This window comes from Pseudomonas palleroniana, assembly GCF_003031675.1.
Lineage (GTDB): Bacteria > Pseudomonadota > Gammaproteobacteria > Pseudomonadales > Pseudomonadaceae > Aquipseudomonas > Aquipseudomonas palleroniana.
Genome location: NZ_PYWX01000033.1, coordinates 1 through 56,264 on the forward strand (window position 1 = coordinate 1; position 56,264 = coordinate 56,264).

Below are 56,264 nucleotides of genomic sequence, written 5' to 3' on the forward strand. Positions count from 1 at the left end.
GAGCGAACTCAAGCACTCCCTGCGCCAGGTGATCTTCGGCGGCGAGGCCCTGGAACCGGGGATTCTCAAGCCGTGGTACGCACGCCCAGGCAACGCCGGTACGCAACTGGTGAACATGTACGGCATCACTGAAACCACCGTGCATGTGACCTATCGTGCGCTCGAAGCGGCGGATGCGCAGTTGGTCGGCGTCAGTCCGATTGGCGGGCGCATTCCGGACTTGCAACTGTATGTGCTCGACGAGCAGAACGAACCCGTGCCGGTGGGCGTGGTCGGCGAGTTGTACGTGGGTGGCGCGGGGGTTGCCCGTGGCTACTTGAACCGGCCGCAGTTGAATGCCGAACGGTTCATTGCCGACCCGTTCAGCGGTCGTGCGCAGGCGCGCCTGTACAAGACCGGTGACCTGGCGCGTTGGCAGGCGGACGGCAGCCTTGACTACCTGGGGCGCAACGACGACCAGGTGAAGATCCGTGGCTTCCGTATCGAGCTGGGCGAGATCGAAGCCCGCCTGGCCGCCTGTGAAGGCGTGCGCGAAGCGGTGGTGATTGCTCGCGAAGATGAGCCGGGAGACAAGCGCCTGGTGGCCTATGTGATCGCCGCCGAGGGGGCCGATCCGTCGGCCGCCGAGCTGCGTGCGCAGTTGCTGGTGTCCCTGGCTGACTACATGGTGCCCGCTGCGTTTGTGCGGGTGGCGCAGTTCCCGTTGACCACCAACGGCAAGCTGGACCGCAAGGCGTTGCCGGCGCCGGATGCCGACGCCCTGGCGCGTCGCCAGTTCGAAGCCCCCGAGGGGGAGGTGGAAACCACGATTGCCGCGATCTGGCAGGATTTGCTCGGCGTTGAACACGTGGGCCGCCAGGATCACTTCTTCGAGTTGGGCGGCCATTCGCTGCTGGCGGTCAAGCTGATTGAGCGCATGCGCCAGGTCGGGCTGGGCGCCGATGTGCGTGTGCTGTTCGGCCAGCCGACCCTGGCCGCACTGGCGGCCGCCGTGGCCGATGCGAGCAAGGACGTGGTGGTGCCCGCCAATCGTGTCCCAGAAGGCTGCGCACACATCACCCCGGACATGCTGCCCCTGGCCACGCTGGATCAGGTCGCCATCGACCGCATCGTCGCAACCGTGCCGGGCGGCGCGTGTAACGTCCAGGAAATCTACAGCCTGGCGCCGCTGCAAGAGGGGATTTTGTACCACCACCTCGCGGCGGCCCAAGGCGATCCGTACCTGCAATACATCACCTTCAGCTTTGACAGCCGCGAGCGCCTGCAACGCTTTGCCGCAGCTCTGCAAGGCGTGATTTCGCGACATGACATCCTGCGCACCGCCGTGGTCTGGGAGCGCCTCGACGAGCCGGTACAGGTGGTCTGGCGCGAGGCGCAACTGGGGATGGATGAGATTCACCTGGACCCGGCCGCCGGGGATATCGCCACGCAATTGACCGAGTGCCTCAACCCGCGTCACCACCGCCTGGATATTCGCCAGGCGCCCATGATGCGCATCGGTTACAGCGAGGATGCGCCCAACCAGCGCTGGGTCGCGGTGTTGCTGCTGCACCATCTGGTGGATGACGCCACGTCGCTGCGTATGCTCATCTCGGAAATCGAAGCCCATACCCGTGGCGAAGAGGCCCTGCTGCCACCGTCGGTGCCGTACCGTCATTATGTGGCTCAGGCGCGCCAGGGCGTGAGTCGCGAAGAGCATGAGGCGTTCTTCAGCGAGATGCTCGGGGACATCGATGAACCGACCCTGCCTTTCGGTCTGCAGGACGTGCAGGGCGAGGGCCACGGTGTCGAAGAGGTCGTCCTGATGCTCGATGACCGCCTCAGCCAGCGCCTGCGCGCGCAGTCCCGCCAGTTGGGGGTGACGCCGGCCAGCCTGTATCACCTGGCGTGGGCACGGGTGCTGGGGGGTGTGTCGGGGCGCACGGATGTGGTGTTCGGCACCGTGTTGCTGGGGCGCTTGCAGGGCGGCGAAGGCTCAGACCGTGCCCTGGGGATGTTCATCAACACCTTGCCGCTGCGGGTCAGCCTCGCTGAAGCCGGCGTACGCGCCATGGTCAAGAGCACCCATGCGCGCCTGACCGGCTTGCTCGGCCATGAGCACGCCTCGCTGGTGCTGGCGCAACGCTGCAGCCAAGTGGCGGCGTCGACGCCGTTGTTCAGTTCGCTGCTCAACTATCGCCAGCTCGGTGGCGCGGACGTTTCGGCACAAGCGCAGACGGCCTGGGAAGGCATTGCCGTGCTCGACAGCAAGGAGCGCACCAACTACCCGCTGACCCTGTCGGTCAACGACATGGGAGAGGCGTTCAGCCTGTCGGTCATGGCTGACGGTTCGATTGGCGCGGCGCGAGTGTGCGGCTACATGCAATGCGTCCTGGAGAACCTGGTGCAGGCCCTGGAACAGACCCCGCAGGCTTCGCTGCAAGGGTTGGCGATGCTGCCGGCGGGCGAGCGCGAACAATTGTTGCAACACTGGAACGCCACCGACAGCCTGTTCGCCGATACCGCATTGCTGCATCACCAGGTCGAGCTGCAGGCGGCTTTACGACCGGACGCTACGGCGGTGCTGTTTGAAGACCTGCGCCTGAGCTATGGCGACTTGAACCGCCGCGCCAACCAGGTGGCGCATCGCTTGTTGGGCCTGGGCGTGTGCCCGGATGATCGGGTGGCGATCTGTGTCGAGCGCGGGCTGGACATGATCGTCGGCCTGCTCGGCATCCTCAAGGCCGGCGCCGGTTACGTGCCGATCGACCCGGCGTACCCGCAGGAACGCATCAGCTACACCCTGCAAGACAGCGCGCCGGTAGCGGTGCTGGTGCAGCAGGCGACCCGTGCCCGGGTGACCGAGGTGTCGGTGCCGGTGCTCGAGCTGGACGGCGGCGATTGCCAGGGTGAGTCCACTCAGAATCCCCACGTCCCGGGCCTGACTTCGGCCAACCTGGCGTACGTGATCTACACCTCCGGCTCCACCGGCCTGCCCAAGGGGGTAATGGTCGAACACCACAACGTGGCACGCCTGTTCAGCGCCACCGAGGGTTGGTTCAACTTCAACGATCAGGATGTCTGGGCACTGTTCCACTCGTTTGCGTTTGACTTCTCGGTCTGGGAAATCTGGGGCGCGCTCATCCACGGTGGGCAGTTGCTGGTGGTACCGCAGCTCACCAGCCGTTCGCCGGACGCCTGTTATGCACTGTTGTGCAGCGCCGGGGTGACCATCCTCAACCAGACGCCGAGTGCCTTCCGTTCGTTGATTGCGGCCCAGGGCCAGAGTGCCTTGAAGCATTCCCTGCGCCAGGTGATATTCGGTGGTGAGGCCCTGGAACCGGGGATTCTCAAGCCTTGGTACGCACGCCCAGGCAACGCCGGTACACAACTGGTGAACATGTACGGCATCACCGAAACCACCGTGCATGTGACGTATCGCGCCCTTGAAGCGGCGGATGCGCAGCGGGTCGGCGTCAGCCCGATTGGCGGGCGCATTCCGGACTTGCAACTGTATATTCTCGACGAGCAGCGCGAACCGGTGCCGGTCGGTGTCGTCGGCGAGTTGTACGTGGGGGGCGCGGGGGTTGCCCGTGGCTACTTGAACCGGCCGCAGTTGAACGCCGAACGGTTTATCGCCGACCCGTTCAGCGGGCGTGCGCAGGCGCGCCTGTACAAGACCGGTGACCTGGGACGCTGGCTGGCGGATGGCAGCATTGACTACCTGGGCCGCAACGACGACCAGGTGAAGATCCGTGGCTTCCGTATCGAACTGGGCGAGATCGAAGCCCGCCTGGCTGCCTGTGACGGCGTGCGCGAGGCCGTGGTGATTGCCCGCGAAGACGCTCCCGGTAACAAGCGCCTGGTGGCGTATGTGATCGCCGCCGAGGGCGCTGAGCCCTCGGCCGCCGAGCTGCGTGCGCAGTTGCTGGTGTCTCTGGCCGACTACATGATCCCCAGTGCGTTCGTCCTGCTTGAGAGCTTGCCGCTGACCACCAACGGCAAACTCGACCGCAAGGCCTTGCCGGCCCCCGATGGCGATGCCCTGGCCCGTCGCGAATACGAGTGCCCTGAAGGCGAGATGGAACTGACCCTTGCCGCGCTCTGGCAAGAATTGCTCGATGTGGAGCGGGTGGGTCGCCACGACAACTTCTTTGAACTGGGTGGTCATTCGCTGCTGGCGGTCAAATTGATCGAACGCATGCGCCAGATGGACTTGAGCGCCGATGTGCGCGTGCTGTTCGGCCAGCCGACCCTGGCCGCGCTGGCGGCGGCGGTCGGCGGGCATCAGGCACTGGAGGTGCCGGCCAACCGCATTGAGCCGGACTGCCAGCGCATCACCCCGGACCTGTTGCCCCTGGCCGACCTAGACCAGGCCGCTATCGACCGCATCGTCGCGAGCGTGCCGGGCGGCGTGCGCAATGTGCAGGATATCTACGGCCTGGCGCCGCTGCAGGACGGCATGCTCTACCACCATCTGGCGGCGCCGCAAGGCGATGCCTACCTGCTGCATATGCTGTTCACCTTCACCGGGCCTGAGCCGGTGAACCTGTTCGCCAAGGCGCTGCAAAGCGTGATCGAGCGGCACGACATCCTGCGCAGCAGCATCGCCTGGGAAGGACTCGAGGATCCGGTACAGGTCGTTTGGCGTCAGGCAACCCTGGGACTGGAAGAGGTGGTGATCGACCCGGCGGACGGTGACGTGCTGACGCAGTTGCACGAGCAGTTCGACCCACGCCATTACCGTCTGGACCTGAGCCGTGCGCCGTTGATGCACCTGGCCTACGCCCAGGACAGCGCCCATCAGCGCTGGGTCGGCATCCTGTTGTTCCATCACATGGTGCTCGACCACACCGCGCTTGAGGTGCTGATCGAAGAAGTCCAGGCCAGCCTGAAAGGCCACACCGAAAACTTGGCGCCGTCGATTCCCTATCGCAACCATGTGGCGCAGTCGCGCCTGGGCGCGGATCGACAGGCCCATGAACGCTTTTTCGAAGGCATGCTCGGTGACATCGATGAACCGACCCTGGCCTTCGGCCTGCGCGATGTGCAGGGCGATGGCAGCGGTGTCGAAGAAGCCCACCTGATGCTCGACAGCCAACTGAGCGGGCGCTTGCGCGAGCAGGCGCGCTTGCTTGGCGTCAGCGCCGCCAGCCTGGTGCACCTGGCCTGGGGCCAGGTGTTGGCGCAGGTCGCGGGGCGTGACGATGTGGTCTTCGGCACGGTGTTGCTCGGCCGCCTGCAAGGCGGTGAAGGCGCCGGCCGTGCCTTGGGCCTGTTCATCAATACCTTGCCGCTGCGTGTGAGCATTGGCGGGCAGGGCGCCCGCGAGGCCGTGCGTGTCACGCATGAGCGGCTGTCGCAATTGCTCGCCCATGAGCACGCGTCATTGTCCCTGGCCCAACAGTGCAGCGGCCTGCCGGCGACGCAGGCGCTGTTCAATACATTGCTCAACTACCGGCACAGCGCGCCGGTCGAGGCCTCTAGCGCGGATATCGCCGCGTGGGACGGTATCCAGGCGGTGAGCATGGAAGAGCGCACCAACTATCCGCTGGTGTTGAACGTCGATGATTTTGGCGCCGGCTTCCAGCTCAACGCCCAGGCGCTGGTGAAAATCGGTGCACAACGGATTTGCGGCTTTATGCAGGTGGCCCTGGCACACCTGGTCAGCGCGTTGGAGCACACGCCACACCAGCCGTTGAGTCAGTTCTCGGTGCTGTCGGCCGCCGAACGGGATGCCGTGCTGGTTGACGTCAACGCCACTGCCGTCGATTACCCCGAGGCGCAGACTATCCACCGCCTGTTCGAGGCTCAGGTCGAATGCCAGCCGGATGCCACGGCCGTGCGCCAGGACGACCAGCACATCACTTATCGCCAGCTTAATCAGCGCGCCAATCAGTTGGCCCACCGCCTGCTCGAAGAGGGTGTGCGTCCGGATGACCGGGTGGCCATCTGCGCGCGCCGCAGCCTGGAAACCCTGGTCGGCCTGGTGGCGATCCTCAAGGCCGGTGCGGCGTATGTGCCGATCGATCCGGCGCACCCGCAGGAGCGCATCAACTACCTGTTGCAGGATTGCGACCCGGTGCTGGTGCTGGCGCAATCGAGCACGCGCTCGCTGCTGAGCCACACCGAACGGCCGGTGATCGAACTGGACAGCGACCAGTGGCACCGTCGTCCGACGCTCAACCCGAGCGTGGCGGGCCTGACGCCGGCGAACCTGGCTTATGTGATCTACACCTCCGGTTCCACCGGCTTGCCCAAGGGCGTGATGGTCGAGCACCGCACCCTGGAGAACCTGGTGCACTGGCATTGCCAGGCGTTCGACCTGCACGCGGGTGGGCACACTTCCAGTGTCGCCGGCTTCGGTTTCGATGCCATGGCCTGGGAAGTCTGGCCGGCCCTGTGTGTGGGGGCGACGTTGCACCTGCCACCCGCCAAGCAGGGCAGCGAAGACGTCGACGCACTGTTGCGCTGGTGGCTGGCGCAACCGCTGCACGTGAGCTTCCTGCCGACGCCGGTAGCGGAGTACGCGTTCAGTCAGCAGTTGCAACACCCGACCCTGAAAACCTTGCTGATCGGCGGCGACCGCCTGCGTCAGTTCAGCACGCCGCAGCGCTTCGATGTGGTCAACAACTATGGTCCGACCGAAGCCACGGTGGTCGCGACCTGCGGCCTGATTGAGGCCGGCAAGGCCCTGCACATTGGCAAACCCATCGCCAACACCCAGGTCTATCTGCTCGACGAGCACCTCAAACCGGTGCCGCAGGGTGTCGCCGGTGAGCTGTACGTCGGGGGGGCCGGTGTGGCGCGCGGTTACCTGAACCGTGCGGAACTGACCGCCGAACGCTTTGTGCAGGACCCGTTCAGCCAGGACCCGCAGGCTCGCCTGTATCGCACCGGTGACCTGGCGCGCTGGCTGGAAGACGGCACGCTGGACTACCTGGGGCGCAATGACGACCAGGTGAAGATCCGCGGCGTGCGGATTGAACTGGGTGAAATCGAAACCTGCCTGGCCGAGCACCCGGACGTCAGCGAAACCGTGGTGCTGGCCCGTGACGGGCGCCTGGTGGCGTATTTCACCGAACACCAGGCCCTTGACCGCCAGGCCCTGCGCAGTTGGCTGCAGGCGCAATTGCCGGAGTACATGGTGCCGGCGGCGTATGTGCGCCTGGACAGCCTGCCGCTGACCGCCAACGGCAAGCTCGACCGCAAGGCCCTGCCGGTTCCCGATCAGGATGCCGTGCTCAGTCGCGGTTACGAAGCGCCCCAGGGTGAAGTGGAAATTGCCCTGGCGCAGATCTGGAGCCAAGTGCTCAAGGTCGAGCAGGTCGGGCGTGAGGATCATTTCTTTGAGCTGGGCGGGCACTCGCTGCTGGCGATGCGCTTGATCTCCCAGGTGCGCCTGCACCTCGGGGTGGAGCTGGACCTCGCGGACCTGTTCGCCCATCCGCAACTGACCGCGCTGGCGCAGGTGGTGGCCAAGGCCGGGCGCAGCAGCCTGCCGCCGATTGTACCGGTGTCCCGAGAAGAGTCCTTGCCGCTGTCGTTTGCCCAGCAGCGCCTGTGGTTCCTGGCGCAAATGGAGAATGCCGGGGCGGCTTACAACATGCCGGTCGGCCTGGGCCTGCGCGGCGCGCTGGATATCCTGGCGCTGGAGCGTGCACTGGCGCGGATTGTCAGTCGCCATGAGGTGCTGCGCAGTGTCTTCGTGATGGATAACGATGAGCCGCAACTGCGGATCACACCTGTCGAAGGTTCATTTGTACTGGAGCAGGATGACCTGCGCGGGCAGGCCGATGCCGCGCAGCGCTTGCAGGTGTTGACCGAATATGAAGCGTCGACACCGTTCGACCTGGTCAACGGGCCGCTGCTGCGCGCACGCCTGGTACGCATGGGCGACGAGCACTCGGTGTTGTTGCTGACCCTGCACCACATTGCCTCTGACGGCTGGTCGATGGGCGTGCTGAGCCGCGAAATGGTGCTGTTGTATGGCGCCTTCAGCCAGGGCCTCGCCGATCCATTGCCACCGCTGACGCTGCAATATGCCGACTTCGCCGTCTGGCAACGCCGCTGGTTGAGTGGCGAGGTGTTGCACAGGCAGAACCTGTATTGGCAGCAAACCCTGGCCGGCGCGCCGGCCATACTGACCCTGCCGACCGACCGGCCACGCCCGGCGCAACAGGATTTCTCCGGCGCGGTGCTGGCGTTGCAACTGGATAAGGCACTGACTCAGGGCCTCAAGGACCTGAGTCAACGACATGGCACCTCGTTGTACATGAGCCTGCTGGCGGCATGGGGTGTCTTGTTGGCGCGTTTGTCCGGGCAGGATGAAGTGGTGATCGGCTCGCCGGTGGCCAACCGCAACCAGCTGGAGCTGGAAGGTCTGATCGGCCTGTTCGTCAACACGCTGGCGCTGCGCATCGATACCTCGGGCGAACCGACGGTGCAAACCCTGCTGGCGCGGGTCAAGGCCCGGACGCTGGGTGCGCAGGCGCATCAGGACCTGCCGTTCGAACAAGTGGTCGACATCGTCAAACCGGTGCGCAGCATGGCCTACAGCCCGGTGTTCCAGGCCATGTTGACCTGGCAGGGCAGTGAAGGCGGCGGCGCACCGGTCGTCGGCGACTTGATCATGGAGGACGGCGGCCAAGTCAACACATCGGCGAAGTTTGATCTGTCCCTGGAGTTAAGCGAAGCCCAGGGCCATATCATCGGCTCTTTGAGCTATGCCACGGCGCTGTTCGACGAAGCGACCCTCAAGCGTCACCTGGGCTACTTCGAGCGCCTGCTGCACGCGATGGTTGCCGACGATCAAGGCGTACTGGCCCGCGTGCCCCTGCTGGATGAGCAGGAGCGCCAGCAGCAGTTGGCCGGCCTCAGTGGCCTGCACACGCCGCTCCACCCCGGCACCGTACACAGCCTGTTTGAAGCCCAGGCCATGCGCACCCCCGAGGCGCTGGCGGTGCAGACGGCGGCTGTGACGCTGACTTACCGTCAGCTTAACGAGCAGGCCAACCAGTTGGCCCATCACCTGCGTGAGCTCGGCGTGGTGCCGGATGCCCGCGTGGCGATTTGCGTGGAGCGCAGCGCCGAGCTGATCGTCGGGTTGCTGGCGATTCTCAAGGCCGGAGGCGCCTATGTGCCGATCGACCCGAACTACCCGCTCGAACGCATTCATTACATGCTCAAGGACAGCGCCCCGGCGGCGTTACTGGTGCACGCTGCGACCGCGCAACTGGCCGCTGCGGGCGGCCTGCCCGTGGTCGACCTCGACCTTGAGGCGTGGCGCGGGCAAGCGCTGGACAACCCACAGGTGCCCGGGCTGAGCGCGAAACACCTGACCTATGTGATCTATACCTCGGGCTCCACCGGGCAGCCAAAAGGCGTGATGGTCGAACACCAGGGCGTGGTCAACATGCTCCACTGGTACCTCGAAGACGTCGGGCTGGACGCCGACGACGCGGTGTTGTTGCTGACCTCGCACAGCTTCGACCTGACCCAGAAAAATATCTTCGCCAGCCTGGCCGTCGGCGCCACCTTGCACCTGGCCGACAGCCCGTTTGACCCTTTGAGCATCGTGCGCCAGATCGACGCGCAGGCGATCACCCATATCAACCTGGCCCCGAGTGCGTTCTATACGTTGATCGACGCCGATCAACAGCACGTCTTGAGCCGCCTGCGCCGGGTCGTGCTCGGCGGTGAGCCGATCAAACTGTCGCAGTTGGAGAAACTGCGGGCGCCGCGTCCGCAATTCATCAACAGCTATGGCCCGACCGAGTGCAGCGACGTGGTCGCCTGGCACGGCATCAATGCGGATCTTGCCAGCTATGGAGCAGGGGATATTCCGCTCGGCCAGCCGTTGCGCAACCTGACGCTCTACGTGCTGGACGCCTACGGGCAACAGGTGCCTACCGGCAGCGTCGGCGAGTTGTACATCGGTGGCGCGGGCGTGGCACGCGGTTACCTCAATCGCGAGGACCTGACGGCCGAACGTTTCCTCGACGACCCGTTCACCGCCCAAGGACGCATGTACCGCACGGGCGACCTGGCGCGTTACCGTGCGGACGGCACCCTCGACTACCTCGGGCGTAATGATGACCAGGTCAAGATTCGCGGCCTGCGCATAGAACTGGGTGAAATCGAAGCCTTGCTCGCCGCCCATCCCGAGTTGCTTGAAGCAGCCGTACTGGTGCGCGACGAGCGCCTGGTGGCTTACTTCACCGCGCACGTGGCGGGGCAGGCGCCTCAGATCGAGGACCTGCGGACCTACCTGCAAAACGAACTGCCGGAATACATGGTGCCGTCGGCCTATGTTCAGTTGCCAGCACTGCCGTTGAGCCCCAACGGCAAGCTGGATCGCAAGGCGCTGCCGGCACCGGGGCTCGATGCGGTGGTCAGTGGGGTGTATGAAGCCCCCGAGGGCGACATTGAAACGACGCTGGCGCAGATCTGGCAAGACCTGCTGGGGCTTGAACAGGTCGGTCGCCACGGGCATTTCTTCGAATTGGGCGGGCACTCGCTGCTGGCGATGCGCTTGATTTCCCAAGTGCGCCAGCGCCTGGGGGTGGAGTTGGCCCTGGCCGAGCTGTTTGCCCATCCGCAGTTGGCGGCGTTGGGCCAAGTATTGGCCCAGGCGGCACGCAGCACCTTGCCGGCGATCTTGCCGGTGCCAAGGGACCAGGATTTGCCGCTGTCGTTTGCCCAGCAACGCTTGTGGTTCCTGGCGCAGATGGAAGGTGCCAGCACCGCCTACAACATGCCGATCGCCCTCGGGCTGCGCGGTCAGCTGGATGCCCAGGCGCTGGAGCGCGCACTGACAGCCATCGTGGCGCGCCATGAGGCGCTGCGTAGCCGGTTCGTGCAGCACAACCATGAGCCGCTGGTGCGTATCGAGCCGGCCGAACGGGCGTTCGCGCTGCTGCGCCTGGAAGTGGACAGCGATGCCGATCTGCAGGTGCACGTCAGCCAAGAGGCGCTTGAACCCTTCGATCTGGAGCAGGGCCCGCTGATTCGTGCGCGCCTGGTGCGACGCGCCGACGATCACCATGTGCTGTTGCTGACCATGCACCACATCGTGTCCGACGGTTGGTCGATGGGCGTACTGACCCGTGAGTTGATGGCGCTGTATGAAGCGTTCCGTCTGGGGCAGGCCGACCCGCTGCCACCGCTTGCCCTGCAATATGGCGATTTTGCCGTGTGGCAACGGCGTTGGCTGAGTGGCGAGGTGCTGCAGCAACAGAGCCAATACTGGCAGCAGGCGTTGGCGGATGCGCCCGCCTTGCTGTTGTTGCCCACCGACCGCCCACGGCCGGCCCGGCAGGACTACAGCGGTGCGACCTTGAGCCTGTTGCTCGATGTCAACCTGACCGCCGGGCTCAAGGCCCTGAGTCAGCGTCATGGCACCACGCTGTACATGACCATGATGGCCGCGTGGGGCGCGTTGCTCTGCCGCCTGTCCGGCCAGGATGAGGTGGTGATCGGCTCGCCGGCGGCCAACCGCATGCGTGCAGAAGTCGAAGGGCTGATCGGCCTGTTCGTCAACACCCTGGCGGTGCGCATAGGGGCCGGCGAAGAGCTGACGGTGGCTGCGTTGCTGGCCCATGCCAAGGACCGCACCCTGGCGGCGCAGGCCCATCAGGACTTGCCGTTCGAACAAGTGGTGGAAGTGCTCAAGCCGGCGCGCAGCCTGGCCCACAGCCCGGTGTTCCAGACCTTGCTGACCTGGCAGAGCAGTGATGCGCCGAGCCTGGTAATGGGTGATCTGCAGTTCGAAGGGCTCGGCGAGGCCGGCAACTTTGCCAAGTTCGACCTGTCCCTGGACCTCGGCGAAATGCAGGGACACATCGCCGGGACCCTGGAGTACGCCACGGCGCTGTTCGACGAGACCACCCTGCAACGTTACCTGGGATATTTCGAGTGCCTGCTGCAGGCCATGGTTGCCGACGACCAGGCGTTGCTGGCGCACATTCCCTTGATCGATGACGACGAGCGCGACTACCTGTTGCACGGCCTCAACGACACCCACGTGGCCTATGCGCAGGACAGCACCATTCACCAACTGTTCGAAGCCCAGGTCGAGGCGCATCCGGATGCGATTGCCGTGGCGTTCGAACAGCAGCGCATCAGTTATGCGCAGTTGAACCGTCGGGCCAACCGCCTGGCGCATCACTTGATCGGCCTGGGTATCGGCCCGGATGACCGCGTGGCGATCTGCGCCGAACGCGGCGATGAAGTATTGGTGGGCTTGCTCGGGGTGCTCAAGGCCGGCGGCGCGTATGTGCCGCTGGACCCCAATTACCCGCCGGAGCGTCTGGCCTACATGATCGCCGACAGCGCACCGTCGGCCGTGCTGACCCAGCGCGCGTTGCAGGACCGGCTGCCGCCCCTGGCGATTGCGCAGGTGTTGCTGGACGAGCCACACAGCGGTGCCGAGCACAACCCGCAAGTGCCGGGGCTGACCGCCCGCCACCTGGCGTATGTGATCTACACATCAGGTTCCACCGGCAATCCCAAGGGCGTGATGATCGAACATCGCGGGCTGGTCAACTACAGCCTGGACGCCGCACGCCTGTTCGGCCTGACCGCGCAGGACACGGTGTTGCAGCAGAACACCCTGAACTTCGACCTGTCGGTGGAGGAAATCTTCCCGGCCTGGCTGGCCGGCGCGACCCTGGCGCCAAGCCGTTATGTGTTTGGCACCGAGGCCGCACGCGACCCGGCGATCACGCCGACCTTCCTGCACTTGACGGCGGCGCACTGGCACACCCTGGCCGCCGAATGGCACCACAGCCCGGAGCAGGCGCAGGCGCATTTGCGCCATGTACGGTTGATCAACGTGACCGGTGATGCACTGTCGGCGCAGAAGTTGAAGCTGTGGGACGAGGTTCGCCCGGCCCATACCCGGCTGATCAACACGTATGGCCCGACGGAAGCGACGGTGTCCTGCACCACCGCTTATGTGACCCATACGGGCGATACCACGGGCAATACCACCATCGGTAAACCGATGGCCAACACCCGTATCTACCTGCTCGATAGCCAGCAGCAACCGGTACCGTTCGGAGTGGCGGGAGAGATCTTCATCGGCGGTGACGGTGTGGCACGGGGGTATCTGAACCTCGACCAGATCAGTGCCGAGCGCTTCCTCGTCGACCCGTTCAACGACGCCCCGGGGGCGCGGATGTACAAGACCGGTGACCTGGCGCGCTACCTGGCGGATGGTTCCCTCGAGTACCTGGGCCGCAACGACTTCCAGGTCAAGGTACGCGGGTTCCGGATTGAGCTGGGCGAGATCGAATCGCGCCTCGGCAACTGTGCCGGGGTCAAGGAAGCGGCGGTGATCGCCCGCGAAGACCGTCCTGGCGAGAAGCGCCTGGTGGCCTACGTGGTGCCGCACGCCGGGGTCAGCTTGACGGCGGCCGGTTTGCGCAGCTACCTGGCGCCGTTGCTGGCCGAATACATGATCCCGTCGGCGTTCGTGAGCCTCGACGCGTTGCCGCTCACGCCCAACCGCAAACTGGACCGCAAAGCCTTGCCGGCGCCGGATCAGTCGGCGGTGGCCAGCCGCGATTACCAGGCTCCCGAGGGGCGCATTGAACGCAGCCTGGCGCTGATCTGGGCGCAGGTGCTGCAACTGGAGCAGGTCGGCCGGCATGACAACTTCTTCGAGCTGGGCGGCCATTCGCTGCTGGCGGTCAAGTTGGTCGAGCGCATGCGCCAGGAGGACCTGCGGGTCGACGTCGGTGCCTTGTTTACCCACCCGACCCTGGCCGGCCTGGCCAAGGTCGTGGGCAGCCGCCGTGCGCTGGAGGTGCCGGCCAACGGCATCACTGCCGAATGCCAACGCATTACGCCGTCGATGCTGCCGCTGGCCAGTCTCAACCAGGACGAAATCGACAGCCTTGTCGCCGGCGTGCCGGGCCAATTGGCCAACGTGCAAGATATCTACGGCATGACGCCGTTGCAGGAAGGCATCCTTTATCACCACTTGCTGGCCGATGAGGGCGACCTGTACCTGGAACAGGCCTCGTTCCATTTCGATAGCCGCGAGCGTCTCGAGGCATTTGCCCAGGCCTTGCAGGGCGTGATTGAGCGCAACGATATCTTGCGTTCCACGATGCGTTGGGAAGGCTTGAGCGAGCCGGTACAGGTGGTGTTGCGTCATGTACCGTTCGCGCTGGAAGAGATCAGCCTGGAAGGCGAGGAAGAGGCCGGTGCGCAACTGCGTGAGCGTTTCAACCCGCAGCATTTCCGCATGGACCTGCGTGATGCACCGTTGATGCGCCTGGTGTGCGCCTACGATCGGTCGCAACAACGCTGGGCCGCGTTGCTGATGTTCCATCACATGCTGTTCGATCACGTCGCCATGGACCTCCTGCAATACGAGTTGCAGGCCTTCCTTGCGGGTGAGGAAGCCCGCCTGAGTGCAGCGGTGCCGTATCGCAACTATGTGGCCCAGGCGCGCCTGGGGATGACCGAACAGGAGCATGAAGCGTTCTTCGGCGCGATGCTGGCCGATATTGATGAACCGACCCTGCCGTTCGGCCTGCACACGGTGCAGGCCGGTGGCACGCTGGAACTGGCACGACTGCCTGTGGAAGAGGGCCTCGGCCAGCGCCTGCGCAGCGCTGCCCGGCAACTGGGGGTGAGTGCCGCAAGCCTGATGCATGTGGCTTGGGCTCAGGTGCTGGCGCATGTCTGCGGCCAGGATGATGTGGTGTTCGGCACCGTGCTGATGGGCGGCATGCAGGGCGGTGAACGCGCCCTGGGGCTGTTTATCAATACCTTGCCGTTGCGCATCAGCGTCGGTGCCGAAGGTGCACAGGCCGGGGTCAAGGCCACGCATGCACGCTTGAGTACTTTGCTGAGCCATGAGCATGCCTCCCTGGCGTTGGCGCAGCGTTGCAGCGGCGTGGCCGCGCCGGCACCGCTGTTCAGTGCCTTGCTCAACTACCGTCACAGCGCGGCCACTGCCTCCAGTGAGGACATGGCTGTATGGAGCGGTATCCAGGCCCTGGGCGGTGAAGAACGCAGCAACTACCCGCTGTCGCTGGACATCGATGACTTCGGCCAGGCGTTTGCGCTGACCGTCCAGGTCAGCCCGGACGTCGGTGCGCAGCGTGTGTGTGCGTACATGCACGCTGCGCTGGACAGCCTGGTGGACGCTCTGGAGCGCACGCCGCAGGCGTCGCTGAGCAGCCTGGAAGTGCTGCCGCTGAGCGAGCGCCGCCAAGTGTTGCTGGACTTCAACCAGACCCGCACCAGTGATCCGCAGGACCAACTGATCCATGAGCTGTTCGAGCAGCAGGTGCTGCGTAACCCCGACGCGGTTGCGCTGGAGTTCGATGGCCAGTCGCTGAGCTACGCCGAGCTCAATGCCCAGGCCAACCAGTTGGCCCATCATTTGATCGCTCTTGGCGTGCAGCCTGACGAGCGCGTGGCCATCGCCCTGGAGCGCGGTACGCAGATGATCGTGGCATTGCTCGCGAGCCTGAAGGCCGGCGCCGCGTATGTGCCGCTCGACCCGGCCTACCCGGCGCAGCGCCTGGCGTTCATGCTGGCCGACAGCGCACCGCGTGTGTTGCTCAGCGAGTACGCGGTGCTGCCGTTGCTCGGTGCACTGCCGGAAGGCTTGCAGGTGGTGACCTTGAACAGTGCGCTGCAACCGTGGCGTGAGTTGAGCGAGCACAACCCGTCGGCGGCTGAGCTGGGGCTTGGCGGCGAACATCTGGCCTACGTGCTCTACACCTCCGGGTCCACGGGGACGCCCAAAGGCGTGATGATCGAGCACGCCGGGTTGTGCAACGAGATCCGCGCAATCAGCGGCTTGACCGGCCTGACGGCGGGCGATCGTGCGCTGCAATTTGCGACCATTAACTTCGATGCGTCCATCGAGGAGATTTTCGGTGCGCTGACCTGTGGTGCGACCCTGGTGGTGCGCAGTGCCGCCTGGTTGACCGATGCCGCTCAATTCTGGGCACTGGCGGCGCAGGCGCGCTTGTCGGTGATCAGCCTGCCGACGCGCTTCTGGCAGGGCCTGGCGGACGATCATGCGAGTGTCATTCCGGCCTCGGTACGGGTGATCGTGGTCGGTGGTGAAGAGCTGAGCCCGGAAGCGGTGCAGCACTGGTTCCTGCGCAGTGGGCACACGCCACGTTTGCTTAATACCTACGGCCCGACTGAAGCCACGATTATCGCCACCGCCAACGAGGTGTGCGCGGCCAACCCGCATCCGCGCGCAATCGGGCGCCCGATTGCCAACACCCGGGTGTATGTGTTGGATGCCCATGGGCATCCGACCGGGTTGGGGGTGGCCGGCGAGATTCATATCGCCGGTGCCGGTATCGCCCGGGGTTATCTCAACCAGCCGCAACTGAGCAGCGAGCGCTTCCTGGCCGACCCGTTCAGCGAGGTGCCGGGGCGCCTGTATAAAACCGGCGACCTGGGCCGCTGGCTGCCGGACGGCACCCTGGAGTACCTGGGCCGTAACGATGACCAAGTGAAAATCCGCGGCTTCCGCATCGAGCTGGGTGAAGTCGAGAGCGCGCTGCTGGCCTGTGAAGGGGTGCGCGCGGCGGTGGTCATGGCGCGTGACGACAGCGAAGGGCAGGTCAGCGGCAAACAGTTGGTCGCCTACCTGTGCGGTACGCCGGGTTCGGTCGAGCAGCTGCGCGAAGAGCTGCTGACCCACCTGCCGCAGTACATGCTGCCCAGTGCGTATGTACAGCTGGACAGCCTGCCGGTGACGCCGAACGGCAAGCTGGACCGCAAGGCCCTGCCTGCCCCTGAGCAGGTGATGCTCAGCCGCGACTACGAGGCCCCGGCGGATGCGCTGGAAGAACGCCTGGCGGCCCAATGGGCGTTGGCATTGAAACTGCCACGGGTTGGGCGTCACGACAGTTTCTTTGAAATGGGTGGGCATTCCCTGCTGGCTATTCGTCTGGTGAGCCTGTTGGCTCAGGTCGAGGTCCAGGTGACGCTGGCGGAGTTGTTCCAGCATGCCAGCGTCGCGTCGATGGCTGCGCTGTTGCGCTTGCGCACCGAGGTACCGGTGGCGGAGCAAGGGCTTGTCACCGTGCGTGCCGAGGGGACGCAGGCACCGTTGTTCCTGGTGCATGAGTTCAGTGGCTTGAACCTGTATTTCCCAGCGCTGGGCCAGCATCTGGATGCTGATATTCCGGTGTACGGGCTCGAGGGCGTGGCCTGGGGCGAGCCGCAATTGCGCACCCTGGAATGCCTGGCGGCGCGGCATATCGACTTGATGCGCAGGGTCCAGCCGCACGGCCCGTACCGCCTGGCCGGCTGGTCGTTCGGTGGGGTACTGGCGTACGAAATCGCCGCGCAGTTGATCGGTATGGACGAGGAGGTCGCGTTCCTCGGCCTGCTCGATACCCACGTGCCGCGCCTGGTGGATCAGGGCAGGGCACGCTGGTCGGTGGCCCATGCCCACCAATTGCACCTGCTGGAACAATGCCGTGCCTACTGCCAGGCCCAGGTGCCGGTGGACGGTCACGCACTGGCGAGCCTGGAGCAACTGGAGTCCGAAGCCGAGTACATGGCCTTTGATGAGCTGTGGCAGCGCGTCCGCGACGCCGGTTGGCTGCAGCCGCAGTTGGCGGCGCTGTCACGTGAAGCGCTGTGGGCCTACCTGGACCGTGAGGTTGCCCACGGCCATGCGCAGGCGTATTACAGCCTGTTCCCGTTGAACATCCCGGTGCATCTGTTTACCGCCGAACAGCGCATGGACGAGGCCTCGCGCAGCAGCGAAAGCCTGGGCTGGGAGCAGATCGTGCCGGCCGCGTTGCTGCACCGCATCGATGTGCCGGGCGATCACCAGAGCATGATGCAGGCGCCGCATATCGCGGCGTTGGGCAAGGCCATCGGTGCGGCGCTGAACGCTACACCGCCGGCGCCGACGCAGGCGGGGTATCAGCCGGTGTTGACGATCCAGAGCGGGCAGGCGGGGCGAGCACCGATCTTCTGTATTCCAGGCGCCGGCGACAGTGTCACCGGGTTCATCGGCCTGACCGATGCGTTCGGGCCGGGCTGGCCGATCCATGGCCTGCAGCCTCGTGGGCTGGACGCCAAGGCGGTGCCGCATAGCCGCGTGGAATCGGCGGCGCGCGCCTATCTGGTGGCGCTGGAGCAGCACTGCTCAAGCGGGCCGGTGCATCTGCTCGGGCATTCCTTCGGCGGCTGGGTGGCGTTCGAGATGGCTCTGCGCCTGCAGGCCCAGGGGCGTGAAGTGCTGTCCTTGAGCCTGATCGACAGTGAGGCCCCTGGCGGCACGGGTACGGCGGGCCAGCCCTACACGGCGACCGGCGTCTTGCAGCGTTTGATTGAAACCATGCAACTGGCGGCCGGCAAGCCTTTCGGGATTGATCCGCAGGTGTTTGCCGGCCTGGATGAAGCCGCCCAGTGGGTCGCGTTACACCGTGCCATGGTGCAGGTCGGCATGCTTTCCGCGCGTTCGACGCCTGATGTGATGTTCGGGCCGGCGCGGGCTTTCGGTGCCGCGCTGCGCACGGTTTACCAGCCACGCCAGCGCTACAACGGCCAGGTCCGCCTGGTGCTGGCCGATGATCCGAGCCTGGATGCACAGGGCAATCAGCGTGAGCAGGCCGGCATGGTAGAGGGCTGGAGCCGGTTCACCGATCACCTGGAAACCTGGTACGGCCCAGGTAACCATTTCACCCTGCTCAAGGCGCCACATGTCTACAGCCTGGCGTCCTGGTGGCACGACGGGCTGGCCGTACCGGTCGGCAAGGTGACCTCATGAGGTGTGACAGAGGGGGAGTCGGCACGGGCGCTTGCGCCCTAACCTGAAGCGAACATTCACGCAATTTAGTGCGAACCCGGCCACCGGTCGGGTCTACCTTTCAACGTATTAGTGGTCATCTATGGAAAAGTCGAAGTTTCGCAAGGTTTTTTGGGGCGTGGGGCTGGCGGTCGTGGCTGGGATGATTGTCTATTCGGTGCAATCACCCGCCGAGCCACCCGAATATCTGACCGCCAAGGTCGAGCGCGGCGAGATCGAAAACTCAGTGCTGGCCACCGGGATTTTGCAGGGGGTCAAGCAGGTCGATGTCGGTGCGCAAGTCTCCGGCCAGTTGAAATCGCTGAAGGTCAAGCTTGGCGATAAGGTCAAGAAGGGCGAGTGGTTGGCGGAAATCGACCCCTTGGTGCTGCAGAACACCCTGCGCCAGGCCCAGGTCAATGAAGAAAATCTGGAGGCCCAGCGCAAGGCGACGGCGGCGCAGGTTGCCCAGACCAAATCGGTCTGGGAGCGTTACACCCAGCTGCAATCGGACGCGGCTATTTCCCGGCAGGATTTCGAGACCGCCGAATCCAACTATCTGGTACAGAGCGCCAATCTGGTCGCCCTGGATGCCCAACTGAAAAATGCGCGTATCCAGATCGACACCGCCAAGGTCAACCTGGGCTACACCCGTATCGTCGCGCCGATTGACGGTGATGTGGTCGGCATCGTCACCCAGGAAGGCCAGACCGTGATCGCCGAGCAACTGGCGCCGGTGCTGCTGAAACTGGCCGATCTGGACACCATGACCATCAAGGCCCAGGTGTCGGAAGCCGATGTGATTCATATCCGGCCGGGCCAGGAGGTGTACTTCACCATCCTGGGCGAAGCCGACAAACGCTACTACGCCAAACTGCGCGGCACCGAACCCGCACCGCAGAACTACCTGGACACCCAGGCCGCAGGCACCCCCAAGCAGAACACGGCGGTGTTCTACAACGCCTTGTTCGATGTGCCCAACCCGGAACATCGCCTGCGTATTTCGATGACCGCCCAAGTGCGCATCGTGCGTGACATCGCCAAGGATGTGCTGATGGTGCCGGTGGCGGCACTGGGCAAGCGCAATACGGACGGTTCGTACGTGGTGCGGGTGATCGACGAGACCGGTCACGCCCAGGAGCGCAACGTGCAGGTGGGGATCAATAACAACGTCAAGGCACAGATCAAGGATGGCCTGGCAGAAGGCGACAAAGTCGTCATCGGTGATCCTGCGCCTGCCGTGGCGGGGGTCTGACAATGACTCAAGCCTTGTTGGAGCTCAAAGGCATCAGCCGCAGTTTTGTGGCCGGTGAGAAGGCCTTCATGGCCCTCAAGAATGTCAACTTGACGATCAACGCCGGGGAAATGGTGGCAATCACCGGCGCCTCGGGGTCGGGCAAGTCGACATTGATGAATATCCTGGGTTGCCTGGACTACGCCACTGAGGGCAGCTACACCATCAACGGCCGTGAAACCCGCGACCTGGAAGACCATGAACTGGCGGAACTGCGTCGTGATCACTTCGGTTTCATCTTCCAGCGTTACCACCTGCTGCCGCACTTGAGCGCCATGCACAACGTCGAGATGCCGTCGATCTATGCCGGCGTCACGGAAGCCCAGCGCCACAGCCGTGCCAAGGAACTGCTGGCGCGCCTGGGCCTGGCCAATCACCTGGTCAACCGTCCCAGCCAGTTGTCCGGTGGCCAGCAGCAACGGGTGAGTATCGCGCGAGCCTTGATGAACGGCGGTGAGGTGATTCTGGCCGACGAACCGACCGGCGCCCTCGACACCGCCAGCGGCAAGGAAGTGATGAATATCTTGCTGGAGCTGCACGCGGCGGGGCATACGGTGATTATCGTGACCCACGATGCGAAGGTCGCGGCGAATGCCGAACGTATCATCGAGATGCGCGACGGCGAGGTCCTCAGTGACCGGGCCAATGAACGCGTCGGGATGGAGGCGGCAGCGCCGGCGGCCACCCAGCTCAAGGCCAGCCCGGGGCGGCGCCTGGTGGCGAGCCTGGGGCTGTTCAAGGAAGCCTTCGTGATGGCCTGGATCGCGTTGATTTCGCACCGCATGCGCACGTTGTTGACCATGCTGGGGATCGTGATCGGCATCACCTCGGTGGTGTCGATCGTGGCGATCGGCGAAGGGGCCAAACGTTACGTCCTCAGTGATATCCAGGCGATCGGCAGCAACACCATCGATATCTACCCGGGCACCGACTTTGGTGACAGCCATGCCTCGGCCATCCAGACCCTGGTGCTGTCCGATGTGACCGCGCTCAGCCAGTTGCATTACATCGACAGCGCAACCCCCAACGCCGGGCGCAACCTGCTGCTGCGCTTCGGCAATATCGACGTGGATGCCACGGTCAACGGCGTGAGTGCCAGCTCGTTCCAGGTGCGTGGGATCAAGATCGCCGAAGGCATCACCTTCAGCCAGGAGGATGACACTCGCCAGGCTCAGGTCGTGGTAATTGACCACAATACCCGCAACCGTTTGTTCGGCCCGAATGTCGAGGCACTGGGCCAGATCATCCTGGTGGGGAACTTGCCGTGCACGGTGATCGGGGTGGCGGCGGAGAATAAAAACATCTTCAACACCAGCAAGGCCCTGAATGTCTGGGTGCCGTACGAAACCGCGGCCGGCCGCCTGCTGGGCCAGCGTTACCTGGATAGCATCACGGTGCGGATCAAGGACGGGCAGCCGAGCAAGGTGGTGGAAGCCAACGTGGTCAAACTGCTGGAACAGCGCCACGGCACCAAGGACTTCTTCACCTACAACCTCGACAGCATCATGCAGACGGTGCAAAAGACCAGTCAGTCGCTGGCGTTGCTGCTGTCGCTGATCGCCTTGATTTCCCTGGTCGTGGGCGGCATCGGTGTGATGAATATCATGCTGGTGTCGGTGACCGAGCGCACACGGGAAATCGGCATCCGCATGGCGGTGGGGGCACGTCAGTCGGATATTCGCCAACAGTTCCTGGTGGAAGCGGTGATGGTCTGCCTGATCGGCGGAGTCATCGGTATCTCGTTGTCGTTCGGGATCGGCTTTGTGTTTTCCCTGCTGATCAAGGAATGGCAGATGGTGTTTTCCCTGGAGTCGATTGTCACCGCGTTCGTGTGTTCAAGCCTGATTGGCATCATCTTCGGCTTTGTACCGGCCCGCAATGCGGCGCGACTGGACCCGATCGAAGCCCTCGCACGGGACTGAGGCACCCGTTAAAAAGCCCGCCACCGGTGACGGTTGGCGGGCTTTTTTACGGCCGGTGGTCAGGCCGACTGACTAACGCTGTGCAAGCGGTGCGCGGTGGCGGTGCTGACGGCGTCTTCGAAGCGCTCGAGCACGCTGCCTACCTGGGCTTCGGTGATGGTCAGGGCGGGCAGAAAGCGCAGGACCGAACCGTGACGACCGCCGGTTTCGATAATCAGGCCGTTATCGAAACAATTGAGCTTGATCGCCCGCGCCAGGGTGCCATCACCCAGGCCCACCCGACCGTCCACGCGTGACTTGGTGACCTCGACCCCGATCATCAGGCCACGACCGCGTACATCGGCGATCGGGTCATATCGCCCGGCGATCTCCTGCAGGCCGGCCAGCAGTTGCGCGCCACGTGCCGTGGCATTTTCAACCAGGTTGGCCTGGCGGATATGGCGCATGGTGGCACGCCCGGCGACCATGGCGATCTGATTGCCGCGGAAGGTGCCGGCGTGCATGCCCGGGCCCCAGGTGTCGAGGTGTTCGGCGTAGACAATCACCGACAGCGGGTAGCCGCCGCCGATCGCCTTCGACAGCACCAGGATGTCGGGCACGATACCGGCATGTTCGATGGCAAAGGTGCTGCCGGTACGGCCCAGGCCGGTCTGCACTTCGTCGATGATCAGCACAATGCCCAACTCGCGGGTGATCTCGCGTAACCCGCGCAGCCACTGGGCGGAAGCGGGAATACAGCCACCTTCACCTTGCACCACTTCGACAAGCACGGCGGCGGGGCGGGTGACGCCACCTTCCGGGTCGCAAAGCACGGTGCGGATGTAGTCGATTGACAGTTGGTCCGTCTGCTCGCCATCGGTGCCGAACGGGCAGCGGAAGCGATACGGGAAGGGCAGGAAGTGGGTGTTTTGCGCGGTGACGCTGGGGATGCCTTTGGGGTTGAGATTGCCCATGGCCGACAGGGCGCCGGCTGTCATGCCGTGATAGCCGCCGTGAAAGGCCATCAGCGCCGAGCGTTTGGTGTAATGACGCGCCAGTTTGATCGCCGCTTCCACCGCATCCGAGCCGCTGGGGCCGCAGAACAGAATTTTGCTGGAGTCACGCATGGCGGCCGGCAATTGGGAAAACAGTTCCTGTACAAACGCCTGCTTGGCGGGTGTGGCCAAGTCCAAGGCTTGTTGCAGTTGGTCGGTGCCGAGGAAATCCAGCACCGCTTCTTTGACGACGGGCGGATTATGCCCCAAGGCCAGGGTTCCGGCGTTGGCCAGGCAGTCGAGGTATTCCTTGCCTTGGGCATCCTTGACCCACACGCCTTTGCCGCTGACGAACAGGCGCTGGAACGTGGCGGCATAGGTGCGTGCATTCGATTCGACTTTCTTCAGATAACTTAGCTCTTCCATAATCATGCACTCATCGGCTGCGGCAAAGCGCAGCGCTGGATAGTTGATGGAACAAGAGGCGGCGTGTCGTTAATAACGAGCGTTATTCAAGGCAGTAAACGGTGGGCCGGTTATATGACCGTATGACGTTTGTTGCTGGAAAATAAACGCAGCCGTAAAGTTAGCCGAACAGCCTGTAAAGTGAGCACTGTCAAGTTAACTTATGACCCGGTTTAGTTTGAAGGAAGGCGGCAACGGCCGCTATCGGTTCAGGCGCGGGATGTCCCCGGAATCTCTGTCAATCAGGTGACAATAAGAGTAATAACCCGCGCCTGCGCTTGAACCGTGAAAGTTGTGCGTGGTTGCACGAAGAAAGTGTCAGTGATTCTGCTGTTAAATGAATAAACAGGGTGTTTTTTATTGCAGGCGTGTCACCGTCGGGTTACCGGGATTGGCATGCATCCAACGGATCAGCGAATGGCGCCCGCTGATGCCCATCTTGATCACCGCGCGTTTCAAGTAGCTTTCCACGGTATTGACTTTGAGCTCCAGCGCTTCAGCCAACTCAGGCGCGGTACGCCCCGCCAGCAGGCCGGCGCAGATTTCCTTTTCGCGGTTGGACAGCCTCAAGCCAGATTGCACCAGGCGAGCCTCAAAACGCTGGCGCAGGGAATCCATGTCCCGGTTTTGTGGGACAAGCCCATCAACGGCGATATTTTTGTCCGGCATGCCTTGAGAATTTATCGCATTAATGTGCTTCTCTACCAACGCCAGCAGGAGCAAGGAGAAATCCTTGAGGATTATCTGCTCCTGCATCGAGAAGTCATCGATGTGTTCGCGGTAGAACGAAATTATATAAAAGTATTCTTTTTTCCGGGATTTGAGATGCAGCTGGGAGCTGAAGGGAATGGGCGTCAACGCCGGTTTTGAAGGCGCGTCGGCCGACGCTGAAAAGCTCGCCACGGATTGCGCGAGGACGGGCTTTGCCACCGGTAGGGCGGTCGGTGATTCAGGTGTTCTGGGTTGAGCGGACTTGATCAACGAAGACATGTGCTCCGGGCTGAGGATCTCCGCGCCGGCCCCGGTGGGCTCTACGCGCGCGCCGTCAGCGCCATCGATGCGCACATGGGTGATGTGCGTGGCATCCACGGGCACCTTGGTGAGTACCAGATCATGCAGAAATCGCGAGAAGTGGCGGCTGCCAGTACTGGCGATGACTTTACCGATGAGAGGAAACAGCGTTTGAGCGTTCATTATTTCACCGTCATGTTTCGGTTGATGACTGTCATAGCGGTTGGGTCGGTTGAAGAGCAAGCCTCACGGGGTAAAGCGGCAAGAAAGCCCGAGCTTTGGTTGCATGTTTTTAAACGGTGACCTAGCATCATTTTTGAATGATGGCTTAATGATATTATTTGGCGTTGCACGTTTTCATCCCTGCATCAGCCGCTGTGTGCCCATCACTCCGGACAGCAGGCCGATCCCCAGCAGAAATACACTGGGGGCCTTGGCCATGACTTTCTGGGCCACCGCGAAGGACAGCATCTGGCGCGAGATGGCGCCATAGATCAGCAGGATGGTGATATCGATCACCCCCCAGATCAGGGCGAGGATCAGTCCCTGTTTAATGAAGTCGCCATTGGGTTCGATGAACCCAGGCAGGAAAGCGAGGAAAAACAGGATGTCTTTCGGGTTGGACAACCCCACTTTCAGGGCGCGCCAGAAAAAATGACGCTGGCTTTTTTGCACCGTGGCAACGCTGTCCGAACTGGCCAGGAGGCTGGACACCCCCAGCCAGGCCAGATACAGCCCGCCGACCACTTGGCCCCAGTTCAGCAGCACCGGGCTCACATCCAGCGCGGTATAGATGAGCGTCAGGGTGATCAGCAGCAAGAGTTGGGCGGACACCACGCCGCCTGTGATCGTGGCCGCAGGCCAGGCTTGCCTGGCATCGGAGATGACCAGGGCCACCACCGGGCCGGGCGAGGCAATCAGGAAGAACACGGCCAGGGCAAAGGTCAGGTGCAGCATGCTCATAGGGTGGTTACCAGGTCCAGGACACGTTGGTTTTTGCCCAGGCGTTGCGCGTAGTAGCGATAACCGGCGACCGCGAATGTGCGTTGGATCCAGCGATCGCGGCCGTCCAGGCCAGCCGAGAACGCACTGCGGGCATGCGCGGTTTTACGGTTGTCGATGATCAACAGGTCACCGGCCTTGAGGTGCACCGGGTGGGCGACTTCCCAGGCGGCCTTGCGCAGGAGTTCGAGCTTGAGTTGCGCGTGTTTGCTGCTGGCCACCATGAATTGAGGGTCAAAGCGGAAATAGGGGGACTCGGGGTCACCGTATAGAACCGTTTGTTTTTGGTTTATATCAATGCGGCAGTTTTTTTCTGTGGCGCAGTAGTCCGACAGAAAGTTGTATTTTTCTTCATGGAAATAATTCAGGTCATGCGGGGTAATAATGTCGCGAATGCCATCGATGGAGCTGATGAAGGTCGCGGCCTCGGCACCGGGGTCCTGGCGCAGGCAGAAAAGCACCAGATAATCCGGAGACACGGCATGAAAGGCATTTTCGGTATGCAGTTCCAACTCACAGTCGTAGCTGTCCGAGTTGGCACCCTTGGAGTACTTTTTATGCGGGAAAAAGTTATTGATGATATCGCCGTTGGATTCCTGGATATAACCAATCGGGTCGCCCAGCATGGCCGTGGCTTTCAGAATGATCTGCTCACTGATCGTGCACTCTTTTTGCAGGCTGGCGCGGTCGCTCGGTGTTGGCGGGATTGTGCCGATGGGCAGGTCTTTTAAATGCAGGAAGCCTTTTTTATTACCAAATAAACGAAAATTCAATATATCGGATTCGGTCGCCTGGTCGAGTTTCGCTTGCTGGATACTGGAAGACAGGAGTTGATTGAAATTAGGCATGGTGAAGGATCTGCTGTGTGTTTAAAAACTATTAAAGGCCGCAGAGGTTAGGCGCATGCCAAGCATGATTGGATTTTTTATAGGGTTCGGTTGCGCTTGAAATGACTAATAAGTCTGTCGCTTATTTGTACGGTTGATTATTTGTCAATCGCACGGTATTTAAAAACGGAAAAAAATGATGGGTAAGGATGAGTATGAATCATGATGCGCTTGATCAGGGCGCGCGCCGGCTGCCGCCGCTCTACGCATTGCGGGCCTTCGAATTGGCTGCGCGTTTCAGTTCTTTTACCCAGGCTGCCGACACCCTCTTTATCACCCAAAGCGCCGTAAGCCGGCACGTCAAGGCCTTGGAGGAGCATTTTGGCTGCGCATTGTTCGAGCGCAAAGGGCCGAAAATTTTCCTCACCCAGACCGGACGATTGTTGGCTCAAGAATTGAAAGTCGGCTTTCGCCTGATCGAAAATGCCTGCACCGTCACCAGCCGCAAGGAGAGAACCCTGAGGGTCAAGGCGCCTTCCACCTTGACAATGCGCTGGTTGCTGCATGTGCTGGATGAGTTCAATGCCGTGAACGGTATAGAGCAGGCGCAATTGTCCAGCGAGTGGATGGACGTCGATTTCGTCAACTTCGATGTCGAGCCGTTCGACTGTGCCGTGTTGTTGGGCAACGGGCGTTTTTCCGATGACCTTGAGTTTATCAAGCTGTTTGATGAATGGCTGATACCGGTCTGCTCGCCGAGCCTGCTGGAGCAGCACAACCTGAGCGGTGAGGGGATATTCTCCGCGGAGTTGATCCACCCGTCCCGGGACCGGCGCGATTGGCAACGCTGGCTGGAGCGTGTGGGCTTGATGTCGGCGGTTTCCTGGCAGAAAGGCAAAATTTTCGACACCCTGGAACTGGGTATCTCCGCCGCGATCCAGGGGCGCGGCGTTTCCATCGGTGACCTGGCGCTGGTCGGTGACGAATTGGTCAAGGGCTCACTGGTACTGCCCTACAACAAGGCGGTCAGTACCGGTGACAGCTACTACCTGGTATGGCCCGCACGCAGCAATCACAACGCCGCGCTGGAGAGCTTCAAGCGTTATTTGCTGGAAACCGTGCCGGTGATAGACGAGCGTGGGTTGGAATTCTTGAGTTGACGCAGCCCTGGCAACGTCAGGTTCGAAAGCGTCCCACCAGCGTGCTCAACCCCGCGGCCAGCGTTGCTAGCGCCTGGCTGGCCGCGCGGGTCTGCAAGGCGCCCGCCGCAGACTGCGCCGACAGGTCGCGGATCGCCAGCAAATTGCTGTCCACCTCACGGGCAACCTGAGCCTGCTCTTCGGCTGCACTGGCAATCACCAGGTTGCGCTCATTGATCTGGCTGATGGCCGCGAAAATATCTTCCAGCACGGCCCCCGACGCCTGGGTGATACCCAGTGTGTCTTGCGCCCGCGCCGTGCTGCTGCGCATCGAACCCACCGCCTGTTCGGCCGTGCTTTGCACGTTCGCAATCATCTGTTCGATCTCGCGGGTCGATGTCTGGGTACGGTAGGCGAGGGTGCGCACCTCGTCGGCCACGACGGCAAACCCTCGGCCTGCTTCACCTGCGCGGGCCGCTTCGATGGCCGCATTGAGGGCCAGAAGGTTGGTCTGCTCCGAGACCGAGCGGATCACGTCCAATACCTTGCCGATGTTGCGCACTTCATCGGCGAGGTGCTGGATATGCGTTGCGCTGCCCTGAATCTCGGTGGCCATCGATTGCGTGCCGCTGATGTTCTCGCGTACTTGCTGGCGGCTTCTTTCCGACAGCGTATGGGAGGCGGTGGCCGCCTGCGAGGTAGACACTGCGTTGCGCGCCACTTCTTCGACCGCGCTGGTCATCTGGTTGACGGCTGTCGCTGCCTGTTCCAGTTGCATGTCCTGCTGTTGCAGGCCACGGTTGCTTTCTTCGGTGACGGCATTGAGTTGTTCAGCGGCTGAGGCCAACTGCGTGGCGGAGTCAGCGATCTGGATCAGTGTTTCGCGCTGGCGGGTCTGCATGCGTTGGAGTTCAACGAACAACTCGCCGATTTCGTTGCGACCAGGCGAGACGACCTCACAGGTCAAGTCGCCCCCGGCAATACGTTTGAAGTGCTCGCCGGCCTCGCGCAATGGCCGCAGGACCCTGCCGGCAATGAATGTCCAGCAGACGAGCGCGAGTGCCAGGGTCGCCAGGGTCAGGGCGATAGCCAGCGTTTGCGCGGTCTTCAGCCGCGCAGCCGCTTGCGTGTTGATCTCTTGGGTACGGGCATTCAAAGCGTCGACCAGCTTCACGCGGATTTCCTGCAGCTTGGTCATGCTATTGCCGGCAGCAATATTGACCTGGAAATACTGATCGGCCGAATGCGCACGAGTGGCGGCGCGCTGGCCGGCGATGGCCGTCCCGTATTCGGCGAATGCCTCTTTGAGAGTGTCGGCGAGCGCTTTCAGCGCCGGCTCACGCAAGTCTGTGGTCGAGGCATCGAGCTTGGCGATGGCCTCGCTCCAGATAGCCTCGCTGCGAACCAGCCGTGCCTGCGACTCATCAAAGCGTGCGCCGACGGTCTCGATAAACGCCGAGGACACATTGGCGCTGGTGCGAATGGCCAGTAGCAATGCGTTGTTGATCCCGTCGATTTGGTGTGAAGTGCGCCCCAACTCGTCAATCTGGTCGTGACTGCGTTCGGCCGACCACCAACCGTTCAGGGCCGAGAACAGCAGTGCAATGACGAACAGCAGGAGCACCCCGAACATACCGGTGCGAATTTTCAGATGGGCGAGCATGAGGCCACTCCGTGAACGACTGGATAATAGTGACCGAGCTATCCGCCGCCGCTTCAGGAACTTAAGCGGCAAAAGTGGGAACTCGTTCGATTACCGGACGTTAAATGCGGCGCGGGTTGAGGCTTATGGATGAGCGGGGTAATCAGTGTATCCGCGCTGGTCGCCACCAAAGAAGGTACTGGGGTCTGACGCATTGAGCGCCAGTCCCTCACGGATGCGCCGCGGCAAGTCAGGGTTGGCCAGGAACGGCCTTCCGAAGGCAATGATGTCAGCGCGGTTGGCGGCCAGGGCATGTTCTGCGGTTTTCGGATCGTAACCACCGGCCACCATCAGCACGCCTTTCCATTGCGTACGAAGTTGGCCGATGATTGCGTCCCAGCGCGGATCGAAATGCTCGTCCTTGACGGTGCCGACCACGGCAGGTTCCACAAGGTGCAGGTAGGCCAGGGGCCAGCGGTTCAGGGCGCTGACGATATGGCCGAATGTGGCTTCGGGAGTCGCATCGCCCATGCCCATGAAGCGGCCCATCGGTGTCAGCCGTACACCTACGCGCTCCGCCCCGACCTCATCGGCAACCGCCTCGACGACTTGCAACAACAGGCGCGCGCGATTTTCCACACTGCCGCCGTAGGCGTCCTCACGCTGGTTGCTGTTGCTATTGATGAACTGGTCGAGCAGATAACCGTTGCCCGCGTGGATTTCAATGCCGTCCATCCCGGCTTTCAAGGCGTTGCGCGCGGCGCGACGGTAATCCTCGATGATCTGAACAATCTCCGCAGTTTCCAGGGCACGTGGTACGGGTACATCCCCCCAGACGCCGTTGCCATCGTCATCGACGATAAATGTCTTGCCTGGCACCGGCAGTGCGCTGGGGGCGACCGGCAGGGCGTTATCGGGTTGGAAGCTGGGATGAGAAACTCGCCCCACATGCCACAGTTGCATGAAGATCAGTCCCCCGGCTTCGTGCACCTGTGTACTCACCTGGCGCCAGCCTTGCACCTGTTCATCACTGTAAATCCCCGGGGTCCAGGCGTAGCCCTGACCTTGACGGGAAATCTGCGTGGCTTCGGTGATGATCAAGGCGGCACTGGCGCGTTGCCGGTAATACTCGGCGTTCAGGGCGGTCGGAAGATCGCCCGGCTGGCCGGCTCGGGAGCGGGTCAGAGGGGCCATGGCCACACGATGAGTCAGTGTGTAGGGGCCAACGGCGATAGGTTGAAACAGGTGCTGAGTCATGGGTAGTTCCTTTGCGTCAAACGCAATGCGTTGAAGGGGGCTTGGGGCTATGCCTGTTGCACTGAGCGGGTCAGGGGCAGGTTCAGCCAGCGGCGGCCGGTGGCGTTCGCGACGGCGTTGCCGATGGCGGCGGCCATGGGGCCCTGGACGATCTCGGCCGCGCCAAGAAAGGGTTGCCCGGGCTGATCGAGCAAATGTACGTCGACCTGCTTGGGTAACTGAGGAAAGCGCAGGATCGGGTAACCGCTCCAGTCGTAGCTGCGGACTCCGCCCGGGTCGTAGCCGACTTTTTCATACAAGGTCCAGCTGGCGGACTGCACGATGCCTCCCTCCACCTGGTTGCGCAGGCCATCGGGGTTGACGATTTGCCCCACGTCCACGGCGGTTATCACTTGGTCGAGCTGAATCTCGCCGGTTTGCGGATGCACGTGCAAACGCACGGCGAGTGCGCAGTAGCCCATGATGTTCTTGTAGCGGGCAAACGCGAAGCCAATGCCGGAGCCCGGTTGATTGCCTTTATGCGGCCAGCCGCTGGCATCCCGGACGCGCTCGACTACCGCACGGGCTCGCGGGTCTGCCAGATGGGCAAGGCGCAAGGCAACCGGATCGGTGCCGGCCTGGATGGCCAGTTCATCGATGCAGGCTTCGATGGCGAAGATATTGATGTGGGCCCCCAGCGAACGCATGGCGGATGTGCGAAACGGCATTGTGGTCACGAAGTTCATGTCGATGCGCGTAGAGGCCAGGGTGTACAGCGGCACCGCATTCCGATCACCATCCCCTTCGGGCTGGGCGATTGGAACCGACGGCGCGGAGACGAACGGACGGGCCAGCAGCCGAGCGGGGATCAGTCTGCCGGCATTTACGATGCGTTCGTTGTGTGGCGTGGTCCACAGCTCATAGGCCCAATCCTGCAATTTGCCCTGTGCATCGAGGGTGGCCCGGACCTCGGTGAGCATGGCACTGCTGTAGGGCTCCCAGAGGTTTTCCTGCTCGCGCATCCATTGCACACGCACGGGCGTGCCGGCGACGCGCATTGCAATCAGCGCGGCGTCGGCTGCCGCGTCGTCCGCGCCATTGTGGCCGTAACAGCCGGATCCTTCGACATGGATGCAGCGCACCTGCGCCGGTGCCAGCCCCAGCATCTCGGCGATCCCGGTGCGAAGAGGGTAGACACCTTGCGTGTGGGTCCACACGGTGAGCATGCCGTCCTTGAACCAGGCCACGGCGCAGGACGGGCCAATGGACCCGTGCATGAGGTACTGCTTGGTGACGCGCGCGTGATAACTCGCGCCGGCTACGGCGGCCGGGTTGCCTTCATGGCTGATGGGATAGCGATGGGCGGGCAGGCGGGTCAGCAACGAGTGGATGTCATCCGCGTCGGGCATCGCCTCTGCACCGCTCCAGCGGGCCAGTGCATACCCGCTGCGCATCGCTTTGATGGCTTGCCATTCATCTTCGGCCACCACGGCCAGGTAGTTGCCGTCACGCACTACCTGTACGACGCCGGGCAGGTTTTTGACTGAATCGGTATCGAACGCTTCAAGCAGGCAACCAGGACGGGGTGGACGGATGACGCGGGCATGGAGCATGCCGGGCAGGCGCAGATCCTGGACGAACGCTGCGCCACCACTGACTTTGGCCGGGATATCCAGGCGTGCAAGAGAATGGCCGATCAGCTTGAACGCGGACGCCGGCATCGAGGGTGATTGCGCCTTCGCATAGTGGTGCAGGTCAACGCCCTTGACGGCTTCTGCATAGGTCATCCGTTGCCCGTTCAGGCCCTCGATGACGCCCTCCTGAGTGGTCAGCAAGGCGGCTTCGACGTTCCAGCGGCGTGCCGCCGACTCCAACAGCAACTCGCGAACCTGAGCCGCCGCATTGAACAAGGCCGTGCCACTGTCGAAAATACTGTGGCTGCCGGCGGTGTAGCCTTCGTCGGGCGTCAGGGCGGTATCCGCAGTGAGCAGACGGATCGCGGAGGGTGAGATATCCAGGCGTTCGGCGGCAATCTGCAGGAGGGCGGTTTTCACGCCCGTCCCCAATTCAACCTTGCCGGTGTAGACGGTGATGCCCTCGGCATCGACGCGGATCCAGGCATCGAGGTAGGGATTGGTGCGCAGGCTTCCAGGAAGATCGGGTGCCAGCACCACCGTGCCGAGCGTATCGACTTCGCTGTCGGCCAGTGCATGCCGCGCTGCCGGTAAAAGGGTGAATGTCAGGACCAGCGCGCCTGCGCGCAGAAAAGCGCGGCGCCCCTGATCAACCTCAGGCTGAAGGGTCATACGGCGCTCCTGTCTTGCCTGGCGACACGGCTGATGGCCTCGACGATCCGCAAGTGGGTTCCGCAGCGGCACAGGTTGCTCGCCATATGCTCGCGAATGGTGTCTTCGTCTGGATGGGGAGTGTGCTCAAGCAGCGCTTGGGCGCGCATCAGCATGCCGGCGATGCAGTAACCGCATTGTGCGGCCTGGGTCTCGATAAAGGCTTTTTGCAAAGGGCCTGGACGCTCTGCCGTGCCCAGGCTCTCGACCGTGCGGATGGCCTTGCCCTCCAGGCCCGTGCAGGGGGTCAGGCAGGAAAATACCGGCTGGTCATCCACCAGCACAGTGCAGGCACCGCACTGTCCCAGACCGCAGCCGTACTTGGCGCCGTTAAGCCCCAGATGATTGCGCAGCGCATACAGCAACGGCATGTCGGGCGCGAGCTCCAGCGAGTGGGGCGAGCCGTTGACGTTGAGGGTCATTTGGGTCATTGCGCCTCCTGGCGTAACTCGTGAAGGGTGGAAGAAAGGTCTGTCCATGGCTGGCCCGGCTTCGCCTGCTCGCGAAGAAATGCAGCCAGTGCCGCGATCTGCTCGTTGTCCAGGCTGGCAACGAACGGTGGCATGGCCGGCCCGGGTTGCCCCGGGGTGGCCGGCACGCCTTCGAGCACCGTCTTGAGAAAGTTGCGCGCGCTCATTGCCTGTAGCGCTGAGGTCTGGCCCAGGGCGGGGCGCCCGTCGATCTCGCGCATCGGCGCGGCCGGGCCATGGCAGCCCGCACAGGCACCTTCGAACAACAGGGCGCCAGACGCTTGCTCGGCTGCCCCGATGGGGCGTGTGACCGCTGGGGCGGGGGAGGGAGATGCGGCGCTCGTGAGGCTCAGCAGGTATTCGGCAATGGCTTCGGCGTCGCCGGCGGGCAGCTTGGCCAGGCCCAGGCTGACCGGGCGCATCGGCCCGGCCGCGGTACCATGGCCTGCCACGACTTCCGCGCGCAGGTAGCTCACCAACTGCTCGCTGCTCCAGGCAGGGGCACGGTTGGCCAGACCCAGCAGGGAAGGCGCGTCCCATCCGTCGACCCGCCCTCCCGCAAGGTGCTCAGCGGTTTTCTCGGCGCCCAGCGGGTCAAGTGGAGAATGGCAGCCGGCGCAGTGGCCTGGACCTTCGACCAGGTAGCGGCCACGGTTCCAGCTTGCCGATTGCTGCGCCACGGGCGTCAAGGGTTGGGTATGCAGGAACAGCAGATTCCAGAACGACACCAATGGCCGGATGTTCATCGGGAATTTCATCTGGTTCGGTACGGCTGGAGAGTGCACGGCGGGGCCACTCATCAAATAGGCGTAGACGTCCTGGATATCCCCTTGCGTCAGGCGGCGGTAGTGCACGTAGGGGAAGGCGGGATACAAGAAGTGCCCATCGCGTGAGACCCCTTCGCGCATGGCTCGCTCAAAGGCCGGCAATGACCATTGGCCAATACCGGTCTCGGCGTCCGGTGTGATATTGGTGCTGTAGAGCGTGCCGAACGGTGTTACCAGAGCCAATCCACCCGCCAGGTATTGGCCGCCGGGACGTGTATGGCAGACTGCGCAGTCGCCGGCTTCGGCTACGCGCGCGCCCTGTTTTACCTGAACGGGATCGAAGTGCCGTGGCGGTTCGGCCGGTGCGATCGCCGGGCGCCACATCAGCAGCACCGCGCATATCCCACCGGCCAAGGCGAGAACTGCAGCGCCCACTCCTAGCTGCCTGGCTTGCATGACATCACCCTTCATTCGTCCGTGAACCCGCAAGGGATTCGTATCGCCGAGGGTAGAGAAGAGACGCACGCGGCGGTATTGCCAAACCGCGCAACGGCGCTTTGCGTCATACGCATCGCTCAGTTGGCCCAGCGTTGGATGTTCCTCGGCGCCGGTGCCTGAGCACACGTGTGCAAGACACTCCATGCACGCTTGGGCATAGTGGTTCGCTTGTTTTTTTGTTCGGAATTGGCTGATGGACAAATTGCTGGCGCTGAAGATGTTCGTTGAAACCGTGCGGTGTGGCGGCTACTCATCTGCGGCGCGCAAGCTGGGTCTCTCGACGTCTTCGGTGACGCGGCAGGTGGCCGGCCTGGAAAGTGCCTTGGGCGCCAGCCTGCTTAATCGCACCACACGCAACACCAGTGTCACGGCTGCGGGGCAGGCTTATTTCGAAAAGGCCGTGGTGATTCTCGACGCCGTCGACGAAGCCGATGCCACCGTCGCCGACCGTGGCACCGAGATCCAGGGGCACCTGCGTGCCAGCGTCCCGGTGGAGTTCGGGCGACGCATTATCGCGCCTCACCTGGGGCGTCTGCTTGAGCGTCATCCGGGCCTGGAGATCAGCCTATCGTTGAGCGATCGGGTCAGCGACCTGATCAGCGAGCGCATCGACGTGTCTGTGCGCCTCGGTTCTTCGATGGTCAACGAGGACGTCGTCAGCAAGAAGATCGGGGATTTCCAGCGTTGGGTCGTGGCCAGTCCGGAGTACCTGGCGCAGGCCGGTCTGCCGCTGCATCCCAATGACCTGCTCAACCATCAGTGCCTGCGGTTTGACTACGGCGCGGCGCACCACGACTGGACGTTCCAGGGCGACGAGGAAACCTTGCGCCTGAGCGTGCAGGGGCGCTTGCAAAGCAACAACGCCGACATCCTGCGTGAAGCGGCATTGGCGGGTGGCGGGGTGGCGCTACTGGCCGACTGGCTGGTGCGTGACGATGTCGGTCGGGGCCATCTGACCCGTGTGCTGGAGCAGTATGAAGTCAATCCCGGCACCGCCAGCACCGGCATCAATGCGCTGTACCTGCCTAACCACCGTGGCTCGCGCCGTATCAATGTGTTTATCGCATTCCTTGAGGAAATCCTCGGCTAACGCCCTTCATCTGGCGTACGGTTTCTGCCAGCCGGCGCAAGCCCGGCGCGTGGGTTGCGCGGTAGCGCGAGCCATTTACGATCAAAGCTGAAATCGAAATACTGTCTCGCCAAGGTTGACAGTAGTGTGCGTGGGTTCACGTTTCCTTCACGTTGCAATTGGCCATAATGGTCAGTGCTGACCCACGTCTCCTATTTCCTTTGACATCAGTGATTTCCAACCCATGAAAACCGTGGCAATGGTGCTGTTTCCAGACTTTCTCCTGCTCGATATGGCCGGGCCCATGGAAGTGTTTTCCATCGCCAATCGTTATCTGGCGGCGGCCGACCATTATCGGCTGTTGACGATCGGCACCGAGCATGGCGCCTTGCGCGCCTCCAATGGCGTCAATGTTCAGGCCGACGTGCACATAGACCAGGCCGGCGACAGCTATGACCTGTTGCTGGTGCCGGGCGGCCCGGGGGCCTACAACGCAAAGCACCGGCCGTTGCTCGACTGGCTGCAGGGCGCGGTCAGCCGGTCGGCCAGGTATGGCTCGATCTGCACCGGGGCGTTCATATTGGGGCATGCCGGTTTGCTCGACGGTTATCAGGTGACGACTCACTGGCATTACACGGAGCGGTTGATTCGGGCGTTCCCCAAGGCAATCGTCAAGACCGATCAGATTTACGTGCAGGATCGCAACCTGAACAGTTCCGGCGGGGTCACCGCCGGCATCGACCTGGCGCTGGCGCTGGTCGCTCAGGACCACGGCAAGAAAATCGCCCAGGACGTGGCCAAGGTCTTGCTGGTGGTGATGAAGCGCCAGGGCGGACAGGCGCAGTTCAGCCCGTTGATGCCCGCCGTGGCGCCGCCGGAAACGCCGGTAGCCCGGGTGCAGAACTATGTGCTCGAACACATTGATGAGGCCTTTAGCGTCGAACGCATGGCCAGCCTGGCGAATATGAGTGCGCGACATTTCGCCCGGGTGTTTGCCCGTGAAGTGAACATGACGCCCATGGAGTTTTTGCAAAGCGCGCGTATCGACTGGGCCCGCAGCCTGCTGGAAACCAGCGACCTGCCGCTCAAGACCGTCGCCTACAAGAGTGGTTTCGGCAGCGTGCGGCACATGCGTTTTCTGTTCGGTGAAAAACTCGGCTTGACCCCCGCCCAGTACCGCGAACTGTTCAGCTGAGGCGCGGTTGTCCGTCCTGCGCACCGGGATGGCCGTGACGCTCCCTCCAGGGCGGTTGTCCCGTCACGGGTGTCTGCCAAGATGTTTATGAACTCTTGGCAATGGAGATGCGAGAGCCTGGGCGAACTCGTGCAATGCGCTACCTCGAGTCGGGCCAGGTTTTGCGCACTGAATGTGCATGAACAGACTCAGCGATTTAAACAACAGTGCGGTGTTGCGGTTTGGTCCGTATGTGTTTCACACGCGCCAGCGGCTGATCCTGCACGGTGATCGGCCGCTGCGTATGGGCGGGCGGGCCCTGGATATCCTCCAGGTACTGGTCGACCACGCGGGCGACGTGGTCAGCAAGGAGGCATTGATTGCCCAGGTCTGGCCGACTTCGGTGGTCGAAGAAATCAACCTGCGTGTGCACATCGCCGCCCTGCGTCGGGCCCTCAACGATGGCCAGGACGGCTGTTGCTACATCGTCAATGTTCCCCAGCGCGGTTATTGCTTTGTCGCCCCGGTGCAACGCGAGCCGGACGGGCTGCCGGTTTCGATCGAGACCGTTGAGCAACCCCGACACAACCTGCCGGTACGGATCACGCCGGTGATCGGTCGGGATTCGCTGGTGGGCAGCGTGGTCCGGCAGTTGCCGGTGTGCCGTTTCATGACACTGGTCGGCCCCGCCGGCATTGGCAAGACCACGGTGGCTTTGCGCGTGGCCGAACTGTTGTTGCAGCACTATGACGATGGCGTCTGGTTGGTGGATCTGGCGGCACTCGATGATCCGGCGCGGCTCGTCGATTATCTGGGCCAGACGCTTGAACTGGACGTGGCTGGGAAGGCGCTGGCGCAACGGCATGCGTTGCTGGTGCTCGACAATTGCGAGCACTGGCTCGAATGCTGCCGAAAGCATGTGGAGAGCCTGTTGGCTGCGGCGCCACGGTTATCGATCCTGGTCACCAGCCGCGAGCCGCTGCGGGCTGCGCGGGAGACGGTGCAGTGTCTGCCGGCCCTGGCGGTGCCGCCGATGTCAGCGTTGCACAGTGTCGGCGAGACCCTGAGCTATTCGGCGGTGCAGTTGTTTGTCAGCCGTGCCCGTAGCCGCCAACAGGGCTTTACTCTGCGTGAGCAGGACCTCCCGGCCGTGCGGGAAATCTGTCGGCGCCTCGACGGTCTGCCGCTGGCCATCGAGCTGGCGGCGGCGCAGATCGATGCGCTGGCACTGGTTGGGCTGCGCGCGCAACTGGATAACTGTTTTCAATTGCTGACCCAGGGCCGGCGCACCGCCGTCGCGCGGCATCAGACACTCAAGGCCGCATTGGACTGGAGCTATCAGCGCCTGAGCCCGTTGGAACAGACCGTCCTGCAAGGGCTGGCGGTGTTCAAGATAGCCTTTACGTTGGACGCAGCCATCGGCGTCATCAGCTGTGCGGTGCTGCGGCCCGCCAGCCTCGTCGAAGTGATAGACCGGCTGGTGCATAAATCGCTGTTGTCCGCTGAACAAAGCAATGGCATCACCCGTTATCGGTTCCTCAACACCACCCGCACTTACGTCCTGGAAAAACTGGAACTGAGCGGGCTGCAGCGCGTGTTTGAAGTGCGTTATGCCGGCTACATCAGCCGGGCACGCTGGGTCTCAGGCAAGCCGGTGTTGTTGCAACTCGTCAAGCAAGCGACGGACTTTGCTTAGGTCCGGGGTGGCAAAGCCTTCGGTAAACGCGTTGTAGAGGGGCGCCAGCAAATCGTGGGCTTGTTGCAGGCGTCCTTGACGCTGCCAAAGCTCGGCCAGGGATGTCGCCGTGCGCAGTTCCCACGCCCGTGCCCCCTGGGCCCTGGCAATTTCCAGGGCTTGGAGCAGCACCGTCTCGGCAGCACTCTGGCTGTTTTGCGCAAGCAGGGCATTCGCTCTGGCCCGCAGGATTTCCGCTGTGCTCCAGCCGGCAGCGCCGTTTTCGGCGCGTGCCAGCAAGGCGTCATCGACGAAACCGCTATCCAGGGTGACCATGATTTCATGGATCAGCCCGCCGCCGGCTGTCGCGGTCGGATGTGCGCCCTCGGCATCGAGCACCTGCGCATACTGCCGGGCCCAGTTATAGAACAGCAGCACCGAGTGCTTTTGTGCCTGTTCGAGCAGCAGGCGCAACAGCTCGCGGGCCGTTTGGCGGTCACCGTTGTAGTGCGCGATCAGGCACCCGGACAGCGCCAGCGTGTAGCAGATGGACGTGCCGTGGTCGATCTGGACGGCAATGTCCAACGCCTGCCGGGCAGTCTTCCAAGCCTTTTCGGGAAGGCCCTGTAACCAGAGGATCCGCGCCAGAATGGTCAGGGACGCGACGCTCTGGTCGTACTGGATGCCAAAGCCATGGGTGAAGCGATTGAGGTGCCCGCTCTGGGCCATGCACTGGAGGACCTGTTCGGCGCGCTGGCGTGCCTGGTGCTGGTCACCGGCAAAGTGCAGGGCCAGCACCTGCAAACGCTGGGTACTCAGGGAAACGGCGGCGTTGCCTTGCACGCCCAGGCGATCGAATTGCAGGCTCTGTTCCAGGGCCGTTTGATAGTTGCCGCAACTGAGGTTGACCGCCATGTGCCCGGACACGGCCCGGAGCTGGCCGGCCAGGTCGTTGTTGCTTTCGGCCAGGGTTCGGGCGCTTACAAAGGCTTCGACGGTTTCGGCGGTGCCCCCTTGGGTGTGGTAGCAGGCGCTGCCGAGGGCGAGGTTGAGGGCCATTTTCAGGCGGGGGCAGGGCGCGGGCGTCAATTGGAGCAGGGCCAGGGCCTTGCGCACGTAGACACCGTGCTCCTTGAGCAGCGACAGTTCCTGCCAGAGGGGCGTCGACACCGAAGCCAGCTGGATCGCCACGGTCTGTGGCCCTTGCGCGTTAAAACCCCAATCCAGGGCCGCGCGGATGTCTTCCAGGTGGCGCGCGTAGCGCTCGATCCAGACCTCGGTCTGGACCTGCTCCCAATCGTTGCCGGCCTGGTGCATCAAGGCCAGGCAGCTCTCGGCGTGACGTTGCAGGGTGCCCTGCAAATCATTTGCTCGGTCGAGTTTTTCCAGGGCATAGCTGCGGGTGGTGTCGAGCAGACGGTAGAACACCCGCTCTTCACCGACCTCCACGTTCAGCAGGGACTTGGCCACCAGTTGCGTAATCGCGCCTAGCACCGCGTGGGGTTCGAGGTGCTCTGCGACAATCACCGTCGCTGCGGCCTCCAGCGTGAAACTGCCCCTGAATACACTCAATCGGCGCAGGCTGATCTGTTCACAGGGCGTCAGCAGCTCGAAGCTGCAGTCGAGTGTTGCGCGCAGGGTCTGATGCCGGCCCAGGGTCGTCTGGCCGCCCTGTGCGTACAAGCGAAAACTGCCTTGCAGTTGCTTCAACAGTTCGCTCAGGCCGAGGCTGTTCACGTGTGCTGCGGCCAGTTCGATCGCTAACGGAATACCGTCCAGGCGGCGGCAGATCTCGATCGCCAGAGGCAGTTCGTCATCGCTCAGTTCGAAGCTGTCATGGCTGGCCATTGCCCGTTCGACGAACAGTTGCACCGCCGAAAAGCCCAGGGCCTGGGAGCGCTCCAGCGCAGCGATGGGCGGCGGGCAGTCGAGTGTTTCCAGGCGCTGCACGAATTCGCCTTCGGCCCGCAGGCTCTCGCGGCTGGTGGCCAGAATGTGCACATCGGGCGCCCCGCGAAGGAGGCTTTCGCTGAGTAGCGCAATCGCGTCGATCAGATGTTCGCAGTTATCGAGGACCAGCAGCATCTGCCGTTCATGCAGGAAGGTCGTCAGCGCGCTCAGCGGCTCGGCGTCGTGCAACGACAGCTCCAGCAGCGTCGCCAGGTGGTTGGCGATCATCGCGGGATCGCTGATCGAGGCCAGGTCCAACAGGCGGATGCCGTCCCGGTAGCGACCGATCAGTTGTTCGGCGACGCGCAGCGCCACGCTGGTCTTGCCGATCCCCCCAGGGCCGACAAGGGTGATGAAACGCTGGCGTGGCAATTGCGTTACCAGACTGTCAACCAGGGTCTGGCGACCCACCAGGCGCGTGTGACGGATCGGCAAGTTATGCCCGCGCTGCCCCTGGCCGCTGCTCGGCGGGCGTTGTTCGGCAGGTGCCAGCGAATACGGCGCGACGAAGCTGTAACCCCGCTGGGCCACGGTGACGATATAGCGCTGGCCGGCTTGACCGTCGCCGAGGGCTTTGCGCAGCGCCGCGATATGCACACGCACATTGATGTCTTCGACGACGCTGTTGGGCCAGACCCGTGCGATCAACTGCTGCTTGCTGACCAGGTTCCCGGCATGCTCCAGCAGGATCAACAGAATGTCCATGGCGCGCCGGCTCAGGCGCAGGGGCTGGTCGGCCTCCAGCACCAGGCGTTGTCCGGGGTAAACCCGGTAAGGGCCGAAATGCACAGCCTGTTCGGGGGAAAGGGTCAACGGGTCACTCCTGCCTGCATGCGTCTATCACCGGGTATCCGAGCATGTTCCTGAGTTTTTTGCGGCAGCGCAACGCGGCGGTACCGGGTATACGTTGCCGGCGGCGTTTGTGGTGCCGTTCACCCGTGCCGTATCGACTGGGGCTGCGCTGACAAAAGGCTGAGTCGCGGCTTTTGGCGCCCCCTGAGAATTAACAACGTTTAACTCGTCCTGCGTCTGGTTTACACCCAAAAATCCAAGGCTTCCAGTCCATCAACCGAAGGCACTGGTTTTTGTGCTCGTGCAGCAAAAGGGATGGACACTTCAGGAGAAGGCTGGAATGAGCGACGTGGTGGTGGTCTATCACAGCGGTTATGGCCATACGCGGGTTATCGCCGAAGCGGTGGCTCAGGGGGTGGAGCGGCACTCGGGCAGTACGTGCCGGCTGATCCCGGTCGAGGAGGTGGACGGGCAGTGGGACTGCCTGCACCGCGCCGACGCGATCATCTTCGGCGCCCCGACTTACATGGGCAGCGCATCGGCGTCCTTCAAGGCCTTCATGGAGGCCACCGCGTCGTTCTACCTGGCGCAACCCTGGCGCGACAAGCTGGCTGCCGGGTTCACCAACTCCGGTTGCCTGTGTGGCGACAAGCTCAACACCTTGCTGCAGATGGCCGTGTTCGCCGCCCAGCACTCGATGATCTGGGTCGGCCTCGACCTGTTGCCGGCGCGCTCCAGCGTTGGCCGGTTCGATGGGCAATTGAATCGTCTGGGCAGCTCCCTGGGGGTCATGGCCCAATCAAATGTCGAGCAGTCCCCGGACCATGCGCCACCTGCCGAAGATCGCTGCACCGCCGCTCACCTGGGGGAGCGGGTGGCGCGCCTGGCCGAACGCATGCACCCTGCGTCGGGTTGATGCGTCGCATCCCATCCCCACAAGGCTCAGCTCAGCAGTGAGCGGCTTGCGCTGCTGAAGAGGCAGGCAGGGCCCGTACGGCCTGGCAACGCCAGGCGAACGGGGTGATGCCTTCGCTGCGGGTGAACATGTGGCAGAAGTGCGCCTGATCGCAGAAACCACACTCCAGGCTGATTTGCGTCAAGGTCAGGTCGGTGTCCTGGATCAGTTGCTTGGCGCGCAGGATGCGCTGGCAACGAATCCAGTCCTGGGGCGCCAAGCCGGTGCTGGACTTGAAGGCGCGAGAGAAATGACTGCGCGACAGGGCGCAGGCCCGAGCGAGTTCGGTGACTTCCAGCGTTTCACTCAACCTTTCGAGGATCAATTTCTTGACCAGGCTTTCCCGCCAGGGAGAAAGGCCTCCGGTGGTCGGGACGCGCGTTTGAGTGGTTGATACACGGACGGCGTTGTACTGAGCGTGGGCCATGGCAAATATCCGTATCGATGGGAGCGCGCCGGCGCACTGCGCGATGGCTCAGCAGCTTCCCGCGTTAGAAAACAGTCCTGCACAGAGGGCTTCATTTTTGGGCGCGGGTCGGTGGTTGGCGAGTTAAACGTTGTTAATTCCCTGCCTGTGCAACAGCATCCATTGAGCACATTGCTGCAATTTCTTGCGCTGAAAACGCGTGCATAATTGCGCGTATTTCGCCGGAGCCTATCGAACGCGGGTTTTACCGGCGGGCGGCAAGAGCGCCGATGCTCGAGTGAAGTTCGACTGAGGCGTACCTGGCTCAACACACAATGGGACTGTGCCTATGAACCGTAATGATCTGCGCCGCCTGGACATGAACCTGTTGGTGATTTTCGAGGCCCTGATGTTCGAAAAGAACCTGACCCGTGTGGCTGAGAAGCTGTTCATGGGGCAGCCTGCGGTGAGTGCTGCGCTGGGGCGCCTGCGCGATTTGTTCGACGACCCGCTCCTGTTGCGCAATGGTCGCGGGATGGAGCCGACGGCGCGAGCGTTGGCGATTCTTAAAGAGCTGCAACCGGCGATGGACATCATCTCGGGTGCCGTCAGCCGGGCCAAGGAGTTTGACCCGGCGACCAGCTGCGATGTGTTTCGCATAGGCCTTTCGGACGATGCCGAATTTGGTCTGTTCCCGCCGTTGCTGCGCCAGTTGCAGCAGGAGGCGCCGGGCATTGTCGTGGTGGTGCGCCGGGCCAATTATCTGTTGATGCCGGCCTTGCTCGCCTCAGGGGAGATCTCCGTGGGGGTCAGCTACACCACCGACTTGCCGGCCAACGCCAAGCGCAAGCGGTTGCGTGATATTGCCTGCAAAGTGTTGCGCGGGGATGACCGGCCTGGTGAGCTGACGCTCGATGAGTACTGCCAGCGCCCCCACGCGATGGTGTCGTTCTCGGGCGACCTGAGCGGCAACATCGACCTCGACCTTGCCAAAGTCGGGCGTGCCCGGCGCGTGGTGCTGGGGGTTCCGCAGTTCAGTGGCTTGCGGGCGATGCTCGCCGGTACCGAAATGATCGCCACCGTGCCCGACTACGCGGCGTGCGCCTTGGTCGAAGGTTGCGCCCTGCGCGCCGAAGACCCACCGTTTCCCATCGATGCGGCGCAACTGTCGATGGCCTGGAGTGGCGTTCACGACAACGATCCGGCAGAGCGCTGGTTACGTTCGCGGATCAGTCAGTTCATGTCGCAACCCCTGGACATCGCGACCCCCTAGATCCGGCTGAAAGCGGGGTCAGCGTTTTTGCAACCAGCCCAGGAAACCGCCTTTCCTGACCGGTACGGGCTTAGCCATCAACGCCAGCCGACTGTTCTGTTGCCGTACCGCCTGCAACTTGTTCAACGCCTGGCCGACCTCGCTGCGCTGCGCCATGCACTGGCGGGTCAGCTGCTTGTCGAGACGGTAGATGATCGAGGAGGTCAGCGCGGTGAAGGTCGCCTGGGACGGTGTATCGGCAAGGATGCTCTGTTCGCCCATGACCTCGCTCGGCCCCATGCGACCGGCCTCGGCCAGCCCATTGCTGTCGGACACGCTGACACTGACGATACCGGTGGCAATCACAAACAGGCTGTCCGGCACTTCGTCCAGATCCAGCACCACCTGGCCGGCGCTGTATTGTTGCGGCACCATTGATTCGGCGAGGCGGTCACGCTCCTCATGGCTGAGCGAGCGGAAAACCTTCACCTCATCGAGCAACGCACGGGCGCGGCTCGAGGGTTCGATCACACCGTCCGGATGCCGCGAGATACCCGCCGCCTCAAGATGCCGATGGGCGAGGTCGAACAACTGGTTGCGCACGTCGCCTTTCCTGGCCAGTTCGGCGATGAAACCGCTGGCCACGTATTCGGACATTTCCTCTCCCGCCTCTTTGAGCAACGCTTTCGGCGCCGGGTTGAGCAACAGGCTGCTGCTGCCTTGCAGCGTCCGGTCGAGGGCATCGAGTACCCGGCGCGGCCGCACGTGATTCGGCACCTTGATGCTGATCGACACGCCGTGCAGGTTGGTGGGGCGGCTGAGGTTGACGATCTTGGCCTTGGCCGCCACCGAGTTAGGCACCACCGCCAGGGTGCCGGCGCTGGTCAGCAGATGGGTGGCACGCCAGTCGATATCGAGCACCTTGCCTTCGACGCCGTCGATCATCACGAAATCGTCTACCTGATAGGGCTTGGTGGTGTTGAGCACGATGCCGGAGAACACGTCGCTCAACGTACTCTGCAGCGCCAGGCCGACCACAATGGCGACCACCCCGGAGGTCGCGAGCAAGCCTTTGACCGGCAGCTCCAGCACATACCCGGCGGAGGCGACAATGGCCGCCAGGAACACCAACGCGCCGATCACGTCCTGCAACAACCGACCGCTGTGCCCGATGCGCCGCATCAGAATCAGGCCGACCACTTCGGTCAGCACCCGTGCGGCGTACAGCCACCAGAGTATTCCCAACGCCGTAGCGCCCAGTTGCGCAACCCGGTCATCGGCAAACGACGGCGCCTGCAACGGGCTGACGCCGGCATTGATGACCAGCGCGCTGAACGCCACGAACAACAGCAAGCGCACGCCGATGCGCGAGGCGCGGTGCGTGAACGGGGCGAGATGCCAGAGCAACGCGTCGAGCACCAGCAGCAGGGCGCTCCAGGACAACGGGTGGGTGAGGAAAAGGCTCATGGATTGCACTCCGGCGGGTACAAAAAAACTCGCCACACCCTGAGGTGTGGCGAGAGGTCGGACTCAGTTCAGATGCGTCTTGAGTTCGGCTGCGGCTTGACGTACCGCCGCTTTGACTTCCGGAATCTGGCTCAGCGGATTGAGCAGGCCGAAGTCATGAATCATCCCGTTGTAGCGCACCGCAGTCACCGGTACACCGGCCGCGTCCAGGTGGCGGGCGTAGCTTTCGCCTTCGTCACGCAGCACGTCGAACTCGGCGGTTTGCACCAGCGCGGCAGGCAGGCCCTTGAGCTGTTCGGTGCTCGCATTCAGGGGGGATGCGTGGATCTGTGCACGTTCGGCCGGGTTGGTGGTGTAGTTGTCCCAGAACCACTGCATCATGCCTTTGGTCAGGAAGTGGCCTTCGGCAAACTGCTGGTACGAGGCGGTTTCGAACCCGGCGTTGGTCACCGGCCACATCAGCAGCTGGAAGCGCAGGGCCGGGGTGTGCTGTTCCTTGGCTTTCAACGCCACCACCGCTGCCATATTGCCGCCGACACTGTTGCCGGCCACCGCCAGACGCTTGCCGTCGACGCCGATGTCTTTGCCGTGCTCGGCCACCCATTGGGTGGCGGCGTAGGCCTGGTTGATCGCGGTCGGGTAATGGGCTTCCGGCGACGGGGTGTAATCGACGTACACGGCAACTGCGCCGGAGCCGACCACCAGATCACGAATCAAGCGTTGGTGGGTCGGGAAGTCGCCCAGCACCCAACCGCCACCGTGGAAGAACATGAACACTGGCAACTCGCCCTTGACCTTGGCCGGACGCACCACTTTCAGGTTGATCACCTGACCGTCAACCTGGATCGCCTTGTCGCTGACCTCAACCCCCGACAGATCGACCTTCACCGACGCCTGGGCACCGGTCAGCACGCTGCGGGCATCTTTCGGGCTCAGTTGTTCCAGCGGTTTGCCACCGCCGGCGGCAAGGGCGTCGAGGAACGCCTGGGTGTTGTGTTCGACGCCAGGGCTGCCGGCGGCGAAAGCATTGCCGATGGACAGGGCGAGCAGGGAAGCGGTAAGGGTTTTCTTGAGGCTCATGATTAATTCCTTTTTCAAACGTTCGAGTTTTTATGCCGTGGGATCGGGCTGCTGTGACACTGGGTTCAGGTCTCAGCAACACCGTGGGCACAGATTAATGAGGCGCTCGAAAGTGAAAAAGCGGCTGGAAGCCGTTTAACTGTCAATCAGAATGTGACAATTAGCTTGTTCGAAAGCGGCTTTATAAGGCCGCGCCCGCTGCGTTTTTGATCTTGATCTTGCTTTTGATCTTAAGCGCCCCGTCAAACCACGCTGGCCGAACGCAGGCTTGAATCCGTGGGTAACCCGGCAGGACGCCGGGTTAGCCGTCCTGGGCCAGGGATGGCCCATAGGCCGCCACGGGAGCAAGCTCCCTCGCCACAGGTTTCAACCTGGCACCAGAATTGTGTCGATTCCCATGTGAGATGGGGGAGGAGGCTTACTCAGGCGAGCAACGAGCCTACAACGGCGTCAACACATTCATCACGGTATCCAGCGCCACACGGGTGTCATCCAGCTGCACCAGCGAAGCATGCCGGGCACCGAGCGCGTCTCGGTTCTGGATCGCGGTGAGGATCGCCTTGTGCCGGGGCAGGCTGAGGCCCTGGATATCCGGACGTTGGTTGGTGATATTGATCGACTCGCGCAACGGCAGCGACAGCATGTTGCACATGTAGGCGAGCAAATCGTTGCGCGTGGCGTCGGCGATGGCCCGGTGAAAATCCAGGTCGGCCTGCAGCAATTGTTCGTGAGTCTGCGCGGTCTCCATGCCACGGTAGGCCTCCTCGATCGTGGCGATGTCCTCGACGGTGGCGGTGGTCGCGGCCATCGCGGCGATTTCCGGTTCGAGAATGCGCCGTACACCGGCCAGGGTGTTGAAAAACTCACTATGGGGCGTGGACTGCATCAGCCAGGACAACACGTCCGGGTCGAGCAGGTGCCATTTCACACGCGGCCGCACCACCGCGCCGACCCGCGGCTTGGAATACACCAGGCCCTTGGCGCTGAGTACTCGCGTGGCCTCCCGCAACACCGAGCGGCTGACCTTGTATTCCTCGCAGAGCGTGGCTTCCAGGGGCAGTTTTTCTTCGGGCTTGAAGCGGCCGGAAACGATGTGCATGCCCAAGTCCTGAACGATCTGGGCATGCATGCTCTTGCGCGGTTTGGGCGGCTGGTGATCCATAACGACAGGGATGCTCTGACTTAGATTCGCGGCATCATAGCATCCCAATTAGTGGGAATGACGTGGGACTTCAGCGCCACGGCAACCCACCAGGAAGTCAAAGTCGCAGCCTTGGTCGGCCTGCAACACATGGTCGATATACAACTGGCGGTAGCCACCGACGATCAGCTTCTGCGCGGGCTTGAGGTCGGCCATGCGCGCTGCCAGCTCCGCGTCGGGGATGTCCAGGTGCAAGCGGCCGTTGGCGCAGTCGAGTTCGATCCAGTCACCTTCCTGCACCGCAGCCAACGGCCCGCCGGCTGCGGCTTCCGGTGCGACGTGCAAGACCACCGTGCCGTAGGCGGTGCCGCTCATGCGTGCGTCGGAGATGCGCACCATATCGGTGACACCCTGGGCCAGCAGCTTGGCCGGCAGGCCCATGTTGCCGACTTCCGCCATGCCTGGGTAACCCTTGGGGCCGCAGTTTTTCATGACCAGGATCGAGTTGGCATCCACGTCCAGCTCCGGGTCGTTGATGCGTGCCTTGTACATATCGAAGTCCTCGAACACCACCGCGCGGCCTCGGTGTTGCATCAGCTCGGGGCTGGCGGCCGAAGGCTTGAGGACTGCACCCAATGGCGCCAGGTTGCCACGCAAGACGCAGATACCGCCGTCGGCGCGGATCGGATTGTCGAGCGTGCGGATGACCTCGTCCTGGCCGTAGATCGGCGAGTCCTGGGTGTTCTCGCCGAGTGTTTTACCGTTCACGGTCAGGGCATTCGGATGCGGGATCAGGTTGGCTTCACCCAGACGGCGCAGCACGGCGGGCAGGCCGCCGGCGTAATAGAACTCCTCCATCAGAAAACGCCCCGACGGCTGCAGGTCGACGATGGTCGGCATGCCACGGCCAATGCGGGTCCAGTCGTCGAGGTCGAGTTCCACGCCAATGCGCCCGGCGATGGCTTTCAAGTGGATCACGGCGTTGGTCGAACCGCCGATGGCTGCGTTCACACGAATCGCGTTTTCAAAGGCTTCCTTGGTGAGGATCTTCGACAGTTTCAAATCTTCGCGCACCATCTCCACGGCGCGCATGCCGGACATATGCGCCAGCACGTAACGCCGCGCATCCACGGCCGGTATTGCCGCGTTGTGGGGCAGCGACGTGCCCAGCGCCTCGGCCATGCAGGCCATGGTCGACGCGGTGCCCATGGTGTTGCAGGTGCCCGCCGAACGCGACATGCCACCCTCTGCCGCAAGGAAATCATCCAGGCTGATGGTGCCGGCCTTTACCTGTTCGCTGAGCTGCCAGACCACGGTGCCCGAGCCGATGTCCTGGCCCTTGTGCTTGCCGTTGAGCATCGGCCCACCCGTGACCACGATGGCCGGTACGTCGCAACTGGCCGCTCCCATCAGCAGGGCCGGGGTGGTCTTGTCGCAGCCGGTCAGCAGCACCACGCCGTCGATGGGGTTGCCGCGAATGGCTTCCTCCACATCCATGCTCGCCAGGTTGCGGGTGAGCATGGCGGTCGGGCGCAGGTTCGACTCGCCGTTGGAGAACACCGGGAATTCCACGGGGAAGCCGCCGGCCTCGATCACGCCGCGTTTGACGTGCTCGGCGATCTGGCGGAAGTGCGCGTTGCACGGGGTCAGCTCCGACCAGGTATTGCAGATGCCGATGATCGGTTTGCCATGGAACTGATGGTCGGCAATGCCCTGGTTCTTCATCCAGCTGCGGTACATGAAGCCGTTCTTGTCGGCAGTACCAAACCACTGGGCGGAGCGTAGGCCGGGCTTTTTATCAGACATGATCGATTCTCTTATTGTATGACTATATGTTCTATCTGCGGCTAAACATAAGCGTAAAAACCCTGCTTTGGAAGAGTTGTTTTGCAAATAGTCATACTATATAGTTTGTCTCAACTGAGGTATGACCCTGGCGGATGTTCGCGAGAGGTGTCCCCCGAGCTTCTATAAAAACAACAATCGGAGATCGACCCATGAGCCAGGAACTGCGGCTTATTCGGCGCATCACGCTGAAATTGATTCCCTTCCTGATCCTGCTGTACCTGATCGCCTACGTGGACCGTTCCGCCGTGGGCTTCGCCAAATTGCACATGGGCGCCGATGTCGGCATCGGCGACGCCGCCTATGGCTTGGGTGCCGGGTTGTTCTTTATTGGCTACTTCCTGTTCGAGATCCCCAGCAACCTGATGCTCGACCGCTTCGGCGCACGCCGCTGGTTTGCGCGCATCATGGTGACCTGGGGCGCGATCACGATCGGCATGGCCTTCGTGCAAGGCCCGCACAGCTTCTATGTGATGCGCTTTTTGCTGGGCGCGGCGGAGGCGGGCTTCTTTCCGGGCGTGCTCTACTACATCACCCAGTGGTTTCCGGTACGCCATCGCGGCAAGATCCTTGGGCTGTTCATCCTGTCCCAACCCATCGCGATGATGATCACCGGCCCGGTCTCCGGTGGCCTGCTGGGCATGGATGGCCTGCTCGGCCTGCACGGCTGGCAGTGGCTGTTCATCGTGATCGGCACGCCGGCGCTGCTGCTGACCTGGCCGGTGCTGCGTTACCTGCCGGACGGTCCCCGTCAGGTCAGCTGGATGAGCGACGACGAGAAGGCCTGGTTGACCGGTGAACTCACCAAAGACTTGCAAGCCTACGGCCAGACCCGTCACGGCAACCCACTGCACGCCTTGAAAGACAAGCGCGTGTTGCTGCTGGCGCTGTTCTATCTGCCGGTCACCCTGAGCATCTATGGCCTGGGCCTGTGGCTGCCGACCCTGATCAAACAGTTCGGTGGCACTGACCTGGTCACCGGTTTCATCTCGGCCGTGCCCTATGTCTTCGGCATCATCGGCCTGCTGATCATCCCGCGCAGTTCCGATCGCTTGAACGACCGTTACGGCCATCTCGCGGTGCTTTATGTGTTGGGGGCCATCGGCCTGTTCTGCAGTGCCTGGCTGAGTCTGCCGGTGCTGCAAATGGCGGCGCTGTGCCTGGCGGCGTTCGCGCTGTTTTCCTGCACGGCGGTGTTCTGGACCTTGCCGGGGCGGTTCTTTGCCGGCGCCAGTGCGGCAGCGGGCATTGCCTTGATCAACTCGGTGGGCAACCTCGGTGGCTATATCGGCCCGTTCGTGATCGGTGCGCTCAAGGAGTACACCGGCAACCTGGCCTCGGGCTTGTACTTCCTGTCTGGCGTAATGGTGTTCGGGTTGTTGCTGACCGGCGTGGTCTACCGCCTGCTGGAACTCAAGCATGTACTGCCCGCCGACCAATTCGCCGCCAGTGCCCGTGGCGCCACCCGTACTTAATGGAGGAGAAGCTTCATGCGTTTAGTTCAGTTCGAGTTGCACAACGGTGAGCGTCGCGTCGGCGTAGTGGACGGCCATCAACTGCGCGAAGTGCGGACGGCCCACAGCGTGCGAGAACTGGCGCTGGCCGCCATCGAGGCGGGCGTCAAGTTGCAGCAGCAGGTGGAGAGCCTCGGCCTGGGCGCCAGCCACGACTACGCGGCCTTGCTGGCCGGGCAGCAGATCCTGCCCCCGCTGGACCATCCGGACCCGGCCCATATGCTCATCAGCGGCACCGGCCTGACCCACCTGGGCAGCGCCGCCGCACGCGACAAAATGCACCAGGCCGGTGACGACAGCGCACTGACCGACACCATGCGCATCTTCAAGTGGGGCGTGGAGGGCGGTAAACCCGCCGCCGGCCAGGCCGGTGTGCAACCGGAATGGTTCTACAAGGGCGATGGCAGCATCGTCGTGCGTCCGGGCCAGGCCTTCGCGGTGCCGCCGTTTGCCGAAGACGCCGGTGAAGAACCGGAAATCGGCGGCCTCTATGTGATCGGCCCGGACAGCCGGCCGTATCGCCTGGGCTTCGCGGTGGGCAACGAGTTCTCCGACCACGTGATGGAGCGCAAGAACTACCTGTACCTGGCCCATTCCAAACTGCGCAGTTGCAGCTATGGCCCGGAGTTGCGCGTTGGTGAGTTGCCCCAGCACCTGGCCGGCACCAGCCGCATCCTGCGCAATGGCGAGGTGATCTGGCAGAACGAGTTCCTCAGCGGCGAGGCCAATATGTGCCACAGCCTGGAAAACCTCGAGTACCACCACTTCAAATACCGTCAGTTCCTCAAGCCTGGCGATGTGCACATCCATTTCTTCGGCACCGCCACGCTGTCATTTGCCGACGGTATACGTACCCAACCGGGCGATGTCTTCGAGATCAGCCAGGCCGAGTTCGGCGCACCGCTGGTCAACAGCGTCGGCAGCGTTGACGCGGCATTCGAACCCGGCCAAGTAGTGCCCCTTTAAGGAGATCGACATGACCCAGTTCCTCGGCCACAACTACATCGGCGGCCAACGTAGCGGCAACGGCAGCGTCAAGCTGCAAAGCATCGACGCCGTCACCGGCGAAGCCTTGCCGCAGGATTTCTACCAGGCCACCGCGCAGGAAGTCGACGCCGCCGCCCAGGCCGCAGCGCAAGCTTATCCAGCCTACCGTGCCTTGAGTGCCGCACGTCGTGCACAGTTCCTGGACGCCATTGCCGATGAGCTGGACGCGCTGAGCGACAACTTCGTTGAGCTGGTGTGCCGCGAAACCGCATTGCCCGCCGCCCGTATCAAGGGTGAACGCGCACGTACCAGCGGCCAGATGCGTCTGTTCGCCAGCGTGCTGCGCCGTGGTGATTTCTACGGTGCGCGCATCGACAAGGCCTTGCCGGATCGCCAACCATTGCCACGTCCGGATCTGCGCCAATACCGCATCGGCCTGGGCCCGGTCGCGGTGTTCGGTGCAAGCAACTTTCCGCTGGCGTTTTCCACGGCCGGCGGTGACACCGCCGCTGCGCTGGCGGCTGGTTGCCCGGTGGTCTTCAAGGCGCACAGCGGGCACATGGCCACGGCTGAACAGGTGGCCAACGCAATTATTCGTGCGGCCGAGGCCACCGAAATGCCGGCGGGCGTGTTCAACATGATCTTTGGCGGTGGCGTCGGTGAGGCGCTGGTCAAGCACCCGGCGATCCAGGCGGTGGGGTTTACCGGTTCGCTCAAAGGCGGGCGTGCCCTGTGCGATATGGCGGCGGCACGCCCGCAGCCGATCCCGGTGTTCGCCGAAATGTCGAGCATCAACCCGGTGATCGTGTTGCCCGAGGCCCTGCAAGCGCGTGCCGACACCATCGCCCGCGACCTGACCGCCTCGGTGGTGCAAGGCTGCGGCCAGTTCTGCACCAACCCTGGCCTGGTGATCGGTATCGCTTCGCCGGCGTTCACCACGTTCACCCAGCAGGTGGCGCAGTTGATCGGTGAGCAACCGGCGCAGACCATGCTCAACGCCGGCACGCTTGGCAGCTACGGCAAAGGCTTGCAAAAGCTGCTGGCGCATCCGGGTATTCAACACCTGGCGGGGAATGCCCAAACCGGCAACCAGGCGCAGCCGCAGTTGTTCAAGGCCGATGCCCGTCTGCTGATCGATGGCGATGACGTTTTGCAGGAAGAAGTGTTCGGCCCCACCACGGTGTTTGTCGAAGTGGCCGATCCGGCGCAACTCGACGCCGCCTTGCACGGCCTGCAGGGTCAGCTCACGGCGACGATCATTGGCGAGCCGGCCGACCTGCACCAGTTCGCTGCGCTCACGCCGCTGCTGGAGCAGAAGGTCGGGCGCATCCTGCTCAACGGCTACCCGACCGGCGTGGAAGTGTGCGATTCGATGGTGCATGGCGGCCCGTACCCGGCGACCTCGGATGCGCGTGGCACCTCGGTCGGCACCCTGGCCATCGACCGTTTCCTGCGCCCGGTGTGCTTCCAGAATTACCCTGATAGCCTGCTGCCCGACGCGTTGAAAAACGCCAACCCATTGCGTATCCAGCGCCTGGTGAATGGCACGCCATCGCGCGATTCGCTGTAAGGCACCCGGAGGTTCCATGTCGTGTCATGCGGTCACTGCACACCGTGCACAATTGGGCGAAGGCCCGTTCTGGGACGTGCCGACCCAGGCGTTGTATTGGGTCAATATTGCCGGCAAACAGGCACTGCGCCTGATGAACGGGCAGTTGCAGATCTGGCAGCTGCCCGAGCACGTCTCGGCGTTTATCCCGTGTGCCCGGGGCGACGCGCTGGTGACGTTGAGCAGTGGCGTGTATCGCCTCGACCTGAGCACCGAAGCCTTGACGCTGCTCTGTGTGGCCGACCCGCAGCCGGGCAACCGTGGCAATGAAGCGCGCTGCGATGCCCAGGGCCGCCTCTGGCTGGGCACCATGCAGAACAATATCGGCGAACACGGTGAAGACCTGCCGATTACCCGGCGTTCCGGCGGGCTGTTCCGTATCGACGCCGATGCACAGGTCACGCCGTTGCTGCGGGGCCTGGGCATTCCCAACACGTTGCTGTGGAATGAGGAGGGGACCCAGGTGCATTTTGGCGACAGCCTGGACGGTACGCTTTACCAGTATTCGATCCAGCCCGACGGCCAGTTGGCAGCGCCACAGGTCTGGTTCGGTCCGCACAGCCGCGGCGGCCCGGACGGCTCGGCGATGGACGCCGAAGGCTACCTCTGGAACGCACGCTGGGACGGCAGTTGCCTGCTGCGCCTGACGCCCACGGGGGAGGTGGACCGCATCATCGAGTTACCCGTCAGCCGGCCCACCAGTTGTGTCTTCGGTGGGCCGAACCTGACCACCCTGTATATCACCAGTGCCGCCAGCCCCTTGGATCATCCCCTGGATGGTGCGCTGCTGGCCATCGAGGTCGACGTGCCAGGCACACCCTGTCACCGCTTTGCCGGTTAAACAACCAGACTTGAAAACAACAATAAGGAGTCACCCGTATGAATCTTCGTCGTGGTATCCGTTCCCTGTGCTGCACCGCGGTGGCGGTCTCGGCCCTGAGCCTGAGTGGCCTGCTGCTGGCCGCTGAAGAAGTGAAGATTGGTTTTCTGGTCAAGCAGGCCGAAGAACCGTGGTTCCAGACCGAATGGGCGTTTGCCGAAAAAGCCGGCAAGGAACATGGTTTCACGGTGATCAAGATCGCCGTGCCCGACGGCGAGAAAACCCTCTCGGCCATCGACAGCCTGGCCGCCAACGGCGCCAAGGGCTTTGTGATCTGCCCGCCGGATGTCTCCCTCGGCCCGGCGATTGTCGCCAAGGCCAAGGCCAACGGCTTGAAAGTGATTGCGGTGGATGATCGCTTTGTCGATGCCAAGGGCAACTTCATGGAAGACGTGCCGTACCTGGGCATGGCCGCCTTTGAAGTGGGCCAGAAGCAGGGCGCCGCGATGGCCGCCGAAGCGAAAAAACGTGGCTGGGACTGGAAGGATACCTATGCGGTGATCAATACCTTCAACGAGCTCGACACCGGTAAAAAACGTACCGATGGTTCGATCAAATCCCTGGAAGAAGCCGGCATTCCCAAGGACCACATCCTCACTGCCGCGCTCAAGACGCTCGACGTTCCCGGCAGCATGGACGCCACCAACTCGGCCCTGGTCAAGTTGCCCAGCGGCGCGAAGAACCTGATCATCGGGGGCATGAACGACAACACCGTGCTCGGCGGCGTGCGCGCCACCGAAAGCGCAGGGTTTGCCGCCGCCAACGTGATCGGTATCGGCATCAACGGCACCGACGCCATCGGCGAATTGAAGAAGGCCAACAGCGGCTTCTTCGGTTCCATGCTGCCCAGCCCGCATATCGAGGGCTACAACACCGCGCTGATGATGTACGAGTGGGTCACCAAAGGTACCGAGCCGCCTAAGTACACCGCCATGGACGAAGTGACGCTGATCACCCGTGCGAACTTCAAGGAAGAACTGACCAAGATCGGGCTGTGGAAATGATGGCTGCGGCCCTGCGGTTTGACGGTATCGGCAAGACCTTTCCCGGGGTCAAGGCGCTGGACGGCATCTGCTTCACCGCCCACCCGGGGCAGGTGCACGCCTTGATGGGCGAGAATGGCGCGGGCAAGTCGACGCTGTTGAAGATCCTTGGCGGTGCCTACATCCCAAGCAGCGGCACGGTGCAGATCGGCGAGCAGACCATGGCCTTCAAATGCGCCGCCGACAGCATTGCCAGCGGTGTCGCGGTGATCCATCAGGAGTTGCACCTGGTGCCGGAAATGAGCGTGGCCGAGAACCTGTTCCTCGGGCACTTGCCGACGCGCTTTGGCGTGGTCAATCGAAGCCAGCTGCGCAAGCAGGCGCTGGCGTGCCTCAAGGGCTTGGCCGATGAGATCGATCCGGACGAAAAGCTGGGACGCCTGTCGCTGGGCCAGCGCCAGCTGGTGGAAATCGCCAAGGCACTGTCCCGTGGCGCCCATGTGATTGCCTTCGACGAGCCGACCAGCAGCCTGTCGGCGCGGGAGATCGACCGCTTGATGGCGATCATTGCGCGCTTGCGCGATGAGGGCAAAGTGGTGCTGTACGTGTCCCATCGCATGGAAGAGGTGTTCCGTATTTGCGATGCGGTGACCGTGTTCAAGGACGGCCGCTTCGTGCGCACCTTCGACGACATGCGCGCTCTGACCCACGACCAGTTGGTGACCTGCATGGTCGGTCGCGATATCCAGGATATCTACGACTACCGTGCGCGCGAACAGGGCGCGGTGGCGCTCAAGGTCGACGGCCTGCTTGGCTCGGGCTTGCGCGAGCCGATCAGTTTTGAGGTGCGCAAAGGCGAGATTCTTGGGTTGTTCGGGCTGGTCGGGGCCGGGCGCACCGAGCTGTTGCGCCTGCTCAGCGGCTTGGAGCGTGCCAGCGCCGGCACGCTGGAACTCTGTGGTGAGCCATTGCCGCTGCGCTCGCCTCGCGACGCGATTGCCGCCGGGGTGTTGCTGTGCCCGGAGGATCGCAAGAAGGAAGGCATCATCCCGCTGTCCAGCGTGGCCGAGAACATCAACATCAGTGCCCGTGGTGCGCATTCGAGGTTTGGCTGGTTG

Annotated in this window: 30 protein-coding genes; 15 read left to right on the forward strand and 15 right to left on the reverse strand. The window is 63.0% G+C overall.

From position 1 onward, the window contains the following. From C9383_RS12220 to C9383_RS12230, 3 genes are all read left to right on the forward strand, one after another. On the forward strand, positions 1-18,757 hold an 18,757-nt coding region (locus C9383_RS12220; RefSeq protein WP_146164709.1), incomplete at its 5' end, for a non-ribosomal peptide synthase/polyketide synthase. Positions 18,758-18,878: 121 nt separating this feature from the next. Then, positions 18,879-20,030, forward strand: a complete 1,152-nt coding sequence (gene macA / locus C9383_RS12225; protein ID WP_090372008.1) for a macrolide transporter subunit MacA — start codon at positions 18,879-18,881, stop codon at positions 20,028-20,030. A gap of 2 nt (positions 20,031-20,032) precedes the next feature. After that, the gene (locus tag C9383_RS12230; protein ID WP_060756406.1) at positions 20,033-21,991 is read left to right on the forward strand and encodes a MacB family efflux pump subunit; all 1,959 of its coding nucleotides are present in this window, start codon (positions 20,033-20,035) and stop codon (positions 21,989-21,991) included. A gap of 59 nt (positions 21,992-22,050) precedes the next feature. On the opposite strand, the gene C9383_RS12235 is transcribed toward C9383_RS12230, so the two are convergent. The 4 genes from C9383_RS12235 to C9383_RS12250 all read right to left on the reverse strand — a co-directional run bounded on the left by C9383_RS12235 (position 22,051) and on the right by C9383_RS12250 (position 26,291). Next, positions 22,051-23,391, reverse strand: coding sequence for a diaminobutyrate--2-oxoglutarate transaminase family protein (locus tag C9383_RS12235; RefSeq protein ID WP_090372006.1), 1,341 nt, complete (start codon positions 23,389-23,391; stop codon positions 22,051-22,053). A gap of 396 nt (positions 23,392-23,787) precedes the next feature. Next, positions 23,788-24,624 carry a helix-turn-helix transcriptional regulator gene (locus C9383_RS12240; RefSeq protein WP_090372004.1) on the reverse strand — a complete coding sequence of 279 codons (837 nt, stop codon included), beginning with the start codon at positions 24,622-24,624 and terminating at the stop codon, positions 23,788-23,790. Positions 24,625-24,798: 174 nt separating this feature from the next. Beyond that, complete coding sequence (locus C9383_RS12245) at positions 24,799-25,404, reverse strand: LysE family translocator (protein ID WP_060756404.1); 606 nt, start codon at positions 25,402-25,404, stop codon at positions 24,799-24,801. Beyond that, a complete protein-coding gene (locus C9383_RS12250) occupies positions 25,401-26,291 on the reverse strand; it encodes a TauD/TfdA family dioxygenase (protein ID WP_090372002.1) in 891 nt (296 codons plus the stop codon). Before C9383_RS12250 ends, C9383_RS12245 begins: the two co-directional genes overlap by 4 nt. Positions 26,292-26,479: 188 nt before the next feature. Between C9383_RS12250 and C9383_RS12255 the strand changes: the two genes are divergently transcribed. Next, the gene (locus C9383_RS12255; protein ID WP_090372000.1) at positions 26,480-27,430 is read left to right on the forward strand and encodes a LysR substrate-binding domain-containing protein; all 951 of its coding nucleotides are present in this window, start codon (positions 26,480-26,482) and stop codon (positions 27,428-27,430) included. Between the two features lie 16 nt (positions 27,431-27,446). Here C9383_RS12255 and C9383_RS12260 read toward each other — a convergent pair whose 3' ends face one another. The 5 genes from C9383_RS12260 to C9383_RS12280 all read right to left on the reverse strand — a co-directional run bounded on the left by C9383_RS12260 (position 27,447) and on the right by C9383_RS12280 (position 34,325). Further along, positions 27,447-29,072 (reverse strand): methyl-accepting chemotaxis protein, encoded by a 1,626-nt coding sequence (locus C9383_RS12260; protein ID WP_090371998.1) that lies wholly within the window; start codon positions 29,070-29,072, stop codon positions 27,447-27,449. A gap of 123 nt (positions 29,073-29,195) precedes the next feature. After that, positions 29,196-30,308, reverse strand: coding sequence for an alkene reductase (locus C9383_RS12265; protein WP_090371995.1), 1,113 nt, complete (start codon positions 30,306-30,308; stop codon positions 29,196-29,198). 47 nt (positions 30,309-30,355) lie between these two features. Next, positions 30,356-32,593 carry a xanthine dehydrogenase family protein molybdopterin-binding subunit gene (locus C9383_RS12270; RefSeq protein WP_090371992.1) on the reverse strand — a complete coding sequence of 746 codons (2,238 nt, stop codon included), beginning with the start codon at positions 32,591-32,593 and terminating at the stop codon, positions 30,356-30,358. After that, positions 32,590-33,063 (reverse strand): (2Fe-2S)-binding protein, encoded by a 474-nt coding sequence (locus C9383_RS12275; RefSeq protein ID WP_060756398.1) that lies wholly within the window; start codon positions 33,061-33,063, stop codon positions 32,590-32,592. The genes C9383_RS12270 and C9383_RS12275 overlap by 4 nt, the downstream gene beginning before the upstream one ends. Continuing rightward, positions 33,060-34,325, reverse strand: coding sequence for a c-type cytochrome (locus tag C9383_RS12280; RefSeq protein ID WP_090371989.1), 1,266 nt, complete (start codon positions 34,323-34,325; stop codon positions 33,060-33,062). The genes C9383_RS12275 and C9383_RS12280 overlap by 4 nt, the downstream gene beginning before the upstream one ends. 235 nt (positions 34,326-34,560) lie before the next feature. On the opposite strand from C9383_RS12280, the gene C9383_RS12285 reads away from it, so the two are divergent. The 3 genes from C9383_RS12285 to C9383_RS12295 all read left to right on the forward strand — a co-directional run bounded on the left by C9383_RS12285 (position 34,561) and on the right by C9383_RS12295 (position 38,306). Next, the gene (locus C9383_RS12285) at positions 34,561-35,457 is read left to right on the forward strand and encodes a LysR family transcriptional regulator (RefSeq protein WP_090371986.1); all 897 of its coding nucleotides are present in this window, start codon (positions 34,561-34,563) and stop codon (positions 35,455-35,457) included. A 223-nt stretch (positions 35,458-35,680) separates the two neighbouring features. Continuing rightward, positions 35,681-36,631, forward strand: coding sequence for a GlxA family transcriptional regulator (locus C9383_RS12290; protein WP_090371983.1), 951 nt, complete (start codon positions 35,681-35,683; stop codon positions 36,629-36,631). A 178-nt stretch (positions 36,632-36,809) separates the two neighbouring features. Further along, a complete protein-coding gene (locus C9383_RS12295) occupies positions 36,810-38,306 on the forward strand; it encodes an ATP-binding protein (RefSeq protein WP_090371981.1) in 1,497 nt (498 codons plus the stop codon). Here C9383_RS12295 and C9383_RS12300 read toward each other — a convergent pair. Next, the gene (locus C9383_RS12300) at positions 38,253-41,048 is read right to left on the reverse strand and encodes an ATP-binding protein (protein ID WP_090371979.1); all 2,796 of its coding nucleotides are present in this window, start codon (positions 41,046-41,048) and stop codon (positions 38,253-38,255) included. The two genes, C9383_RS12295 and C9383_RS12300, sit on opposite strands and share 54 nt — an antisense overlap. 319 nt (positions 41,049-41,367) lie before the next feature. Here C9383_RS12300 and C9383_RS12305 point away from each other — a divergent pair, with 319 nt between their 5' ends. Beyond that, complete coding sequence (locus C9383_RS12305; RefSeq protein WP_090371977.1) at positions 41,368-41,943, forward strand: flavodoxin family protein; 576 nt, start codon at positions 41,368-41,370, stop codon at positions 41,941-41,943. A 31-nt stretch (positions 41,944-41,974) separates the two neighbouring features. Here C9383_RS12305 and C9383_RS12310 read toward each other — a convergent pair whose 3' ends face one another. After that, on the reverse strand, positions 41,975-42,409 hold the full coding sequence (locus C9383_RS12310) for a helix-turn-helix domain-containing protein (RefSeq protein ID WP_090371975.1): 435 nt from the start codon (positions 42,407-42,409) through the stop codon (positions 41,975-41,977). Positions 42,410-42,737: 328 nt separating this feature from the next. Here C9383_RS12310 and C9383_RS12315 point away from each other — a divergent pair, with 328 nt between their 5' ends. Beyond that, the gene (locus C9383_RS12315) at positions 42,738-43,661 is read left to right on the forward strand and encodes a LysR family transcriptional regulator (protein WP_060756390.1); all 924 of its coding nucleotides are present in this window, start codon (positions 42,738-42,740) and stop codon (positions 43,659-43,661) included. A gap of 18 nt (positions 43,662-43,679) precedes the next feature. Here C9383_RS12315 and C9383_RS12320 read toward each other — a convergent pair whose 3' ends face one another. The 4 genes from C9383_RS12320 to C9383_RS12335 form a co-directional block, all read right to left on the reverse strand. Beyond that, entirely contained in the window at positions 43,680-45,107 is a 1,428-nt protein-coding gene (locus C9383_RS12320) for a mechanosensitive ion channel family protein (RefSeq protein WP_090371972.1), read from the reverse strand. A gap of 63 nt (positions 45,108-45,170) precedes the next feature. Beyond that, on the reverse strand, positions 45,171-46,187 hold the full coding sequence (locus C9383_RS12325; protein WP_090371970.1) for an alpha/beta hydrolase: 1,017 nt from the start codon (positions 46,185-46,187) through the stop codon (positions 45,171-45,173). A gap of 439 nt (positions 46,188-46,626) precedes the next feature. Further along, complete coding sequence (locus C9383_RS12330; protein ID WP_090371967.1) at positions 46,627-47,349, reverse strand: FadR/GntR family transcriptional regulator; 723 nt, start codon at positions 47,347-47,349, stop codon at positions 46,627-46,629. A 48-nt stretch (positions 47,350-47,397) separates the two neighbouring features. After that, positions 47,398-49,134: an IlvD/Edd family dehydratase gene (locus C9383_RS12335; protein WP_090371965.1), complete on the reverse strand. Its 1,737-nt coding sequence runs from the start codon at positions 49,132-49,134 to the stop codon at positions 47,398-47,400. A 191-nt stretch (positions 49,135-49,325) separates the two neighbouring features. On the opposite strand from C9383_RS12335, the gene C9383_RS12340 reads away from it, so the two are divergent. The 6 genes from C9383_RS12340 to C9383_RS12365 all read left to right on the forward strand — a co-directional run. Next, positions 49,326-50,648 (forward strand): MFS transporter, encoded by a 1,323-nt coding sequence (locus C9383_RS12340; protein WP_090371963.1) that lies wholly within the window; start codon positions 49,326-49,328, stop codon positions 50,646-50,648. 15 nt (positions 50,649-50,663) lie between these two features. Further along, entirely contained in the window at positions 50,664-51,653 is a 990-nt protein-coding gene (gene araD1 / locus C9383_RS12345) for an AraD1 family protein (protein WP_090371961.1), read from the forward strand. A 10-nt stretch (positions 51,654-51,663) separates the two neighbouring features. Continuing rightward, a complete protein-coding gene (locus tag C9383_RS12350) occupies positions 51,664-53,244 on the forward strand; it encodes an aldehyde dehydrogenase (NADP(+)) (RefSeq protein ID WP_090371958.1) in 1,581 nt (526 codons plus the stop codon). Between the two features lie 16 nt (positions 53,245-53,260). Further along, positions 53,261-54,124, forward strand: a complete 864-nt coding sequence (locus tag C9383_RS12355) for an SMP-30/gluconolactonase/LRE family protein (RefSeq protein ID WP_090371956.1) — start codon at positions 53,261-53,263, stop codon at positions 54,122-54,124. 38 nt (positions 54,125-54,162) lie between these two features. Continuing rightward, the gene (locus C9383_RS12360; protein ID WP_090371954.1) at positions 54,163-55,167 is read left to right on the forward strand and encodes a substrate-binding domain-containing protein; all 1,005 of its coding nucleotides are present in this window, start codon (positions 54,163-54,165) and stop codon (positions 55,165-55,167) included. Further along, the coding region (locus C9383_RS12365) for an ATP-binding cassette domain-containing protein (protein ID WP_107338869.1) at positions 55,164-56,264 on the forward strand (1,101 nt) is incomplete at its 3' end. The genes C9383_RS12360 and C9383_RS12365, both read left to right, overlap by 4 nt.

Coding starts and splice junctions, on each gene's coding strand:
- macA (WP_090372008.1), top strand. CDS start 18,879: ATGGAAAAGTCGAAGTTTCGCAAGGTTTTTTGGGGCGTGGGGCTGGCG.
- C9383_RS12230 (WP_060756406.1), top strand. CDS start 20,033: ATGACTCAAGCCTTGTTGGAGCTCAAAGGCATCAGCCGCAGTTTTGTG.
- C9383_RS12235 (WP_090372006.1), bottom strand. CDS start 23,391: ATGGAAGAGCTAAGTTATCTGAAGAAAGTCGAATCGAATGCACGCACC.
- C9383_RS12240 (WP_090372004.1), bottom strand. CDS start 24,624: ATGAACGCTCAAACGCTGTTTCCTCTCATCGGTAAAGTCATCGCCAGT.
- C9383_RS12245 (WP_060756404.1), bottom strand. CDS start 25,404: ATGAGCATGCTGCACCTGACCTTTGCCCTGGCCGTGTTCTTCCTGATT.
- C9383_RS12250 (WP_090372002.1), bottom strand. CDS start 26,291: ATGCCTAATTTCAATCAACTCCTGTCTTCCAGTATCCAGCAAGCGAAA.
- C9383_RS12255 (WP_090372000.1), top strand. CDS start 26,480: ATGAGTATGAATCATGATGCGCTTGATCAGGGCGCGCGCCGGCTGCCG.
- C9383_RS12260 (WP_090371998.1), bottom strand. CDS start 29,072: ATGCTCGCCCATCTGAAAATTCGCACCGGTATGTTCGGGGTGCTCCTG.
- C9383_RS12265 (WP_090371995.1), bottom strand. CDS start 30,308: ATGACTCAGCACCTGTTTCAACCTATCGCCGTTGGCCCCTACACACTG.
- C9383_RS12270 (WP_090371992.1), bottom strand. CDS start 32,593: ATGACCCTTCAGCCTGAGGTTGATCAGGGGCGCCGCGCTTTTCTGCGC.
- C9383_RS12275 (WP_060756398.1), bottom strand. CDS start 33,063: ATGACCCAAATGACCCTCAACGTCAACGGCTCGCCCCACTCGCTGGAG.
- C9383_RS12280 (WP_090371989.1), bottom strand. CDS start 34,325: ATGCAAGCCAGGCAGCTAGGAGTGGGCGCTGCAGTTCTCGCCTTGGCC.
- C9383_RS12285 (WP_090371986.1), top strand. CDS start 34,561: ATGGACAAATTGCTGGCGCTGAAGATGTTCGTTGAAACCGTGCGGTGT.
- C9383_RS12290 (WP_090371983.1), top strand. CDS start 35,681: ATGAAAACCGTGGCAATGGTGCTGTTTCCAGACTTTCTCCTGCTCGAT.
- C9383_RS12295 (WP_090371981.1), top strand. CDS start 36,810: ATGAACAGACTCAGCGATTTAAACAACAGTGCGGTGTTGCGGTTTGGT.
- C9383_RS12305 (WP_090371977.1), top strand. CDS start 41,368: ATGAGCGACGTGGTGGTGGTCTATCACAGCGGTTATGGCCATACGCGG.
- C9383_RS12310 (WP_090371975.1), bottom strand. CDS start 42,409: ATGGCCCACGCTCAGTACAACGCCGTCCGTGTATCAACCACTCAAACG.
- C9383_RS12315 (WP_060756390.1), top strand. CDS start 42,738: ATGAACCGTAATGATCTGCGCCGCCTGGACATGAACCTGTTGGTGATT.
- C9383_RS12320 (WP_090371972.1), bottom strand. CDS start 45,107: ATGAGCCTTTTCCTCACCCACCCGTTGTCCTGGAGCGCCCTGCTGCTG.
- C9383_RS12325 (WP_090371970.1), bottom strand. CDS start 46,187: ATGAGCCTCAAGAAAACCCTTACCGCTTCCCTGCTCGCCCTGTCCATC.
- C9383_RS12330 (WP_090371967.1), bottom strand. CDS start 47,349: ATGGATCACCAGCCGCCCAAACCGCGCAAGAGCATGCATGCCCAGATC.
- C9383_RS12335 (WP_090371965.1), bottom strand. CDS start 49,134: ATGTCTGATAAAAAGCCCGGCCTACGCTCCGCCCAGTGGTTTGGTACT.
- C9383_RS12340 (WP_090371963.1), top strand. CDS start 49,326: ATGAGCCAGGAACTGCGGCTTATTCGGCGCATCACGCTGAAATTGATT.
- araD1 (WP_090371961.1), top strand. CDS start 50,664: ATGCGTTTAGTTCAGTTCGAGTTGCACAACGGTGAGCGTCGCGTCGGC.
- C9383_RS12350 (WP_090371958.1), top strand. CDS start 51,664: ATGACCCAGTTCCTCGGCCACAACTACATCGGCGGCCAACGTAGCGGC.
- C9383_RS12355 (WP_090371956.1), top strand. CDS start 53,261: ATGTCGTGTCATGCGGTCACTGCACACCGTGCACAATTGGGCGAAGGC.
- C9383_RS12360 (WP_090371954.1), top strand. CDS start 54,163: ATGAATCTTCGTCGTGGTATCCGTTCCCTGTGCTGCACCGCGGTGGCG.